Source organism: Acidovorax sp. GW821-FHT09B03, from assembly GCF_059418305.1.
In genome coordinates this window covers 54092-109133 of record NZ_JBWKPP010000018.1, presented here as the reverse complement: position 1 = coordinate 109133, position 55042 = coordinate 54092, and the positions used below count along the sequence as shown (strand labels likewise).

At 69.4% G+C, this 55042-nt stretch carries 52 protein-coding genes, 1 other RNA gene and 1 riboswitch (2 of these 54 cut by a window edge); of the genes, 14 read left to right on the top strand and 39 right to left on the bottom strand.

All coding sequences use genetic code 11. From position 1 onward, the window contains the following. The 3 genes in view from AC07PA_RS25935 to AC07PA_RS25925 are tightly spaced (at most 12 nt apart) and all read right to left on the bottom strand, a layout consistent with a single transcriptional unit that may run on beyond the window. Window positions 1-608: the start of an acetate--CoA ligase family protein gene (locus AC07PA_RS25935; RefSeq protein ID WP_494609951.1), read on the bottom strand. The gene continues 1477 nt to the left of window position 1, outside the view; only the first 608 of its 2085 coding nucleotides appear in the window; it begins with the start codon at window positions 606-608; its stop codon lies beyond the left edge, outside the window. Window positions 609-613: 5 nt separating this feature from the next. Continuing rightward, window positions 614-1414, bottom strand: a complete 801-nt coding sequence (locus tag AC07PA_RS25930; RefSeq protein ID WP_494609950.1) for an enoyl-CoA hydratase/isomerase family protein — start codon at window positions 1412-1414, stop codon at window positions 614-616. A gap of 12 nt (window positions 1415-1426) precedes the next feature. Next, window positions 1427-2425: a tripartite tricarboxylate transporter substrate binding protein gene (locus tag AC07PA_RS25925; protein ID WP_494609949.1), complete on the bottom strand. Its 999-nt coding sequence runs from the start codon at window positions 2423-2425 to the stop codon at window positions 1427-1429. A gap of 160 nt (window positions 2426-2585) precedes the next feature. On the opposite strand from AC07PA_RS25925, the gene AC07PA_RS25920 reads away from it, so the two are divergent. Next, on the top strand, window positions 2586-3383 hold the full coding sequence (locus AC07PA_RS25920) for an IclR family transcriptional regulator (RefSeq protein WP_494609948.1): 798 nt from the start codon (window positions 2586-2588) through the stop codon (window positions 3381-3383). A gap of 74 nt (window positions 3384-3457) precedes the next feature. Here AC07PA_RS25920 and AC07PA_RS25915 read toward each other — a convergent pair whose 3' ends face one another. The 3 genes from AC07PA_RS25915 to AC07PA_RS25905 form a co-directional block, all read right to left on the bottom strand. Then, entirely contained in the window at window positions 3458-4468 is a 1011-nt protein-coding gene (locus AC07PA_RS25915) for an alpha/beta hydrolase family protein (protein WP_494609947.1), read from the bottom strand. A gap of 155 nt (window positions 4469-4623) precedes the next feature. After that, on the bottom strand, window positions 4624-5616 hold the full coding sequence (locus AC07PA_RS25910) for a Bug family tripartite tricarboxylate transporter substrate binding protein (protein WP_007861633.1): 993 nt from the start codon (window positions 5614-5616) through the stop codon (window positions 4624-4626). 71 nt (window positions 5617-5687) lie between these two features. After that, window positions 5688-7136: an amidase gene (locus AC07PA_RS25905; protein WP_035206407.1), complete on the bottom strand. Its 1449-nt coding sequence runs from the start codon at window positions 7134-7136 to the stop codon at window positions 5688-5690. 148 nt (window positions 7137-7284) lie between these two features. Here AC07PA_RS25905 and AC07PA_RS25900 point away from each other — a divergent pair, with 148 nt between their 5' ends. Then, complete coding sequence (locus AC07PA_RS25900; protein WP_007861636.1) at window positions 7285-8202, top strand: LysR family transcriptional regulator; 918 nt, start codon at window positions 7285-7287, stop codon at window positions 8200-8202. 4 nt (window positions 8203-8206) lie between these two features. Here AC07PA_RS25900 and AC07PA_RS25895 read toward each other — a convergent pair whose 3' ends face one another. Then, window positions 8207-8623: a GNAT family N-acetyltransferase gene (locus AC07PA_RS25895; protein WP_494609946.1), complete on the bottom strand. Its 417-nt coding sequence runs from the start codon at window positions 8621-8623 to the stop codon at window positions 8207-8209. Between the two features lie 260 nt (window positions 8624-8883). On the opposite strand from AC07PA_RS25895, the gene nth reads away from it, so the two are divergent. After that, window positions 8884-9522 (top strand): endonuclease III, encoded by a 639-nt coding sequence (gene nth / locus AC07PA_RS25890; RefSeq protein ID WP_007861640.1) that lies wholly within the window; start codon window positions 8884-8886, stop codon window positions 9520-9522. Window positions 9523-10378: 856 nt separating this feature from the next. Here the strand turns inward: nth and cynR are convergent. After that, a complete protein-coding gene (gene cynR / locus AC07PA_RS25885) occupies window positions 10379-11245 on the bottom strand; it encodes a transcriptional regulator CynR (RefSeq protein ID WP_007861972.1) in 867 nt (288 codons plus the stop codon). Between the two features lie 148 nt (window positions 11246-11393). Between cynR and AC07PA_RS25880 the strand changes: the two genes are divergently transcribed. From AC07PA_RS25880 to AC07PA_RS25865, 4 genes are read left to right on the top strand one after another with little or no spacing between them, the layout of a single operon-like run. After that, a complete protein-coding gene (locus tag AC07PA_RS25880; RefSeq protein WP_494609834.1) occupies window positions 11394-12587 on the top strand; it encodes a muconate cycloisomerase family protein in 1194 nt (397 codons plus the stop codon). A 19-nt stretch (window positions 12588-12606) separates the two neighbouring features. Then, window positions 12607-12882 (top strand): muconolactone Delta-isomerase, encoded by a 276-nt coding sequence (catC, locus tag AC07PA_RS25875; protein ID WP_007861970.1) that lies wholly within the window; start codon window positions 12607-12609, stop codon window positions 12880-12882. Window positions 12883-12920: 38 nt separating this feature from the next. Continuing rightward, complete coding sequence (locus AC07PA_RS25870) at window positions 12921-13907, top strand: tripartite tricarboxylate transporter substrate binding protein (protein ID WP_494609835.1); 987 nt, start codon at window positions 12921-12923, stop codon at window positions 13905-13907. 53 nt (window positions 13908-13960) lie between these two features. Then, on the top strand, window positions 13961-14881 hold the full coding sequence (locus AC07PA_RS25865) for a dioxygenase family protein (RefSeq protein ID WP_494609836.1): 921 nt from the start codon (window positions 13961-13963) through the stop codon (window positions 14879-14881). Between the two features lie 15 nt (window positions 14882-14896). Here AC07PA_RS25865 and AC07PA_RS25860 read toward each other — a convergent pair whose 3' ends face one another. The 6 genes from AC07PA_RS25860 to AC07PA_RS25835 all read right to left on the bottom strand — a co-directional run bounded on the left by AC07PA_RS25860 (window position 14897) and on the right by AC07PA_RS25835 (window position 20975). Next, a complete protein-coding gene (locus AC07PA_RS25860; protein ID WP_494609837.1) occupies window positions 14897-15643 on the bottom strand; it encodes an aspartate/glutamate racemase family protein in 747 nt (248 codons plus the stop codon). A gap of 4 nt (window positions 15644-15647) precedes the next feature. Further along, complete coding sequence (locus tag AC07PA_RS25855; RefSeq protein WP_007851437.1) at window positions 15648-16433, bottom strand: GntR family transcriptional regulator; 786 nt, start codon at window positions 16431-16433, stop codon at window positions 15648-15650. 27 nt (window positions 16434-16460) lie between these two features. Next, complete coding sequence (locus tag AC07PA_RS25850) at window positions 16461-17354, bottom strand: ABC transporter permease (RefSeq protein ID WP_494609838.1); 894 nt, start codon at window positions 17352-17354, stop codon at window positions 16461-16463. A gap of 40 nt (window positions 17355-17394) precedes the next feature. Next, a complete protein-coding gene (locus AC07PA_RS25845; RefSeq protein ID WP_145696222.1) occupies window positions 17395-18309 on the bottom strand; it encodes an ABC transporter permease in 915 nt (304 codons plus the stop codon). Between the two features lie 169 nt (window positions 18310-18478). Next, window positions 18479-19774: an ABC transporter substrate-binding protein gene (locus AC07PA_RS25840; protein ID WP_007851427.1), complete on the bottom strand. Its 1296-nt coding sequence runs from the start codon at window positions 19772-19774 to the stop codon at window positions 18479-18481. 100 nt (window positions 19775-19874) lie between these two features. After that, window positions 19875-20975: an ABC transporter ATP-binding protein gene (locus AC07PA_RS25835; protein ID WP_007851426.1), complete on the bottom strand. Its 1101-nt coding sequence runs from the start codon at window positions 20973-20975 to the stop codon at window positions 19875-19877. Between the two features lie 276 nt (window positions 20976-21251). Here AC07PA_RS25835 and AC07PA_RS25830 point away from each other — a divergent pair, with 276 nt between their 5' ends. After that, window positions 21252-22385: a GGDEF domain-containing protein gene (locus AC07PA_RS25830; RefSeq protein WP_494609839.1), complete on the top strand. Its 1134-nt coding sequence runs from the start codon at window positions 21252-21254 to the stop codon at window positions 22383-22385. A 4-nt stretch (window positions 22386-22389) separates the two neighbouring features. On the opposite strand, the gene AC07PA_RS25825 is transcribed toward AC07PA_RS25830, so the two are convergent. From AC07PA_RS25825 to AC07PA_RS25815, 3 genes are read right to left on the bottom strand one after another with little or no spacing between them, the layout of a single operon-like run. Beyond that, the gene (locus tag AC07PA_RS25825; RefSeq protein ID WP_494609840.1) at window positions 22390-23244 is read right to left on the bottom strand and encodes an HpcH/HpaI aldolase/citrate lyase family protein; all 855 of its coding nucleotides are present in this window, start codon (window positions 23242-23244) and stop codon (window positions 22390-22392) included. Then, window positions 23244-24425, bottom strand: a complete 1182-nt coding sequence (locus AC07PA_RS25820; RefSeq protein ID WP_494609841.1) for a CaiB/BaiF CoA transferase family protein — start codon at window positions 24423-24425, stop codon at window positions 23244-23246. The genes AC07PA_RS25825 and AC07PA_RS25820 overlap by 1 nt, the downstream gene beginning before the upstream one ends. A 16-nt stretch (window positions 24426-24441) precedes the next feature. Continuing rightward, window positions 24442-25428 carry a tripartite tricarboxylate transporter substrate binding protein gene (locus AC07PA_RS25815; RefSeq protein ID WP_494609842.1) on the bottom strand — a complete coding sequence of 329 codons (987 nt, stop codon included), beginning with the start codon at window positions 25426-25428 and terminating at the stop codon, window positions 24442-24444. Window positions 25429-25563: 135 nt separating this feature from the next. Between AC07PA_RS25815 and AC07PA_RS25810 the strand changes: the two genes are divergently transcribed. Beyond that, the gene (locus AC07PA_RS25810; RefSeq protein ID WP_494609857.1) at window positions 25564-26487 is read left to right on the top strand and encodes a LysR family transcriptional regulator; all 924 of its coding nucleotides are present in this window, start codon (window positions 25564-25566) and stop codon (window positions 26485-26487) included. Between the two features lie 60 nt (window positions 26488-26547). Here AC07PA_RS25810 and cobT read toward each other — a convergent pair whose 3' ends face one another. The 22 genes from cobT to AC07PA_RS25700 form a co-directional block, all read right to left on the bottom strand. Further along, window positions 26548-27603 carry a nicotinate-nucleotide--dimethylbenzimidazole phosphoribosyltransferase gene (gene cobT / locus AC07PA_RS25805; RefSeq protein WP_494609843.1) on the bottom strand — a complete coding sequence of 352 codons (1056 nt, stop codon included), beginning with the start codon at window positions 27601-27603 and terminating at the stop codon, window positions 26548-26550. A gap of 24 nt (window positions 27604-27627) precedes the next feature. Further along, complete coding sequence (locus AC07PA_RS25800; RefSeq protein ID WP_494609858.1) at window positions 27628-29088, bottom strand: cobyric acid synthase; 1461 nt, start codon at window positions 29086-29088, stop codon at window positions 27628-27630. Between the two features lie 35 nt (window positions 29089-29123). After that, window positions 29124-29522, bottom strand: a complete 399-nt coding sequence (locus AC07PA_RS25795) for a DUF3037 domain-containing protein (RefSeq protein ID WP_145696214.1) — start codon at window positions 29520-29522, stop codon at window positions 29124-29126. Further along, window positions 29509-30294, bottom strand: coding sequence for a HipA family kinase (locus AC07PA_RS25790; protein WP_494609844.1), 786 nt, complete (start codon window positions 30292-30294; stop codon window positions 29509-29511). The genes AC07PA_RS25795 and AC07PA_RS25790 overlap by 14 nt, the downstream gene beginning before the upstream one ends. Continuing rightward, a complete protein-coding gene (locus AC07PA_RS25785) occupies window positions 30294-31373 on the bottom strand; it encodes an aminotransferase class I/II-fold pyridoxal phosphate-dependent enzyme (protein ID WP_494609845.1) in 1080 nt (359 codons plus the stop codon). The genes AC07PA_RS25790 and AC07PA_RS25785 overlap by 1 nt, the downstream gene beginning before the upstream one ends. Further along, window positions 31370-32371, bottom strand: coding sequence for an adenosylcobinamide-phosphate synthase CbiB (gene cbiB, locus AC07PA_RS25780; protein ID WP_494609846.1), 1002 nt, complete (start codon window positions 32369-32371; stop codon window positions 31370-31372). Before cbiB ends, AC07PA_RS25785 begins: the two co-directional genes overlap by 4 nt. Then, window positions 32359-33927: a PepSY domain-containing protein gene (locus tag AC07PA_RS25775; RefSeq protein ID WP_494609847.1), complete on the bottom strand. Its 1569-nt coding sequence runs from the start codon at window positions 33925-33927 to the stop codon at window positions 32359-32361. The genes cbiB and AC07PA_RS25775 overlap by 13 nt, the downstream gene beginning before the upstream one ends. Window positions 33928-33955: 28 nt before the next feature. Next, the gene (locus AC07PA_RS25770; protein WP_494609848.1) at window positions 33956-36082 is read right to left on the bottom strand and encodes a TonB-dependent receptor; all 2127 of its coding nucleotides are present in this window, start codon (window positions 36080-36082) and stop codon (window positions 33956-33958) included. A 70-nt stretch (window positions 36083-36152) separates the two neighbouring features. After that, window positions 36153-36575: a DUF1636 family protein gene (locus tag AC07PA_RS25765; RefSeq protein ID WP_494609849.1), complete on the bottom strand. Its 423-nt coding sequence runs from the start codon at window positions 36573-36575 to the stop codon at window positions 36153-36155. Between the two features lie 16 nt (window positions 36576-36591). Then, window positions 36592-37311, bottom strand: a complete 720-nt coding sequence (locus AC07PA_RS25760) for a vWA domain-containing protein (RefSeq protein ID WP_494609850.1) — start codon at window positions 37309-37311, stop codon at window positions 36592-36594. Next, the gene (locus tag AC07PA_RS25755) at window positions 37290-38348 is read right to left on the bottom strand and encodes a magnesium chelatase ATPase subunit I (RefSeq protein ID WP_494609851.1); all 1059 of its coding nucleotides are present in this window, start codon (window positions 38346-38348) and stop codon (window positions 37290-37292) included. Before AC07PA_RS25755 ends, AC07PA_RS25760 begins: the two co-directional genes overlap by 22 nt. Next, entirely contained in the window at window positions 38345-42148 is a 3804-nt protein-coding gene (gene cobN / locus AC07PA_RS25750) for a cobaltochelatase subunit CobN (protein WP_494609852.1), read from the bottom strand. Before cobN ends, AC07PA_RS25755 begins: the two co-directional genes overlap by 4 nt. Before the next feature lie 10 nt (window positions 42149-42158). Next, window positions 42159-43223 carry a cobalamin biosynthesis protein CobW gene (gene cobW / locus AC07PA_RS25745; protein WP_494609853.1) on the bottom strand — a complete coding sequence of 355 codons (1065 nt, stop codon included), beginning with the start codon at window positions 43221-43223 and terminating at the stop codon, window positions 42159-42161. A gap of 50 nt (window positions 43224-43273) precedes the next feature. Then, a complete protein-coding gene (locus AC07PA_RS25740; protein WP_494609854.1) occupies window positions 43274-44161 on the bottom strand; it encodes an ABC transporter substrate-binding protein in 888 nt (295 codons plus the stop codon). Further along, window positions 44161-44730, bottom strand: coding sequence for a cob(I)yrinic acid a,c-diamide adenosyltransferase (gene cobO / locus AC07PA_RS25735; RefSeq protein WP_494609855.1), 570 nt, complete (start codon window positions 44728-44730; stop codon window positions 44161-44163). The genes AC07PA_RS25740 and cobO overlap by 1 nt, the downstream gene beginning before the upstream one ends. Window positions 44731-45508: 778 nt before the next feature. After that, window positions 45509-46186 (bottom strand): energy-coupling factor ABC transporter permease, encoded by a 678-nt coding sequence (locus tag AC07PA_RS25730; RefSeq protein WP_494610194.1) that lies wholly within the window; start codon window positions 46184-46186, stop codon window positions 45509-45511. Between the two features lie 52 nt (window positions 46187-46238). Beyond that, complete coding sequence (locus tag AC07PA_RS25725) at window positions 46239-47012, bottom strand: ABC transporter ATP-binding protein (protein ID WP_007858583.1); 774 nt, start codon at window positions 47010-47012, stop codon at window positions 46239-46241. After that, window positions 47009-48043, bottom strand: a complete 1035-nt coding sequence (locus AC07PA_RS25720) for a FecCD family ABC transporter permease (RefSeq protein WP_007858581.1) — start codon at window positions 48041-48043, stop codon at window positions 47009-47011. The genes AC07PA_RS25725 and AC07PA_RS25720 overlap by 4 nt, the downstream gene beginning before the upstream one ends. Continuing rightward, the gene (locus AC07PA_RS25715) at window positions 48040-48939 is read right to left on the bottom strand and encodes an ABC transporter substrate-binding protein (RefSeq protein ID WP_494610193.1); all 900 of its coding nucleotides are present in this window, start codon (window positions 48937-48939) and stop codon (window positions 48040-48042) included. The genes AC07PA_RS25720 and AC07PA_RS25715 overlap by 4 nt, the downstream gene beginning before the upstream one ends. Next, a complete protein-coding gene (locus AC07PA_RS25710; RefSeq protein ID WP_494610192.1) occupies window positions 48936-49535 on the bottom strand; it encodes a bifunctional adenosylcobinamide kinase/adenosylcobinamide-phosphate guanylyltransferase in 600 nt (199 codons plus the stop codon). Before AC07PA_RS25710 ends, AC07PA_RS25715 begins: the two co-directional genes overlap by 4 nt. Next, the gene (locus tag AC07PA_RS25705) at window positions 49532-50899 is read right to left on the bottom strand and encodes a cobyrinic acid a,c-diamide synthase CobB (protein WP_494610191.1); all 1368 of its coding nucleotides are present in this window, start codon (window positions 50897-50899) and stop codon (window positions 49532-49534) included. The genes AC07PA_RS25710 and AC07PA_RS25705 overlap by 4 nt, the downstream gene beginning before the upstream one ends. 40 nt (window positions 50900-50939) lie before the next feature. Continuing rightward, on the bottom strand, window positions 50940-52820 hold the full coding sequence (locus tag AC07PA_RS25700) for a TonB-dependent receptor domain-containing protein (RefSeq protein ID WP_494610190.1): 1881 nt from the start codon (window positions 52818-52820) through the stop codon (window positions 50940-50942). Between the two features lie 88 nt (window positions 52821-52908). Continuing rightward, a riboswitch (cobalamin riboswitch) is annotated at window positions 52909-53147 on the bottom strand. A gap of 36 nt (window positions 53148-53183) precedes the next feature. Here AC07PA_RS25700 and AC07PA_RS25695 point away from each other — a divergent pair. From AC07PA_RS25695 to AC07PA_RS25675, 5 genes are all read left to right on the top strand, one after another. Next, entirely contained in the window at window positions 53184-53408 is a 225-nt protein-coding gene (locus AC07PA_RS25695; RefSeq protein ID WP_007858570.1) for a hypothetical protein, read from the top strand. Further along, window positions 53405-53821 (top strand): cell division protein ZapA, encoded by a 417-nt coding sequence (locus AC07PA_RS25690; RefSeq protein WP_007858564.1) that lies wholly within the window; start codon window positions 53405-53407, stop codon window positions 53819-53821. Before AC07PA_RS25695 ends, AC07PA_RS25690 begins: the two co-directional genes overlap by 4 nt. Before the next feature lie 96 nt (window positions 53822-53917). Further along, window positions 53918-54100: non-coding RNA, 6S RNA (gene ssrS, locus AC07PA_RS25685), on the top strand. Between the two features lie 94 nt (window positions 54101-54194). After that, window positions 54195-54773 carry an ankyrin repeat domain-containing protein gene (locus AC07PA_RS25680; RefSeq protein WP_494610189.1) on the top strand — a complete coding sequence of 193 codons (579 nt, stop codon included), beginning with the start codon at window positions 54195-54197 and terminating at the stop codon, window positions 54771-54773. A gap of 123 nt (window positions 54774-54896) precedes the next feature. Further along, window positions 54897-55042, top strand: partial view of a sulfite exporter TauE/SafE family protein gene (locus AC07PA_RS25675; protein ID WP_494610188.1) — the beginning only. 670 nt of this gene lie beyond the right edge of the window; the window shows 146 of its 816 coding nt (coding positions 1-146); the start codon lies at window positions 54897-54899; the stop codon falls past the right edge of the window.

Genomic DNA, 55042 nt, shown 5'->3' with positions numbered 1-55042 from the left:
AGGTGGTCGATGAAGTCGGCCAGCTCCAGGTCCACCTCGTTGCTGGTGGAGATCAATTTGGACAAGCCCACGCCACGCGCCGCAGCGCGCGACAGCAGTGCGCCAAGGATGCCACCGCTTTGCGACACGACGCCAATGCCGCCCACCGGGAAATGCTCCATCTCCAGCGCACCGGTGGCAGACAGCACAATGGAATCGGTCAGGTTGACGAGGCCGATGGTGTTGGGGCCCAGAATGCGCATGTCGCCCGCGGCCTCGATCAGTTGCTGCTGCCGGCGGGCGCCCTCCTCGCCGGTTTCGGTGTAGCCGCTGGCCAGGACGATGGCCGCGGCAGTGCCCCGGGCTGCGAGGTCCCGCACGGCCAGGTGCGCCCGCTCCGCGCCCAGCAAGACGATGCCGACGTCAGGCACCGCAGGCAGCGAAGCGATGTCCGGGTAGCAGACCAGGTCACCGATCCGGTCCACCTTGGGATTGACCGGGTAGATGTCGCCGGCAAAGCCGTGCTTGAGCAGATAGGACACGGGGCGGCCCGCGGTCTTGGCGGCATCGGCGGATGCGCCAATGATGGCCACGCTGCGGGGTTGGAGGAGGCGGGAAATGGCGTTCATGGGAACTACTCCTTGCTGGCCGTTGCCGAAGCCTTCGCCAGAAAGGCCATCACCGCATCGCGGTGCTCGGTGCTCGTGTAGCAGATGCCTTGTGCCTGGCTGCCATGTGCGAACACCTGCTGCGCCGACATCTCGAAAGTCTGGTCCAGGATCGCCTTGCCCAGCGCCAGTGCGGTGGCCGAGCCTTTGCTGAGATCGGCTGCCCACGCCTGCGCATCGGCCACCAGCGTTTGCGCCGAGGTCTTGCGATCGACGATGCCCATGGCCAGTGCCTCGTCCACATCGACCCTGCGGCCGGTGAAGATCAGTTCCTTGGCCTTGGGCAGACCGACGCGGCGGGGCAGGAAGTACATGCCGCCGCCATCGGGAATGATGCCGCGGTGGATGTAGGACCAGGAGAAATTGGCCCATTCATTGGCGATGATGAAGTCGCATGCCAGCGCGGTGTCGGCGCCCAACCCAGACGCCGCGCCGTTGACGGCGGCGATGGTGGGCTTGGGCATGGTGTGCAGCAGGGTCTGCGTGTGGTGCACGCGCTGCTGGCGGTGCCAGCCGTTGAACGCGATCTCCCCGGTGGGTGCGTTCATGCGGCGCTCCATGCCGGAGATGTCACCGCCCGCACAGAAACCCTTGCCATTGCCCGTGAGCACCAGCGCGCGTATCGATTTTTCGGCGCTGACGTGCTCCAGCGCCGCGATGAGCTCGGTGCGCATATCGTCGCTCATCGCATTGCGCTTGTCAGGGCGGTTCAGCGTGAGTGTGGCGATTCCATGGGTGACGTTGAGTTCAATGAGCTCTGTGGTCATTTTCTGCTTTCGCTAGTCGTTGGTGATCTTGTTGTCCTTGACGACCTTGCGCCAGCGGGCCTCTTCGCCCTTGGCGTAGGTGTCGAATTCCTGGGGTGAGCTGCCCTTGACGATGAGACCTTCGGCTTCCATCTTTTTGCGGAAAGCGTCGGTGAAGACCGCTTTCCTGGCCGCTGCGTTGAGCTTTTCGATCACATCGGCAGGTGTCCCTGCAGGGGCGAAGAGGCCATACCAGCTGTCGGCCACGTACCCTGGAACGCCGCTCTCCGCGACGGTCGGTACCTTGGACAGGACATGTGAGCTGGAGCGTGTCGCCGTCGTCACGGCCAAGGCCCGCAGTTGCCCCTTGTCGATCATGGTTCCCACCGCTGCGGCCGTGGCAAACATCACGTCCACTTGGCCGCCCAGCAGATCGGTGAGGGCGGGCCCGGCTCCGCGATAGGGCACATGGATCAGGTTCGTTGCGGTGAGGTTCTTGAACAATTCACCGGCCAGATGGGCCGATGTGCCCGCCCCCTGCGACGCAAAGGAGAGCTTGCCTGGGGACGCCTTGGCGGCAGCGATGACGTCCTTCACGGATTTGTAGGGGCTGCTGGCCCGTACGACCAGGACATTGGGAGATACGCCCACCAGCATCACGGGAGCAAACGCTGTTTCATGGCTGTAGGGCAGCTTGGGCTGAATGCTGGGGTTGACCACATGCGCCACGGTCGCCATCACCAGGGTGTAGCCATCGGGCGCGCTCTTGGCTGCCGTATCGGTTCCGATGATGGTTCCAGCGCCGGGCTTGTTGTCGATGATCACCGGCTGGCCCAGCTCCTGGCCCATGACCACGGTCATGGAGCGGGCCACCAGATCCGTACCGCCACCCGGCGCAAATGGCACGATGATGCGAACCGGTTTGTCGGGGAACGCAGCAAGGGCAGGAACGGCGTGCAGGCCGCACAAGACGGCTGCAGCCGCGATGGCCGATGTGATGCGCAAACGCGCAGATAGCGGGGAGCGGTGCATTTTTTGTCTCCATTTATCAGTGATTTGACCCACGGCAAGGGACCTCAAGGAGCGGCATCGTCAGCCGCCTCACTCACAGGGTTAGAGTAAGAGAACGCCTTCTCCAGTGCATCCCCTTCATTCCACTGGTTGGAAATGAAATACATCCACAATGGCTACCATGAACCCACCAGCCAGCAGTGCCGCAAGACGCAAGAACCATGAGGAACCCACGCTGAACCGGTCGCTGGAGCGCGGGGTGGCGCTCCTGCGGGCGTTTCGGCCTGGCGCTGATCTGCTGGGAAACGGCGAGCTGGCGGAGCGCACGGGGCTCTCGCGTGCCACCGTCAGCAGACTGGCGCAGACCCTGGTGCAGTGCGGTCTGCTGGAACACGACGGCGCGCGCCGCGCCTATCGGCTTGCGGCACCGGTACTGAGCTTTGCGCACGCCATGCGATCGGGCTCACCGGTGCTGCAGGTCGCGGCGCCATTGATGCGCACTGCGGCGGAAAAACTGCGCGTCAATGTGGGGCTGGCCGTGGCGGACCGCGAGGAGATGGTGTACCTGGAGTCCATCCGCTACAACAGGAAGGTATCGCTGCGAAGCGTGGTGGCGGGCCAGCGCGTGCCCATCGAACTTACCTCCCTGGGGCGGGCGTATCTGTGCGCGATCTCCGAAACGCAGCGGCGCGGGCTGATGGCCAGGCTGGGGCAGCAGCGTGCATCCGGCTGGAAGGCACTGCGCGAAGAGATACTCACTGCGGTGCAGTTGTTTGGCGAGAAGGGTTACTGCACTGCCTCCTGGCAACCCGAGGTGGTCGCCATCGCGATCCCCATCGTCACGCCCGGCGGCGCCATCTACGTGCTCAACATGAGTGTCACCACCCAGCAAAGCGCGCTGGAGATGGAGGCCGAACTCAGCGCGCCCCTCAAAACGCTGGCCGAAAAGATCGGAGATGCGCTTCGGCGCCTGGAATGAGGACGCCGGGCGTCAGCGCTCGCCACAGGAGCCTGCGCAGACCGCAGTGCGTTTTGCTGTGGCGGCGATGCCTCTCACCGCCACTGCTGCGCAAAGAAGTCCGCCACCTGCTTCTCCAGCTGCGACTGGTAGGCCACGCGGTCGAACCCCGGCGGGTTGGCGGCGGCATCGCCCGCGTCGGATGGCAGCGGCATGGACGGTTGCGCCATGAAGGCGAAGTGCCCCGCCCCCGACGCCGTGCTGGCCTGGGCCCTGGGCAGGTGGGTGACCACATGGCCGCCGTGGTACTTGCCGACCAGCACCGTGTCGCGCTCGGCCACGATGACGCGCACCGGCACAGTGATGGCCGCCAGGCTCTCGGGGGTGAGCACCACGGCCATGGGGGCCAGGGCGACCACGGCGCGGATGCGGCGGTCGGGTACCGAGACGCGCAGGGCGTCAGCCGAGGGGGCGACGCGGCCCTTGGCGTCCGGGCCACTGGCCGGCCCTTTGGCCAGTGAGCAGAAGACGGGATCGTCCTGCACGCTGCGGCAGTGCTGGGCCGCGCGTTCGGGCTCGGCCTGTGCACCCGCCAGCGCGAGCACGGTGTACCCACCCGCCGAATGCCCCACGGCACCGATTCGCTCCGCCGGGATGAGGCTGCCCCATTCGGGACTGGCCAGCAGCGCGTCGAGCACGCGGCTGACCTGGCGCGGGCGCTCGCTGAAGTAGTGGCCCGAGGTGATCATGGAGCGGTCTTCCCAGTTGTCGCCGGGGTGCCGCAGGGCGGCGACCAGGTAGCCATCCTTCGCCAGGCGCGTGGCCAGGTTGTGGTGGCCCACCTCGGAGCCGCCCGTGCCGTGCGAGATCAGCACCAGGCCCTTGAGCGGTGCATGCGCTGCCGGGGCACCCGGCGCCACCACGGGTTGCCAGGGGCCCATGGGCAGGGCGCGCGCTGGCGCTGCGGTGGGGTAGAACAGCGCGACCTGGATCGGCGCATCGCCGGGAACGGTGAGCGTGCGGTAGCCCGCTTGTTGTGCGCCGGCCTGGCCGGCCAGGCCCAGCAGGGCTGCAGCAGCGAGGGTTTGGAACAGCAGGGTCATCATGGTGTGTGCCTTCAATATCCGCCACGGCAGCGGTTTGACGGCACTGTAGGCAGGCACTTGCATGCTGCCCACCCCGTTGCGACGAAATGCCCCAGGGCGTCGCCAAATGCGGCGGCCCGGGAGCCGACGGCACCCGGCACCTGCCGCCCCGGCGCTCAATCGCCCCGGATATCCGCCCGTGCCGCCACCGCGCGCATGGCCGGCAGTTCGCGCTCGATGCGCGTGCGCAGGCCTTCGCCGTTGGACCAGGAGGGAGTCATGCCGATGTCCACCAGCTTCTTCTTGAACTCGGCCGAGGCCATGGTGTCGGCCAGGGCCTTCTCCAGCCTGCCCTGCACCGGTGCGGGCAGGCCGGCCGGGCCGACAAAGGCGAACCACGAGCCCATGTCGAAGCCGGGGTAGCCGCTCTCGGCCACGGTCGGCACGTTGGGCAGCAGCGCCAGGCGCTGCGCACCCAGGGCGACGATGGGCTTGATCTTGCCGGCCTTGATGAGCGGGGTGGAGGCCACCACCGTGTCGACCGCGAACTGCACTTGCCCGCCCATCAGCGCCGTGAGGTTGGGTGCGCTGCCGTTGAAGGGCACATGCAGCATCCTGGCGCCGGTGGTGGACTTGAGCACCTCGCCGCCGAAGTGCACGGACGAGCCCGTGCCGTACGAGCCGTACGAGAACTTCTCGGGCGCCGCCCTGGTCTGGGCAATCACGTCCTTGAGCGTGCTGCCCGGCGTGTCGTTGTGGGCCACCAGCAGCAGGCCCATGTCGGCCACCAGGCCCAGCTGCGTGAAGCTGCGCAGGGGGTCGTACGGCAGGTTGTTGCGGATGGCCGGGTTCAGCGTGAAGGTGGTGTTGGCGCCCAGCAGCAGGGTGTAGCCGTCGGCAGGCGCCTTGGCCACGATGGACGCCCCCACCACGGTGCCGGCACCGGCCCGGTTCTCCACCACCATGGGCTGGCCCAGGCGCTCGCCCAGGGCGGTGGCCAGCAGCCGGCCGAGGATGTCGGTGGCGCCGCCGGGCGCGAACGGCACGATGAGCTTGATGGGCCGCTCGGGGTAGCCCTGTTGCGGCTGGGCCCACGCCACGGCGGGCATCGCCAGAACGGCCGCAGCGGCCACCAGACACGACAGGAAACGGGAACGCGGCACGGGCATGGGGAACACCTCCAGGGCAAGAACAAGCGCCGCGAATGAACGCAGGCGACGGCGGAAATCGGCGGGTAGGCTCAGCGCAGCAAGGGGCTGCGGACCTTGGAGTAGCCGCTGGCCAGGTCGTACGCATGGCCGAGCTGCAGCACGGACGCATCGGACTGCACGGGCCCGATGATCTGCAGGCCGGCCGGCAGGCCCTCGGGGCCGAAGCCCGCGGGCGTGGCCAGGGCCGGCAGGCCGGCCATGGTGGCGGGCACCACGGTCTCCATCCAGCGGTGGTAGGTGTCCATGCGGCGCCCGGCCACTTCGTGCGGCCAGTCCAGGCTGGCGTCGAAGGGGAACACCTGGGCAGCGGGCAGCACCAGGAAATCGAAGCGCGTGAACAGCCCGCGCAACACCTGGTACCAGGCGGTGCGCACGCGCGCCGCGTCATAGACCTGCATGGCGGTGAGCGCCAGGCCGCGCTGTATCTCCCACACCGCCTCGGGCTTGAGCTGGGCGCGCTTGGGCGCATCGTGGTACAGGGCCGCATTGGCCCCCGCGACGCTGAAGCTGCGCAGGTCCAGCCAGGCCTTCCACAGCTGCGCGAGGTCGAAATCGACCACGGCCTTCTCGACCGTGCAGCCCACCGCGCGGAAATGGCCAAGCGCCTTCTCGCAGGTGGTGTACAGGCCCGGGTCGGTGGGCAGGTAGCCGCCCAGGTCGCCCAGCCAGCCGATGCGCACGCCCTTGAAGTCGCGCTCCAGCGGCTGGCCGAAGGCGGCAATGTCGTCGCTGCGGCGCGTGAGCGGCAGGCGCGCGTCGAACCCGGCCTGCACCGACAGCAGCAGTGCCAGGTCGGGGATGTTGCGCGCCATGGGGCCGGTCACGCTGAACTGCTGGAAGAACACTTCTTCCGACGGCCCATGCGGCACCAGGCCGGGCGAGGTGCGCAGGCCATACACGTTGTTGAACGCGGCCGGCGTGCGCAGCGATCCCATCATGTCCGAGCCATCGGCCACGGGCAGCATGTGCAGGGCCACGGCCACGCCCGCCCCGCCGCTGCTGCCGCCGGCCGAGCGCGACGGGTCGAAGGCATTGCGCGTGGTGCCGTACACCGGGTTGTAGGTGTGCCCGCCCAGGCCGAACTCGGGCGAGTTGCTGCGGCCGATGAAGAGCGCGCCGCTGGCACGCATGCGCTCGAACACCACCGCATCGGTGGTCGTGACCTGGCCCGCAAAGAGGGGGGAGCCGCGCGTGGTGACCATGCCCGCGGCGGGCGCGATGTCCTTGGGCGCCTGGGGCATGCCGTGCAGCGGGCCCAGGCTCTGGCGGCGGGCCAGCTGCGCATCGCGCTCGGCCGCCTGTTGGTGCAGCGCATCCCGGTCGGCCATGGCCACCAGGGCGTTGACCACGGGGTTCAGGCGGTCCACCTGGGCCAGGTAGGCATCGAGCACCTCCACGCACGAGACCTCGCGGGCATGGATGGCGCGCGACAGGCCGGTGGCCGTGTGGGCCACGATGCCGCGGGGAGCGGTGCCCATGGCGGGTGGTGTGGAGAAGTCAGGCATGGGGGTGCAGGCGCAATGTGTCGGAGGTAAGTCAGCATAAGCACGCCGCCGGTTTTCTACAATCGGCGATTTCAGACACTATCGTTGCGTTTTACGCAAACCAGACAGAAGGGCCCGTACCATGCTTTCCAGCCGACTGCAGGACACGGCCCTGCGCTATTTCCTGGAGGTGGTGCGCAGCGGCTCGGTGAGCGAAGCGGCCACGCGCCTGAACGTATCGCCCTCGGCCGTGAGCCGGCAGGTGGCGGCGCTCGAGGGCCTGCTGGGCGTGCCCCTGTTCGACCGGCGCCCGCGCGGCATGGTGCCCAGCGCGGCCGGCGAACTGCTCGCGGCCCATGCGCGGCGCGGTGCGCTCGAGGCCGACCGCGTGGTGGCCGACATAGAGGCACTGCAGGGGCTGCACACCGGGCTGGTGCAGGTGTGCAGTTCGGCAGGCTTTGCCATCGAGTTTTTGCCGCGCGTGATGGCCCAGTTCCGCACGCAGTACCCGGGCATCCAGTTCCGTGTGCGGGTGGCCAGCCCGGCGGCTGTGACCACGGCCGTGCTCAACGGCGACGCGGACATCGGCCTGACCTACAGCCGCACGGCCGAGCGCGACATCACGGTGCAGCACCGCGAGGCCTCGCCCGTCATCGCCATCATGCGGCCCGACCACCCGCTGGCGCGCTTTGGCTCGGTCACGCTGGCACAGATGCACCCCCACCCCATTGCCCTGCCCGAGCGGGACAACACCGTGCGCCAGCTGTTCGACATCGGCTGCAGCCAGCGCGGCCTGGTGTTCGAGCCGGTGCTGGTGTGCAACCACTTCGAGACGCTGACCCACTTCGTGCTGCACGGCGGCGGGCTGTCGATATCGGGCGAGGTGACGGTACGCGACCGCGTGCGCCGCGGCGAGCTGCATGCCGCCCAGATCCGCGAACGGGGCATGAGCGCCCGCGCCGTGGAGCTGCAGACGCTGAGCGGCCGCACCCTGCCCGCGGCGGCGCGCATGTTCCTGGAGTTCCTGAGCGCACAGCTGGTGGCGCGGGAAGCGGGGTGATCAATCAGGTCAAGGGCTTGATCAGCACGTACAAGGTGAGCCCCGGGATGTAGTTGTCGATCTGGGCATGACCCCGGTACCCGGCACGCTCGTACATCGCGGCCGTCTTTTGCGACAGCGATTCGATGAGGCTTTCGCTGCATCCGGCTCCTCTGGCGGCCTCCTCGATGCCGGCCAGCAGTCTGCTGCCAAGGCCTTTGCGCCGATGCCCGGCATCCACCCAGAGGTATTCCACATACAGCCGGTCCAGCTCGATCCGACCCACCGCGCCACCGATCAGGTGACCGTTTTCGCGGACCAGGCAGGCCAGCGGCTGAGGCTCTCCTGCACCGACGGATGCACGGTCATGGGCAATGACCGCCTTGGAAATCTGCGCAACCACCCGCCCTTCAGGCGCAAAAGAAGTCTCTAGCTCGTTCATGTTCCACCGCAGCGATTTTTCTGCTGATCTGTTGCGCCCCTTGGCCTGCGCGCCATCGCGCCTGGGACCCTCTGCAAAAATGGTGCTGTTCAGGGTTCACCGCAGATAGCGCAGGCGTGCTGCGAGCAGGCAAGCCATGCAGTCTAGGCAACACCGCATCAATTCGCCGTAAAAAGACGGGGTGAAGCCATCAAATCGCCGTCAAGAACCCTCTGCAGGACAATGCCGCATCCGACAAGAAGACATCCCCCCACCCCACCATGAAAACCGAGCAGATCGAGCCCTTCTTCGCCGCCCTCAAGGCGGCCAACCCCATGCCCAACACGGAGCTGGAGTACACCACCCCGTTCGAACTGCTGGCCGCCGTGCTGCTTTCTGCCCAAGCCACCGACGTGGGTGTGAACAAGGCCACGCGCAAGCTGTTCCCGGTGGCGGGCACGCCACAGGCCATCCTGGACCTGGGCCTCGAAGGGCTGGAGGGCTACATCAAGACCATCGGCCTGTACCGCACCAAGGCCAAAAACCTGCTGGAGACCTGCCGCATCCTGGTGGAACAGCACGGCAGCGTGGTGCCCCGCACGCGCGAGGAACTGGAGGCCCTGCCCGGCGTGGGCCGCAAGACGGCCAACGTGGTCCTCAACGTGGCCTTCGGCCAGCCCACGATGGCGGTCGATACGCACATCTTTCGTGTCAGCAACCGCACGGGGCTGGCGCCGGGCAAGGATCCGCTGGCGGTGGAGTTGCAGTTGCTGAAGCGGGTGCCGCAGGCGTATGCGGTGGATTCGCACCACTGGCTGATCTTGCTGGGGCGGTATGTGTGCCAGGCGCGCAAGCCGCGGTGTTGGGAGTGTGTGGTGCCGCAGTATTGTGACTACGAGCCGAAGACGCTGGCGCCCTGAGCCCTGAGCCCTGAGCCCTGAGCCCTGAGCCCTGAGCCCTGAGCCCTGAGCCCTTGGCTTTGGGCGTGGCTGTTGGCGTTGGTTGATTCATGCCTTGGCCAAGGGCGGGAGCCGGGGTGTGCGCCCGGCGGCGCACCTACCTTCTTTTGCTTCGCCAAAAGAACGTAGGCCAAGAAAAGGCGACCCCGCTGCCCGTGTCCCCCAGCGCCCTGTCGGGCGCTGGGGGCAGCCTGCGATGCTCGATCCTGGGGTGTGCCGCAGAACTCGCTGCGTTCTTCGAACTCCGCTCAGACAGCTGCGGCAAGCTAGACAACGATGCGCGTGTCCTTCGGCACGCGCTCACCCCAGGCCCTGCGCTTCTCGGCACGGTCAGAAGGGGGTGGGAACGGGCTCCACTCGGGCCATTGCTTCGCTCGGCCCCAACTGCCTCGCTGCGCTTGGCCTGGGCTAAGACATAGTGCCCAGCCGTCGGCAGCGCGCAGCGCGTAACCGACCCAGGCGCAGCTGCGAAGCAGCAGCCGAGTGGTACCCGCTCCCCACCCCTGCTGGCTGCGCCGAGAAGCGCAGGAGCTGGAGTGGGCGTGTGTGCCGAAGGACACACACGCTTCGTCCTCCAGCTTGCCGCAGCTGTCTGAGCGGAGTTCGAAGAACGCAGCGAGTTCTGCGGCACCACCCCAGATCCGAGCATCGCAGGTTGCCCCCGTTCGCCCGACAGGGCGAACGGGGGACGCAGACTGGGGGTCGCCTTCTCTTTGGTGACTTTCTCTTGGCGACGCAAGAGAAAGTTACTGCGCCGCCGGGCGCACATCCCGGCTCCCGCCCTCAAACAAGGCATACAGCAACCACAGCCAAAGACTCAAGGCCGAAGCAAACCAGCAAACTCCAACGCCGCCCGACTCCTAGAAGCCCCCTTGCGCCACAAAATCCCCGCATGCCGCACCATCCCCGGCGAATGCAGATTGATGGCATGCAGGTCCGCCGCCTGCAAGGCAGCACGCTCCGGCGCAATGCTCGCCAGATCCCCCCACCGGCACACATCGAGCAAGCCCTCCACCGACTCCATCTCCACCCGCACCAAAGGCACCACCCCGACAGCCCGCAGGCTCTCATCGATCAGGCGCCGCGTGGTGAACGCCCGCGGCAGCATGGCCAGGGGCACGCCCGCCAGGTCCTTCAAGGCCAGGGTCCGCCGCCGCGCCAAGGGATGCGCCCGGTTCACCACCAGCTGCAGCCGCTCCTCGAACAGCGGCTCGGTCTCGATCTCCTCGCGCTCGGTGGGGTAGAAGGCGATGCCCACGTCGAGCTGCCCCTCCACCAATTGCTCCTCGATGGGCCCGGCGCGCAGGTCGCGCACCACCACGTTCACGCGCGGGTAGGCACTGCTGAAGGCCGCCACGGCCGCCGGCACCAGGGTGTGCAAAAAGGTCGGGATCACGCCCACGGTGAGTGAGCCCGACTGCAGCGCCCCCATGTCGGCCAGGGCCATGCGGCCGGCCTCGATCTCCTGCAGTGCGCGCGCGGCGTAGGTGCGAAAGGCCACCCCCGCCTGCGACAGCTTGAGCCCCCGGCCCAGCCGGTCGAACAGCGCCACGCCCAGCTCCTGCTCCAGCTGGCGCAGGCCGTGCGACAGGGTGGACTGCGTGACGAACAGGTTCTGCGCCGACTGCGTCAGGTGCTCGGTGCGCGCGATGTCCAGGAAATAGCGGAGCTGGCGGATTTCCATGGAGTGACCTTTCTGAGTGGCGAGCGGCAATCGATCCATCGATGGTATCGAACAATGCATTGCAAATGAATCATTGGATTTGCTGGCGGGCAGAAACTAACCTTCGCCTTGACTCCCCACCCCTGACACCGACCGAAGGCCTGCCCCCATGACCAACCACCCCGGTGGTTTCACCATCGAGCGCATCGAAGCGCGCATCCTGGACATCCCCACCATCCGCCCGCATAAGCTCTCGTTCGGCGCCATCAGCCGCCAGAGCCCGGTCATCGTGCAGCTGTGGCTGGCCGATGGCGCCTGCGGCTTCGGCGAGGCGGCCACCATCGGCGGCCCCTCGTGGAACGAGGAATCGCCGGAGAGCATCCACCACGCCATCACCCAGTACCTGGCCCCGGCCCTGCGCGGCCAGGGCGCCGGTGGCTTCGAGGCGGCGCTGGCGCGCATGGACAAGGCCTGCAAGGGCAATGTCTTTGCCAAGAGCGCCGTGGAAATGGCCCTGATCGATGCCGTGAGCCGCACGCTGGGCCTGCCGGCCTGGCAGCTGCTGGGCGGCAAGGTGCACGCCAGCCTGCCCCTGGCCTGGACTCTGGCCAGCGGCAATGTGGAGCGCGACCTCGAGGAGGCCCAGCTGCGCCTGGAGCAGCGGCGCCACCACATCTTCAAGATGAAGATCGGCGCCAACGCCCCGGCCGACGACGTGGCCCACGTGACCCAGATCGCCCGGGGCCTGGCAGGCCGCGCCACGCTGACCGTGGACGTGAACCAGGCCTGGGACGGCAACACCGCGCGCCGCTACCTGCCGCAGCTGGTGGAGGCCGGCGTGACGCTGATCGAGCAGCCCGTGGCCCACTGGAATGTCGGAGCATTGAAAGACCTGACGGCCACGCTGGGCCGTGACGCCCTCATCATGGCCGACGAGACCGTGTGCACCCCGCAGGACGCGATGGCCCTGGCGCGCGACCAGGCCTGCCACGTGTTCTCGCTCAAGGTGGCCAAGCACGGCGGCCTGCTGCGCACGCGCAAGGTGGCGGCGATTGCCGAGGCGGCCGACATCGGCTGGTACGGCGGCACCATGCTGGAGACTTCGCTGGGCAGCGCCGCATCGGCCCACGTGTTCTCCACCCTGGGCCACCAGCACCATGGCTGCGAGCTGTTCGGCCCGCAACTGCTGGTGGACGACATCGTTGAAAACCAGATGCCGATTGCCGACTTCGCACTGCAGCTGCCCGATGGCCCGGGCTTTGGCGTGGAAGTCTCGCTTGCGCAGCTCGACCGCTTCGACCGCGCGCGCGAAGGCAAGACGCCCGTGCACATCGACCTGGGCCGCCAGACCGCCACCATTTGAGAAAAAAGGAGACTCCCACATGCTGTTCCTCGTCCGCATGGATGTGCACATCCCCCACGACCTGCCTGCCGAACAGGCCAACGAGATCAAGGCCCGCGAAAAGGCCTACTCCCAGGAGCTGCAGCGCGATGGCCGCTGGCCCCACATCTGGCGTGTGGTGGGCGAGTACGCCAACTACAGCGTCTTCGACGTGGCCTCCAACGACGAGCTGCACCAGCTGCTGCAGGGCCTGCCGCTGTTCCCGTTCATGAAGATCTCGGTGACGCCGCTGGCAAAGCACCCCTCGGCCATCTGACAGCAGGCCCCCAAAGACAAGAACCGGAGACGACACGAATGAAGCGACAACATCTGCTGGCCCTGCTGGCCGCAACCACCGCGCTGGCCGTGCTGCCCACAGCGCATGCCCAGGCCCCGGGCGCCAATTGGCCGAACAAGCCCATCCGCTGGGTCGTTCCCTTCCCGCCCGGCGGCGCCATGGACGCGATCGCCCGCACCCTGGGCGAGAAGGCCGGCCAGGCGCTGGGCCAGCCCTTCGTGATCGAGAACAAGGCCGGTGCAGGCGGCAACATCGGCGCCGAGTTCGTGTCCAAGCAGCCGGCCGACGGCTACACGCTGATGATCACCTCCATCGGCATGGCCACCAACAAGCCGCTGTACGGCAAGCTGGCCTACGACCCGATCAAGGACTTCGCCCCGGTGAGCCTGCTGGCCGTGGTGCCCAACGTGCTGGTCACCAATGCCACCCAGCCCGACGTGAAGACCGCCGCCGACGTGATCGCCGCCGCACGCAAGGCGCCGGGCAAGCTCACCTACGGATCGGCCGGCAACGGCACCTCGATCCACCTGGCGGGCGAGGTGTTCAACTCGCTAGCGCAGATCGACATGCTGCACATCCCCTACAAGGGCAGCGGCCCGGCCGTGGCCGACCTGCTGGGCGGGCAGATCAACTACATGTTCGACAGCATCACCTCGGCGCGGCCGCACCTCCAGTCGGGCAAGCTGCGCGCGCTGGGCGTGACCACGGCCAGGCGCTCGGCCACCCTGCCCAACGTACCCACGCTGGCCGAGGCCGGCCTGCCGGGCTACGAGGTCTCGCCCTGGTTCGCGGTGTTCATGCCGGCCGGCACGCCCGCGCCCATCGTCAGCAAGCTCAACGCCGCCCTGCGCGATGCGATGAAGCAGCCCGACGTGGTGGCCCGCTTCGAGAGCATCGGCGCCGAGCCCGTGGGCTCCACGCCCGCTGAACTGGCCACCCACCTGGCGCGCGAGTCCGATCGCTGGGCGAAATTGATCGCCGAGCGCCACATCAAGCTCGACTGAGCACCACCCCGGCAATTCTTTCCCACGAACCACCCCACAGAGGAGACAGGAACATGGCAGAACTCACCCAGGCCCAGTTGCTCGAACTGGTCAACACGAAGAAGATCGCCCCCGGCAACCCGCGCGTGCGCCAGCTCACCGAGCGCATCGTCACCGACCTGTTCAAGGCCATCGACGAGCTGGACGTGACCCCCGACGAGTTCTGGGCCGCCACTGCCTGGCTCACGCGCCTGGGCGCCGCCGGCCAGACCGGGCTGATCACGGCGGGCCTGGGCTTTGACCGCCTGCTCGACATCCGCGCCGATGAGGCCGACCAGAAGGCCGGGCGCGAGGGCGGCACGCCGCGCGCCATCGAAGGCCCGCTGTTCGTGGCCGGTGCGCCCACCTCCCAGGTCGAGGTGCGCGTGGACGAGGGCGAACCCAAGGGCGAAATCTTCATCATGGAAGGCCAGGTGCTGGACCTCGACGGCCAACCCGTGCCGCACGCCATGGTCGATGTGTGGCATGCCAACGAGAAGGGTGGCTACTCGCATTTCTTCCCGGGCATGCAGCCCTACGAGCTGCGCCGGCGCATCGAAACCGATGCCAAGGGCTTCTACCGCTTTCGCAGCTTCTTGCCACCGGGCTATGCGATCCCGCCCGTGGGGCCGGTGCACGAGCTGTTTACCTTGCTGGGCCGCCATGGCCAGCGGCCTGCGCACATCCACTTTTTGGTCGCCGCACCGGGCATGCGCACGCTGACCACACAGGTCAATATTCCGGGCGACAGCTACATCGACGACGACTTTGCCTTTGCCACGCGCGACGGGCTGATTGTTTCGCTGGAGCGCAATGTGGCGCCCAAGGGCTACGAATCCCTGGGCATCACGGCACCGTTCACGCGCTCGGTGTTCAACTTCGTGCTGCCCAAGGCTGCCAGCGCGGACGAGGCCCTGCCACTGACGCGCATGGAGCGGGTGGCCACGCCGGGCTGACGGTGTGCTGCGGGGCTACACGCCCCGTGGCAAACCCAGCGCCGCCATCTCCGCCGACACGCCCTCCCACGCCACATCGAACGCCGGCGCACTGCGCTCGGGCGGCACGGCGTTGGCGCGCAGGGCCCAGTGGGCGCCGGCCACCACGCTGTCGATCACGGGCACGCCCACCTGCGACTGCACGGCGGCGGCCATGCCGGCCAGGCCGGCGCCGCCCAGGATGACGGACTGCACGCCCATCTGGCGCACCACGTCGCGGCAGGCCTGGGCCAGCAGGGCGCGGGCGGCCACGGGGTCGGCCGCGAGCTGGGCGCCCGTGGGCGCCACGGTGTGGATGCCGGCCAGCGCATGGGCGTGGCCCAGGGCCTGGGCCAGACGCTGCAGCATGGGGCCCCAGCGCTCGCCGCCCGTGACGATGGCATAGCGGCCGTGGCGCGCGGCCTCGATGAAGGAGGCCTCGGCCAGGCCGGTGACGGGCACGGGGCTGCTTTCGCGCAGCGCCATCAGGCCTGGGTCGCCGAAGCAGCCGATGAGCACAGCGCTGGGCGCCGAGGGCTCTGTGGACACATCCAGGGCCCAGGCGTCGAGCGCGGCATGCGCGGCCACGGCGTAACTCGCCTCGCAGGCGATGTAGGGCGCGCCAAAGCGCGCCGTGGCCGTGCGCACGGCCACGTGCGAGCCCGCAGCGGCCTGCACGTGCTGCTGCAGCAGTGCGCTGACCCTGGGAGAAGTGTTCGGATTGATGACCAGAAGATGGCGCATGGCTTCAGGCCCCCAACAGGGTGGCCAGGTCGGGCACCTCGCTCGCAGGCGGGGTGAACTCCAGCTGCGTTTCGATGCGCGCCAGGTGGTCGAGCATGCGGCGCGCGGCCTCCTTCGCGTCGCGCAGTCGGATGGCGTCGATCAGCGCGCGGTGTTCGCGGCAGCCACAGGCCGTCGCCTCCTCGCGCTCGCGCGCATGGCTGGGGCTGTAGGTCATGAGGATCAGCGAGGTGCGCGACACCAGTTCGCGCAGGATGCGCCCCAGGGTCTGGTGGCCTGCGGCCTGCGCGATGTGCAGATGGAAATCGCCCGACAGGCGGATCGCGCGGCGCATGTCACCGCCGGCACGGGCAGACTCCTCCTCGTCCACGCAGGCGCGCAGCGCGGCGATGTGCGCGTCGGTGGCGTTGGCGATGAACAGCTCCACCAGGCGCGGCTCGATCAGGCGGCGCGCCTCGAACACCTCGAGCGCTTCTTCGGGTGTGGGTTGGGCGATGGAAGCACCGCGGTTGGGCGTGAGCGTGACCACCTGCTCGTTGGCCAGGCGCACCAGCACCGGGCGCACGCGCGTACGCGATACGCCGAAGGCCGCCGCCAGCTTGTCCTCTACCAGCTTGGTGCCCGGCGGCAGGCGGTGGTCGAGGATGGCCGAGACCATGCGCTCGTACATGTCGTTGTCGCTGAGCAGGCCGGCGGCGGCACCCTCTGCTGGCGGTTCGGCAGCTGTCGTGCGCGCACGGCGCCGGGGCGTGGGGGCGGCGGTCATGGGGTCGTCGGCACGGATGCGCATGCAGGCAGCAGTCTCATGGCAGGGCGCTCAACCGGCCCGCCCACCCTTGCGCTGGCCCAGGGCCCACACCAGGGCCAGGGTGATGCCCATGACCCCGAACGAGACCACCGTGGTCAGCGTGCCCAGCGCGTAGATCGACGGCGTGGTCACGGTGCTGGTCAGGCCCTGCAGCTCCAGCGGCAATGTGTTCACGTCGCCGATGGCCTGCGAGGTGCGGGCGATCTCGTCCCAGCTCAGGGTGAAGCCGAACATGCCGATGCCCACGACCGAGGGCGCGATCAGCGGCAGCACCACATGGGCAAAGCCCTGCCAGGGCGTGGCGCCCAGGTCGCGCGCGGCTTCTTCGTAGGAAGGGTTGAAGCGGTTGAACACCGCGAACATGATGAGCAGGCCGAAGGGCAGCGTCCAGGTCAGGTGCGCGCCCAGGGCCGAGGTGAACAGGCCCAGCGAGGTGCCGTAGCCCTCCAGCGTGCTCTCCATGCCCAGCCATTCGAGGGCCGCCTTGAGGCCCGTGTCGACCAGACGGAACTCCAGGCCAATGCCCAGCGAGACGATGATGGACGGCATGATGAGGCTGGCCACGACGATGAAGAACAGCGTGTTGCCGCCCGCCAGCCGTTTGCGGAAGGCCAGGCCGGCCAGCACCGACAGCACCACCGTGCACAACATCACCGCCAGGCCCAGGCCGAGCGAGCGCCACAGCGCCGCGCCGATGTCCACCACGCCCAGCCCTTCGGCCAGCTTGTAGAACCAGTGCAGCGACACCCCCCGCATGGGGAAGGTCAGCCCGCCCTCGGGGCCCTGGAAGCTCAGGATGAAGATGACGAACATGGGCCCGTACATGAACAGCACGAACAGGCTGAACACGATGGCCAGCAGCCAGAAGCTGGCCGGGCGGGATTCGCGGATGCGGGCTTTCATGCGGGTGTCCTGTGCAGGTTGTCGGCAGCGTGGGGGGTCATCACAGCTCCTTGCGGATGTCGACGAGCCTGGTCAGGCCCCAGATGATCATCAGCACCACCGCGAGCAGGATCACGGCATTGGCCGCCGCCAGCGGGAACTGCAGGTACGAGGTCTGCACCTGGATGATCTTGCCGATGGAGGCGATCTGCTGCCCTCCCATCACGCCGATGGTCACGAAGTCGCCCATGACGATGGTGATCACGAAGATGGAGCCGATGATGATGCCGGTGCGCGACAGCGGGATGATCACGTTCCACAGCGTCTGCCAGCCGCTGGCGCCGCTGTCGCTGGCGGCCTCGATGAGGCTGCGGTCGATGCGCATCATGCTGTTGAAGATGGGCACGATCATGAACATGGTGTACAGGTGCACGAAGGCCAGCACCACCGAGAAGTCCGAGAACAGCAGCCACTCCACCGGCTGCTCGACCATCCCCATGCCCACCAGGCTCTGGTTCACCAGGCCGTTGCGCCCCAAGAGCGGCACCCACGAGATCATGCGGATCACGTTGGAGGTCCAGAACGGGATGGTGCACAGCACGAACAGCAGCGTCTGCATGCCCGAGGAGCGCACGTGGAAGGCCAGGAAATAGGCCACGGTGAAGCCGATCACCAGCGTGATCAGCCACACGAGAAAACTGAACTTGAGCGTCGAGTAGTACGTCTTGAGCGTGACGCACAGGCCCTCCGACGCATCGCCACAGCCCGCGAAGATCGACACGTAGTTCTTGAACGTGAAGCCCGGCAACAGCTCGTATTCGTTGAAGTCCCAGAAGCTGACCATCACGATCAGCGCCAGCGGCACCAGGAAGAACAGCGCGAACACCAGCGTGAACGGCGCGGCCTGCCACCAGGCGGCAATGCCGCGCCCGGGAACGGCTGCAGCAGGCAAGGTCGGTGTGTTGGTAGTGCTCATGGTGTTTGCAAATCAGATATCCGTCGGACGACAGCCGTCGAAACTGCCGCGGCCGAAGGCCAGTGCTCCCGCGCAAGGGCCGCCCCGCCGCGCTGGGAGCGTCCCCCTCCCGAACTGCGCAGCGGTTCGAGAGAGGGGTGAAGGCGCGCAGCTCCTCAGGGGGTGCTTCCTATGCCGCGACGAACTCGTTCCACTTCTGGACCATGTAGTTGTTCTCGTCCATCAGTGCGTTCCAGCAGGCGATGCCGCCCATGCGCGACTCGTAGCTGCCGCCGTCGCGCACCGCGCCGGACTTGGCCAGCACGTCGCCATTGGGGCTCTTGATGTCCTGCGTGGCGGGCTTGCCTTCCATCCAGTAGGCCCACTCGTAGGCTTCCATCTTGGACTTGGCGGTCTCCAGCACGGCGCTGTAGTAGCCCTGGCGGTTCAGGTAGGCACCGGCCCAGCCGTCCAGGAACCAGTTGATGAACTCGTAGGCGCCGTCGAGCTTCTTGCCCGACAGGGTGGCCGGCAGGCCGAAGCCGGCGGCCCAGGCGCGGTAGCCTTCCTTGAGGGGCTGGAAGTTGCAGGCGATGCCCTTGGTGCGCACGGCGGTCACGGCCGGGCTCCACATCGACTGGATCACCACCTCGCCCGATGCCATCAGGTTCACCGACTCGTTGAAGTCCTTCCACAGCGCGCGGAACTGGCCCTGCTTCTTGGCCTCGATCAGGGTCTTGATCGTGAGATCGATCTCCTTCTTGGTCATGTTGCCCTTGTCGGGGTACTTGTAGATGCCCATGGCCTCGACCACCATGGCGGCGTCCATGATGCCGATGGAGGGGATGTTCAGGATCGCGGTCTTGCCCTTGAACTCGGGGTTGAGCAGCTCGGCCCAGGAGTTGATGGGGCGCTTGATCAGGTCGGGGCGAATGCCCAGCGTGTCGGCGTTGTAAACGGTGGGAATCAGCGACATGAACTGCGTGGGCGCGGTCGCGAACTTCTTGGACTTCTCGCCCTCCAGGTAGATCACCTTCTTGGGCGCCGTGCCCTGGTCGCCCACGGCCTTGCCGGCCACCATGCCGTTGGTGAACAGCGTGGTGATCTTGTCGGCGTTCTTGATGCGCTTGGTGTCGATGCCCTTCAGGTTGCCCGTGGGCACGATCTTCTTGAGCGAGAAGTACTCGGTGTCGATCAGATCGAAACTGTTGGGCGCGGTCACGGCGCGCTTGGTCACGTCGTCGGTGGTCACGGCCACGTACTGGATCTCGATGCCGGTGTCGGCCTTGAACTTCTCGGCAATGGCTTTGTCCTGGTTCACGGCCGTGCCCAGGTAGCGCAGCACGATCTTTTCCTGCGAGTGCACGGCCGGGAACACGCCGGCGGCCAGGATGCCCGCCGTGCCCTTGAGCAGCGAGCGGCGCTGCACGCCGGTGGCTTCGGAGGCAACGGCAGCAGGGGAATCAGCACGAGAGTCGTCGGACATGGGAAAGCTCCTTGGTTTGCGAAGTGGAGGGGTTGGAAACGAACAAACGGACGAAAAGACAGACAGACAGACAGACAGCGGACAACGAAAAAAGCGATGCTCAGGCCGGCACGGCCTGCGCAGTGGCCGTGGCCATGGGCGCAGACACGGGCGCCGCAGGCGGGTACAGGGGGTGGGCCTGCTCAGGCGTCCAGTGCAGTTGCACGCCCTGCCCCACCTGGTAGGGCTGGGCGGCAAAGGCGGCTTCGGAGACCATCACCGAATAGGCGGCCGTGGCATTGGCAGACAGGGCCACGCCCTGTTTTTGCAGGCCCAGCAGCACATAGGTGCCCTGGTACTCCACGTCGGTCACCACGGCCTGCATGTGCTGGGCACCCCAGGGCAGCGGCGCGCCCTGCGGCAGCACCTGCAGGTGGTCGGTGCGCACGCCGACCTTGCCTTCGGTCGTGTCGATCACGTTGTGGCCGCCCATGAAGCGCGCCACGAATTCGCTGGCGGGGCGGTTGTAGACCTCGTGCGGCGAGCCCACCTGCTCGATCACGCCGTGGTTCATCACCACCATGGTGTCGGCCAGGGCCATGGCCTCCTCCTGCGAGTGGGTCACGTGGATGAAGGTCAGGCCCAACTCCTTCTGCCAGCGGCGCAGCTCGGCACGCATCTGGATGCGCAGGAACGGATCGAGCGCCGAAAGGGGTTCGTCCAGCAGCAGCACGCGCGGCTGGGTGATCAGGGCACGCGCCAGCGCCACGCGCTGCTGTTGCCCGCCCGACAGCTCGGCCGGCTTGCGCTCGGCCAGATGGCCCATGGCCACGCGCTCGAGCAGGTCGCGCGCCTTGGCCTGGCGCTCGGCCTTGGCCACGCCCTTCATCTTGAGGCTGAAGGCCACGTTGTCCAGCGCCGAAAGGTGCGGGAACAGCGCAAAGCTCTGGAACATCATGGCCGTGCCGCGCGCGGCGGCGGGCAGGTCGGTGATGTTGCGGTTCTCAAGCAATATGTCGCCGCTGGTCACCGACTCGTGCCCGGCGATCATGCGCAGCGTGGTGCTCTTGCCGCAGCCCGAAGGGCCCAGCAGGCAGCAGTAGCTGCCGCTGGCGATGCGCAGGTCGATGGCGTCCACGGCGGGCTTGCCGCTGGCGTAGCGCTTGGTGAGCGCCACGATCTCGATGGCGGCCGGGGGCTGGGCAGGCGTGGTGTCGTGCATGCCACAGATCTACGCAAACCGCGTGCCAGCTTTTGCACACAATGCTCGCATCAGTTTGTATACAAAATGCACCGATAGCGTGCACAGCCGCTTACACGGCGGGATTGCACGGCACCAAAAGCGCCCATTTCACCCGTCGCGCGGCCGCCACATACGCCCTTCGGCACCAACTGTGCCCACTGGACAAGTGCCATGCCAGCCAGTCGCTGGCTATACTGGCCAGTCACGGAAACATTTCTTTACGAGGCGCCCACCGTCCCACCGCAGCACTGCAGGATGACGAATCTCGACCCTCGCTCCATGATCGCCCTGGCGGGATTCATGTCCGCCCTGATGGCCATCGTGCTCGCCTGCATGCGGCGTTACTACCCGGCCCACATCCGGGGCCTCGGCTCCTGGGCGGCGGCGCCGGTGCTGTGGCTGGCGTCCACCGCGCTCTTCAGCTCGCGTGGACTGGTGCCCGACTGGCTGAGCCTGGTGGGGGCCAACATGCTGCTGGTGCTGGGCACCATGACCTACTACATGGGTACCCGCGCCTTCCTGGGGCATGCGCCCACCTGGCGCATCTGGGGTGGGGTGCTGACCGTGTGCCTGGGGGTCTTCACCTGGCTGTCCTACGGCTGGCCCAACTACAGCGTGCGGCTGACCTTCTTCACGCTGGTGATGTCCTGCATCTATGGCGCCCAGCTGCGCTTTCTGTTGCGCCATGGCGGCAGCAACTTCCCGGTGCGGCTGGTGGAAGTGGTGCTGCTGCTGCACCTTACGGTGCTGCTGGTACGGCTTGGCTCCATCTTCGCGGGGTTCGCGGGCGACAACCTCATGGAGCCGTCGGTCTACCAGAACCTGTACATCGGTGCCTATGCACTCACGGTCCTCATGCTGTCCATCGGCGCGCTGCTGATGGCCACCGACCGGTTGCGCACCGAGCTCGAGCACCTGGCCACGCACGACTCGCTGACCCGGGCGCTGAACCGGCGTGCCTTGCTGCAGCGCTGCGAGGAAGAGCTCGAACGCGCGCGCCGCTATGGAGGCGGCCCCTCGCTGATGATGCTGGACCTGGACCACTTCAAGGCCGTGAACGACAGCTGCGGCCACCAGCATGGCGACGCGGTGCTGGTGCACTTCGTGGAGCGCACCCTGGCCGTGCTGCGCACGCCCGACCGCATGGGCCGCTATGGCGGCGAAGAGTTCATGGTGGTGCTACCCGGCACCGATGCCGTCGCAGCGCTCAACGTGGCCCGGCGCATCCACGCCACGCTGGCCGTAGGCCACCCGCTCGATTGCCGGGTGAGCATCGGCCTGACGCAATGGGGCGGCCCCGGCGACACACTGGACGCCATGCTCGCGCGCGCCGACCAGGCGCTGTACCAGGCCAAGGAACAGGGTCGCAACCAGACCGTGGTCGGATAGCGCCTCAGGCCCGGGCCACCAGCCGCGCGGCCAGCGCCAGCACGGGCGCGTCGACCATGCGCCCATCGAGCCGGAACACCGCCCCGCCCTGCGCGGGCGCTGCCTCCAGTACCCGCCGTGCCCAGGCCAGCTCCGCCGGCTGGGGCGCAAAGGCGGCCTGCACCGGCGCCACCTGGGCGGGGTGGATGCACAGCTTGCCGCCAAAGCCCATGCGCCGGCTGCGTGCCGTGTCGTCGGCCAGGCGTGCCAGGTCGTCCGTGGCCGTGGTCACGCCATCCACCGGCGCGGCCAGCCCCGCGCGGCGCGAGGCACGCACCAGCGCCAGGCGCACCGGCAGCAGTTCGGTCTCATCCGCAGCACACTCCATGCCCAGGTCCACCTGGAAGTCGAGGTGCCCGAAGGCCAGGCGCACCACCTGCGGTGCCTGCGCCAGCGCATCCAGGGCATCGAGCCCGGCATTCGACTCGACCAGCGGCACCAGCAGGCCCTGCGGGCCAAGCGCGCGGGCAACTGCGGCCAGCACCGGTGCCGATTCGGCCTTGGCCAGCATGGCGCCGGCCAGGCCCTGGGCCACGCAGGCGGCCACGGCCGCGAGGTCGTCGGCATGCCAGGGGGTGCCTGCAGCATTGGTGCGCACCAGCAGGCGCGCACGTTGCGCTGGCTCCACGGCCTTCACGGCGGCCAGCAAAGCCGTGCGCGCAGCGGCCTTTTCATCGGGCGCCACCGCGTCCTCCAGGTCCACGATCACCGCGCCCGCGCCGCTGGCCAGGGCCTTGGCGAAGCGCTCGGGGCGGTTGGCCGGAACAAACAGGAAGGTGGTCGCGCGGGCGATGGCACCGTGGGCAGACGACACGGCCATCAGATGGCCTCGCTGGCGCGCAGCATCGCCAGTTGCTCGTCGCCGCGCCCCAGCGCGCGCAGGATGGCCTCGGTGTGCTCGCCCACGGCGGGTATCGGGTCCATGCGGTAGGCAAAGCTGCTGTGCGCACCGGGCGGCAGCAGCGCAGAAAGCGGCCCTTGCGGCGACTCCACCTGCTGCACGCGGCCACGTGCCTGCAACTGCGGATGGGCCCAGACCTCGGCCATGGTGTTCATGCGTGCGTTGGCGATGCGTGCCGCCTCCAGCCGCTCGATGACCTGCGCGGCCGTGAGCGTGCCGAACACGGCGAGGATCAGGACCCGGAGCTCGGCCCGGTGTTCGTTGCGCCGGGCATTGCTGTCAAAGCGCGGGTCGCTGGCAAGCTCTGGCTGCAGCAGCACGTGCTCGCAGAACAGCTTCCACTCGCGCTCGTTCTGCAGGCCCAGCATCACCGTGCCGCCGTCGCCAGCGAGGAAGGGGCCATAGGGGTAGATGGTGGCGTGCGCGGCCGCGTTGCGCGGCGGCGGCGTTGCGCCGCCGTAGGCGTAGTACATGGGAAAGCCCATCCACTCGGCCAGCGATTCGAGCATGGAGACGTCGATGCGCGAGCCCTGCCCCGTCTTCTCGCGCTGCATCAGCGCAGCCAGCACGCTGGTGTAGGCATACATGCCGGCCGCGATGTCGGCAATCGAGTTGCCCGACTTGCAGGGCTCCTCGGGCGTACCGGTCACCGACAGGTAGCCCGCCTCGCTCTGGATCAGCAGGTCGTAGGCCTTCTTGTCGCGGTAGGGGCCATCACTGCCGTAGCCCGAGATGTCGCAGACGACGAGGCGCGGGTTGTGCTTGCTCAGCGCCTCCCACGACAGGCCCATGCGCGCGGTGGCACCGGGGGCGAGGTTCTGCACCAGCACGTCGGCCGTTTCCAGCAGCTCCCACAGCACGGCCAGCGCCTCGGGCTGCTTGAGGTCGAGCGTGAGGCTTTCCTTGGAGCGGTTGACCCAGACGAAGTGCGAGGCCAGGCCCTCTGCCCTGGTGTCGTAGTCGCGCGCAAAGTCGCCGCCGCCGGGGCGCTCGACCTTGATCACGCGCGCCCCCAGGTCGGCCAGCTGGCGGGTGCAGAACGGGGCGGCGATCGCATGCTCGAGCGACACCACGGTGATGTGGTCCAGGGGTCGGGTCATCGGCTGGCTCCTGTGCTCAGTCGACTGTCGCGCCGGAAGTCTTGACCACCTTCGCCCACTTGGCCAGGTCCTCCTGCAGCAGCGCGGCGAACTGGTCGGGCGTGGTCTTGGGCGCGATCTCCACGCCCTGCAGCTCCAGCTTGTCGCGCAGGTCCTTGGCGGCCAGCGCACCGGCCATGCCGTCCTGCAATTTGGACTGGATGTCGGCCGGCAAGCCTGCGGGCGCGAACAGCCCGATCCACAGCGTGCCGTTGTAGCCGGCCACGGTCTCGGCGATGGTGGGCACATCGGGCAGCACGGGCGAGCGTGTGGCGCCACTCACGGCCAGGGCGCGCAGCTTGCCGGCCTTGATGTGCGCCAGGGCCGAGGGCATGCTCGCGAACACCATCGGCAACTGGCCGCCCAGCACGTCGTTGATGGCCGGGGCCACGCCCTTGTAGGGCACGTGCTGCAGCTCTATGCCGGCCATGCTGTTGAGCATTTCACCGAGCAGGTGGTTGAGCGTGCCATTGCCGGCCGATGCGTACTGGTAGTGGCCGGGCCTGGCCTTGGCCAGGGCCACCAGTTCCGCCATGTTGCGTGCCGGGAATGAGGGGTTGACCAACAGCACGTTGGGCACGGCACCGATCAAGCCCACGGGCTTGAAGTCCTTGACCGGGTCGAAGCCTGGGTTCTTGAAGAGAGCGGGATTGATGGCCTGGCTGCTGCTGATGGTCATGAGCAAGGTGTAGCCGTCCTTGGGCGCCTTGGCCACGAACTGCGTGCCGATGTTGCCGCCCGCGCCAGGCCGGTTCTCCACCACGGTGGCGCCTCCCAGCACCTCGCCGAGCTTCTGGCCCACCAGGCGGCCCACGATGTCGTTGGTGCCGCCGGCGGCCTGGGGCACGACCATCACGATGGGGCGGCTGGGGTAGCTGGCCTGGGCCGCTGCCCACAGGGGTGCTGCCAGCAGGGCAGCGAGGGCGGTGCGGCGCGCAATGGCGCGGGGCGAGGCGAAGTTCATGCGGTTTGTCTCCTTGGCGTGTTCTCGGATGAGGACGAATGTTCGCTGCACTGCCGCCCCGGCACAATCACGCATTTCAGAACCGCGCCTTCGCCAGAACCGAAAGCTCAGGAGCCACGCAGTACCATGGCGCCCATGCAATTCGACCTGACCGACCTGCGCCTGTTCGTGCTCACGGCCGAGCAAGGCGCGCTCTCCCGCGCCGCGGCCGCGCGCCACCTGTCGCTGGCGGCCGCCAGTGCGCGCATCAAGGCGCTGGAGGCGCAGGCGGGCATGCCGCTCCTGTACCGCGAGGCGCGCGGCATGCGCACCACGCCTGCGGGAGAGGCCTTCCTGCACCATGCACGCGGCGTGCTGCGCCAGACCGAGCAGCTGCGCGCCGACCTGCAGGAGTACAGCGGCGGCCTGCGCGGCCATGTGCGCGTGTTCGCCAACACCACGGCGGTGACGGACTTCATGCCCGAGATCCTGCCCGCCTTCCTCGCAGCGAATCCGCGCGTGAACGTGGAGCTTCAGGAAAAACCGAACGCAGATATCCCGCGCGGCGTGCTCGACGGGCGCGCCGACATCGGCATCGTCGCGGGCCAGGTGGACACGCTGGGCCTCACGGCCATCCACTTCAGCACCGACCGCCTGGCCCTGGTGGTGCCGCGCGGCCACCGTTTCGCGCGGCGCCGGCGCATGGCCTTTTCCGAAACGCTGGACGAGCCCATGGTGGGCATGCACCCGGCCAGCACGCTGCAGACCTTTCTGGCGCAGGTGACCGAGCAGCTCGGCCAGCCGCAGAAGCTGCGCGTGCAGCTGTCGAGCTTCGACGCCATGTGCCGCATGATCGGTGCCGGCGTAGGCATCGGCATCGTGCCCGAGAGCGCGGCGCACCGCTACCTGGCGCCCATGGGGCTGGTGCTGATCGACCTGGAAGACGCCTGGAGCGTGCGCGAACGCTACATCCTGGTGCGCGAAGAGGCGCGCATGCCGGCGTATGCGCAGTCGCTGATCGACCTGCTGTGCGCACACCACCAGGCCCTGGCCGAAAAGCCTGCGCGCCGCAGGCGCTAAACGTAACGCAGGCGCTAAACGTAACGCAGGCGCTAAGCGGAACGCAGGCGCTGAGAGGTCTCAGCTCTTGTTATCCACGCCAGCCGACTCGAAACTCGCCATCTCGGCCAGCACCGCGCAGGCCGACTGCAGCAGCGGCCAAGCCAGCGCCGCGCCCGAGCCTTCACCCAGGCGCAGGCCCAGGTCCAGCAGGGGCTCGGCCTGCATCTGCGCCAGCATCAGGCTGTGGCCGCGCTCGCCCGAGCGGTGGGCAAACACGCAGCACTGCAGCACGGCCGGCTGCAGGCGGCTGGCCACGAGCACGGCGGCGCTGGTGATGAAACCGTCGACGACAATAACCCGGCGCTCGGCCGCGGCCTGCAGCACGGCCCCCACCAGGGTGGCCACCTCGTAGCCGCCCAGCGCGGCCAGCGCGTCGAAGGGGCTGGTGGCCTCGGCGTTCACATCCAGCGCCTGCTGCAGCACGGCGCGCTTGCGCTCGATGCCGGACGCGTCCAGGCCCGTGCCTGCGCCCGTCACCTCGGCCAGCGGCAGGCCGGCCAGGCGCGCGAGCAGCAGCGAGGCCACCGAGGTGTTGGCAATGCCCATCTCGCCCAGCAGCAGCGCATTGCCCGGCAGGCCGCGCACCACCTCCATGCCGTTGGCAATGGCCTGTTGGCACTGCCCGGCCGTCATGGCAGGGCCCGCCGACGCATCGGCCGTGCCGGGCGCCACCTTGCGCAGCAGCAACTGGGGCGCGCCCGAGGCGGCTGCGCGCGGCGCAATGGGCTTGGCGACGCCGCAGTCCACCACCGTGAGGGCCAGGCCGTGCTGGCGTGCGAGCACGCTCACGGCCGCACCGCCGGCCAGGAAGTTCTCCACCATCTGCCAGGTCACGTCGCTCGGAAAGGCCGACACGCCGCGCGCCGCGATGCCATGGTCGCCCGCGCAGACCAGCATCTGCGGCTGCACCAGCTGCGGCGCCTCGGTGCCCAGCACCTGGCCCAGGCGCAGGGCAAGCGCTTCGAGCCGGCCCAGCGAGCCCAGGGGCTTGGTCTTGAAGTCGAGGATGTGCTGCAGGCGCGCCGTGAGCGTGGCGTCGGTGATGTCGGCGATGGTGGGGATAGCGAAGGACATGGGTTCGTCAGGTAAGGAATGGGATCAGGCCACCAGGGCGTTCAATACGCCGGGTTCGAAATGTGCGTCCACCGTGCGGGCCAGGCCCTCCATCACGGCATCGAGCGTGGGCACGGGGGCAGCCCCTTCGCGGCCGAACAGGGCCTGCAGTGCGGCAGGGTCTTCGAGCAGGCCGTGCAGGTACAGCCCGAGCACATTGCCCGCGCCGTTCTGCCAGGCCAGGCCCGGCACCACTTCGCGTGCCACATCGCCGCCGGCCGCCATGGCCGGGTGCTGGGCAGTCTGGCCATGGTGGATCTCATAGCCGCTGGCCTGCACGCCCGAGAGCGCCGCCCAGGCGCCCTGCAGCGCGCCGAAGCGCGCGGTGCTGCGGCGCACGGTCTTGGCGGGCTCGAAGGTGGTCACCAGGGGTAACAGGCCCAGGCCCGGCGCATTGCCATCGATGCCGGCGGTGTCGATCAGGGCCTCGCCCAGCATCTGCAGGCCGCCGCAGACGCCGAGCACGCGGCCGCCCTGCCCCGCATGCGCGCTGATGGCCTCATCGAGCCCCTGCGTGCGCAGCCAGGCCAGGTCGGCTGCGGTGGCCTTGGAGCCGGGCAGGATGACCCAGTCCGTGGACTTCAGGCCCGCCAGTTCGGCCGGGCTGCGCACCCAGACCAGGCGCACGCCGGGCACGTTCTTGAGCGGCTGGAATTCGTCGAGGTTGCTGATGCGCGGGTAGGCGACGACGGCCACCGTGGTGTGCACGGCCCCGGCAGCGGTGTTGCGGTCGTCGAACACGCCGTCTTCCTCGGGCAGGCCGTGGTGCCACTGCATGGGGATGGTGGCCACCGTGGGCACGCCGGTCAGCTGCTGCAGCATCTGCGGTGCGGGCGCGAGCAGCGCGGCATCGCCGCGGAAGCGGTTGAGTACGAAGCCGTGGATCAGCGCCCGCTCGTCCTCTGGCAGCAGGGCCCAGGTGCCGTACAGGTGGGCAAAGGCACCGCCGCGGTCGATGTCGGTCACCAGCAGGCAGTGCGCGCCACTGTGGCGCGCCACGCGCATGTTCACCACGTCGCTGGCGTGCAGGTTGATCTCGGCGGGCGAGCCCGCGCCCTCGATCACCACCACGTCGTTCTCGGCGCGCAGGGCATCGAGCGCGGCCGCGATCTGCGGCCACACGCGTTCGCTGCGGCCGCGCCAGGGCAGCGCGGTGAGTTCGGCACTCACCTGGCCGAGCAGCACCACCTGGCTCTTGGTGTCGGCCTCGGGCTTGAGCAGCAGCGGGTTCATGCGCACGTCGGGCACGGTGCGTGCGGCAATCGCCTGGAAGTACTGTGCGCTGCCGATCTCGCCATGGCCATGGTCGCTGGCCACCACGCGCGCGTTGTTGCTCATGTTCTGCGCCTTGAAGGGCGCCACCTTGTAGCCCTGGTTGCTGTACCAGCGGCACAGCGCCGTGGCCAGCCAGCTCTTGCCGGCGCCGCTGGTGGTGCCCAGCACCATCACGCAGCGAGCTGGTTTCGCAGAGGCGTGCGCAGTCAAGGCAGGGGCCGCACCATGCGGTCCATGATGTGCTCGAGCGCCGCCGCCGCATCGGTGCAGCGCCCGGTGTGCGCCGGCGAGGTCTGGATGATGGCGCTGCGCCTGGCCGTGAGCCAGTGGAAGCGCTGGCGAAACGGCAACTGCGCAATCGGCCCACAGCCCGCATCCCCCGCGCAGATGGCGACGATGGCCGCCAGGTGGCGGCGCACGCTGTCGATATCCACATGCGGGTCCATGGCCAGCAGGCGCTCCTCGTCGAGCGCAATGGCGGCCTGCAGGAAGCCGCTCTTCTGGCACGAGAGGATTACGCCGGCGTTGATGAATTCCTCGCGCTCCACCCGCGGCACCACGCGCACGATGGCGTAGTCGTACACCGCCATCTCAGCCGCGCGCATCGATGGCCCCCTTCACCCATGCTTCGCGCCCGGCCAGGCGCGCGCAGAAATGCTCCACATAGGCCTGGCGGTGGCTGGCCGGCTGCGACAGCGGGCCCTCGGTGTGCTCGGCGCCGGCGATGGCCAGGAACTCGTCGGGCACCTCGGCCAGGATGCCCGTGAGCACCTCGCGCGTGAGCAATGCGGCCAGCTCCGCATCCACCGCAGCGATCGCCGTGGCCCGGTGCAGCAGCACATGGTCGGCAATCGGCGCGAAGGGCTTGGCAGGCTGCGCCACCGCGCCGTTCCAGGCGTGGTGGAAGGTCAGCGAGGCACCGTGGTCGATGAGCCAGGGCTTCCTGTGCCACATGAGCAGGTTGGTGTTGCGCGCCGTGCGGTCCACATTCGCCACCAGGGCGTCGAACCAGACCAGGCGCGAGGCGAAGTCGTCGCTGACCTCGTCCACCGCAGGGTCGAAGTTGAGCGCGCCCGAAAGGTAGTCGAGCCCCACGTTGAGGCCGCCGCTGGCGCGCACCACGTCCTGGATCTCGGGGTCGGGCTCGGTCTGGGCCAGGCCCGGATCGAGCTCGGCGAGCACGATCTCGGGCACGGGCAGGCCGAGCGCCCGGGCGATGCCGCCCGAGATCATTTCGGCCAGCAGCGCGCGCACGCCCTGCCCCGCGCCGCGGAACTTGAGCACGTACAGGCCCAGGTCGTCGCCTTCGACCACGGCGGGCATGGAGCCGCCTTCACGCAGCGGCGTGACATAGCGGGTAACGGTGATGGTTCGCATCAGGGGTTGTCGCTTTCCTCGGGTTGTGCCCCGGATCTTAGAGCGGCCTGCCAGGCGGTGCGTAGTGCGTCCTGCGCGGAGGGGGCCAGCACGCCCAGGCGCACGGCGCCGGGCAGGCCGAACGAGGTGGCGTCGCGCAGCTTGATGCCGGCCGCGCGCAGGGCCACCAGCGCGGCCGGCAGATCGGCGCACACGGGCTGTGCACAGAAGTAGTTGGCCAGGCTGCCCGCATGCACGGCCCAGCCCAGGTCCAGGCACAGGGTCATCTGGCGCTGTTTCCAGCCGCGCAGGGTATCGAGGCTGTGCACCAGCCAGCGCTGCACGCCGGGCTGCACCCAGGCCTGCAGCAGGGCCACGCCGTGCGCGCCCACGGCCCAGGATGGGGCCAGCGCCAGCAGCGCCTGCACCTGCGCTTCGGCGCCCCCGGGCGCCACGGCATAGGCGGCACGCACGCCCGTCAGGCCCAGGGCCTTGTTGGGGGTCCACAGCTGCCAGCAAGGCAGTTGGGCAGGCAGCACGGGCGTGCCCGCCCAGCGGGCTGCGCCGCCGTCCTCGCCCAGGCGCAGCGGGGCGTAGGCACAGTCCAGCACGCGCAGCGAGGCATCACCGCCCTGGGCCAGGGCCGCCCAGGCGTCCCGCGCCGGATCGGTGCGGCCCAGCGGGCTCGACGGCTCGCAGGCCCATTGCAGGCCCGGCACGGCGGCCTCCCCGTCCTTGCGGTGCACCAGGTCCATGCCACGTGCCAGCGCGGCCTGGGCATAGTCGCCATAGCTGTGCAGCGGCAAGCTGGCCTGCAAGGCCCCCTGCTGCACGGCCAGCGCCGTGATGCGGTGGATGAACTCACTGGAACTGGCCGCCAGCACGATGCGCCAGGGCGCCACGCCATGGAAGGCGGCAAGCGCTTCGCGCAGCGCCGTGTAGTGCGGATCGGGGTAGCGCGTGGCATCGGCCTGCTGCACGGCGTGCAGCGCCTCGGGACAGGGGCCGCAGGCGTTGCTGTTGGTCGAAAAATCGTGCACGGGCGCGCCCAGCGCGTCGGGGCCGCCATGGTGGTGCAGCGCGGTGGCAGGCACGATCATGTGCCCATCCATGCCGACACGATGGTGATCAGCAGGTGCGCGCCCACGCCGACGGGCACGAGCGACAGCGCCACCAGCGACCCGAGCTTGGCTGCGCGCCGGGTGTCGAGCGGGCCGGGGTCGCGCGCATCGGCATTGAGCACATACACGCCGGGCTTGGCCAGGCGCACACCCAGTGCCAGCGCCATGGCCGCCATGGGCCAGCCGCTGTTGGGCGAGGGTGTGCGGCGCGCCAGGCGGGCCACGGTGGCGGGGGAGAGCCCGCCCGCCATCAACGCCAGCAGCAGCGCGGTGATGCGCGCGGGCAGCCACGAGAGCACGTCGTCCGCGCGCGCCGCCCATTTGCCGGCCCACTGCCAGTAGCGCCCGCCGCGCATGCCGGGGTAGCCCCACATGGCATCGGCCGTGTTGGCCAGGCGGTACAGCGCGGCGCCCGGCAGGCCCAGCAGCACGAACCAGAACAGCGGCGCCACCACCGAATCGTTGAGGTTCTCGGCCAGCGACTCGATGGCCGACTCGCGCACCTGCTCGGCCGTGAGCCCGCTCACGTCGCGGCTCACCAGGCGCGCCAGCTGCTCACGGCCCTCGGGCAGGGAGCGGGCCAGCGCCGCCTCCACCGCCAGCACCTCGTCGTGCAGCATGCGCCAGGACAGCAGGGGCTTGAGCAGCAAGCCCAGCAGGGCCGCCGCAATCACGTCGTGGAAACGCAGCGCCAGCCACTGCAGGCCCCAGGCCGCGGACATGACCTCCACCGCCAGCACGCACCAGGCCAGCGCCATGCACCAGAAGGCCCTGAAATCGCGCGGCACGGGCGACAACGGCGCCCAGCGCTCGCCGCACCATTGCAGGGCCTTGCCCATCCACACCACGGGGTGCACGGCCACCGGTGGCTCCCCACGCCACCAGTCGATGGCCAGGGCCACGAAAGGCACCCAGATCAGCACGCGCAGGGCGTCCCACTGCGTGCCGGGCAGCAGCAGATCGATCAGACCGACCATGTGCCTTGCGACGAATCGCCCACGGTGGCTTGTGCAGCGCTGCGGGCCTGCCGCCGCCGTGCGGGCACGAACACGCGCCAGGCGATCACACAGGAGGTGATGCACAGCGCAATGCCCAGCAGCGACAGCCCCACCACCAGCACGGTGCGCAGCAGCGGGCGCGCCAGCAGCGGTGCGAAGTCCAGGCTGTGCAGGCCGTTGTAGAGCACCCGCTGCCAGGGCGTGGTGGCGTCGGCGCGCATCACGATGCGGGCCGAGGCGGCATCGGCGTACACGGTCACGTCGTCCTCCGCCCAGTGGGCACGCCAGACGGGCAAGGGTCGGTTGAAGGATGTCGATGCGTCATGGTGGCGCGCATAGTACAGCGCGTCGTACCGGGTGAGCTGCTCGATGGCCGGCGGCGGGCTGCCGGGTCGCAAGGCCTGCAGTGCCGCGAGCACGGTCGCATCGGGCACGGCCTGCGCCACGCTGGCTTCGGGACCATCGGCCCGCACCAGGCGCTGCACCGCACCCTCGCCCTGGCCGCGCACGCGGTACCAGGCCTGGCCGGCGATGCGCAGCGTATCGAGCTCCAGCGGCACCACGCCCTGGGCCGCTGCCAGAGCCACGGCCTCGGCCGGGCCACGCGCCATGCGCGGCGCCTCGCCGGCCCACTGCATGCGCGCCTGCGGGTCTGCGGCGCGGCCCGTGAACACGCCGAACGGGTTCATCGACATCAGGCCCGAGAACATCCAGGTGAGCGTGAACACGGCAGCCACCAGGCCCAGGATGTGGTGCCAGCGCATCCAGAACTTCCGGTACGGAATCCACCGGTGGCGATTGAGAAAAAGCTGCCAGATGCCCAGCGCAATGCCCGTGGCAGCCAGCAGCACGCCGGGGATGGAGAGCCATACCACCACATGGTGCCAGGCCTTGGGGAACTGGCGCAGCACCGTCGGGTAGATCCAGTGCGGCACGGCGCCCAGCCAGTTCCAGAAGCGCTCGGCGCGGCGCGTGTCGCGCACCACCTCGGTGGCGCCGGGCGATACGTAGAGCTCCAGCCCGTCGTCGCCATCGAGCAGCACCTTGACCAGGGGCCGGTGCACATCCAGGCCCTGGGGCACCGTCCACTGGTCGCGCTCCAGGCGCTCCGTGCCTGTGGCGCGCCGGCCGCTGAAGGCTTCGGCCACGCTGGCGGCCTGGGCGTCGTCGAGCGGTGCCACCAGCGCACCCGTGCGCGCATCCAGCGTGTGCCAGCGCAGGCGCGGCGCCGCATCGGCATCGCCGCCGGCCACGGTGGCCTGCAGGCGCCACACGGGCGCATCGCCGAACATGCCCAGGCGCGCTTCGACCCCGCCCGAGGGGCGCAGGCCCGCACGCTGGGCCGCATCGGGCGCGGCCAGGCAGCAACCGGCCGGCAACTGCAGCGGCGGCAGCGCCGCCAGCCGCTCGGCCTGCGTGAGGCTGGGGAACGGCACGTAGTACAGCACCACCCCGCTCACGAACCACATGAGGAAGAACAGCGCCAGCACCACGCCCAGCCACTTGTGCACGAAGATGACGAGCTTCTTCACCATGCGCGGCTCCTTGCCCTGCCCACCGGCGTCAGAACGTGGCGCGGGCCGTGAGCTGCACGGTGCGCGGCGCGCCCAGCAGCCAGCGTGCGTTGGCCGTACCCGCCAGCGCATAGTCGCGGTTGGCCAGGTTCTTCACCGCCAGGCCGAGCTTCAGGTTGCGCGAGTAGTCATAGGCCAGCGAGGCGTCGAGCACCGCATACGACGGCAGCCTGGTGGTGTTGGCGGTATTTCCCTGGCGCTCGCCCACGTAGCGCGCGCCGAAGCCGGCCTGCCACTGCGGCAGGAAGCGGTACGCGGTCCAGATGCTGGCAGTGCGCTCGGGCACGCCGGTGGGCGTCATGCCGTCGCGCGAGACCAGCGCGCCCGAGACCAGCTCCTTGAAATCGTCGTAGCGCGCACGCAGGAAGGCGGCATTGGCGTCGATGGTCCAGCCGCGCACGGGCTCGGCCGCAAAGGCCAGCTCGATGCCGGTGGAGGACTGTTGGCCGATCTGCTGGGTGATGTTGGGGTTGCTGGCATCGCGTGAGAGCAGGTTGCGCTTTTCGATCTTGTACAGCGCCACCGTCCATTCTCCGCGCACGGAGGGCACGGCGCCCTTGGCGCCGACTTCGACCTGGCGGCCCTTGGTGAGGTCGAACGTATTGCCGCCACCGGGCAGCGACAGCGCGCCCGAGAGAGGGTCGGTCCCCGTGCCGAACTGGCCGTAGAGCGACAGCGCCTCGCTGGGCGCCCACACGGCGCCCAGGCGGCCAGTGACAGGCGAGTACTTCTTGACCAGGTTCACGCCGCCGCGCAGGTCGGTGGTATCGAGTTCCATGTGGTCGCTGCGCAGGCCGGCCACCAGCTTCCACTCCTTCGTGAGGTCGAGCGCGTTCTCGGCGAACAGGGCCGTGGTCTTGAGTTCGGAGGCGCGGCCGGGGATGGTGGGCACCGGGCTGATGAAGCCACCAGGCGCGAAGTTGAACGGGTCCACCGTGCTTGCGCCGCCGTAGGGCGAGTTGTTGGTGTGCAGCAGCTTGGTACGGTACCAATCCAGGCCCACGATGAAGCGGTTCTTCATGCTGCCCAGGTTTCCGTCGAAGGCGGCGTCGAAGCGGTTGCCGGTCTGCTCCTGGTCGTGCAGGATCTCCAGGTAGTCGCTGCGGTTCACGGCCGTGCCGGCGGCGTTGAAGGCATAGGCCTCGGCATTGCGCCAATGGCGGTCGGTGCTCAGGTGGTAGGTTTCGTTGCGCAGGCGCACGCCGGCGGCGGCCTGCCAGTCGACCTTGGCGCGCCAGACACGGTCGTCGTACTTGACCACCGAGTCGGCCACGTTGAAGTTGGTGCGGCGCAGGCGCTCGTCGAGCACGCCATTGCGCAGCGGCGTACCGAAGTAGCGCGCATCGTCGTTCACGCCGCCGTCGAGCGACAGGGTGATATTCAGGTCGCGGCCCGGCCGCACGGCCAGGGCCAGGGCGTAGTTGTGGCGCTGCGTGTCCATGAACTGGCGGTAGCCGTCGCTCTTTTCCGCATCCAGGTAGACCGAGTAGGCCAGCACGTCGTTGATCGGGCCGCGCAGGCCCACGCCGCCCTGTACCGTACCGAACGAACCCACGGAGAAGAATGCCTCGCGCTGCGTGGTCTCGAAGCTCGGGCGCTTGGTCACATAGTTCACGGCCGCGCCGATGGCGCCGTCACCGTAGAGCACCGAGGCCGGGCCGCGCAGCACCTCGACCGACTCCATGGGCCAGGTCGAGAACGGGTAGGTGATGGTGCCCGAAGCGACGATGAGGCGCGTGCCGTCCACCATCTGCGCCACCGAGTTGTGGCCGGCGAAGCCGCGCGCCACCAGGCTGGTGCCGCCGTTGCCGGGGGCTGGTGCCTCGGTGATGCCGGGCATGCGCACGGCCACGTCCTGCGCTCGGGTCAGGCTGCGCTCGGCGATATCGGCCGCGCCCAGGCTGCTCACGCTGGCCGGCGTTTCGCGCGCCGTCAGGCCCAGGCGCGAGCCCGTGGCGCTGGGGGCATCGAGCGACAGCGTGCTGCCGGGTGCGGACTGCGTGTCCGTGACCTGCACAGCGGGCAACTGGGTGGCGGCGGCGGACTGGGCATGGGCAGCCGTCTGAGCGATGCAGGCCAGCACGGCCAGGGACAGGGGGGTGAGGTGTCGGTGCATGGGAAAGGGACTCCAAAAACAGGCAAATTCAGGGAAGTAACGGAACCAGGGGCATGGCAGCGTTGCTGAATCAACCGGTGGGGGTCGGCACAAAGGGCGGTAACCGAGCCACGATGCCGCTCCTGAGGCGCGCAGGACGCTCGTTGCGGTTGAGCATGCCGTCGCTGGCACGGGCATGCATGGCGCCGCACTCCAGCACATGGCGCGCGGTCTCGTCATCGGGCTTAAGGTCGCCGAAGACAAAAGTGTGCTTGCCGGGCGCCTGGAAGGCAACGGAGCAGGCCCGCCCGCAACTGCTCAGGCAGGCCACGCCGCGCACGCGCACATGGGCCCAGGCGCCCGCGTCGTCTTCGAGCTGGGCCATCTGCACGGCCTCGAACAGCAGTTCGCCGCTGGCAGGCAGGTCACGGGACGCACCGGCCGGGCGGCAGGTGGTGCAGACGATCACGTCGGTGGTGGTCGGGAAGGGCATCGGGGATGCTGCGTCGGACATCGGGGAAAAGCTCGTTCTAGGAAGAAAGGGGTTCGGGCATGCGGTGCTCGGCATGCCAGCGCGCGGCCCAGGCGGCGCAGCGGCCCACCGGCCGCAGCGGATCGTCGAAATCCACGACCACGACATGCGTGGCCGCAGCGGGTGCAGCAGGCTGCTCCAGCGTGCGGCCATCGGTCAGCAGCCACAGGCACGACGGTGCTCCCGCGCCGCGCTGGCGCCGCGTGGTGCGCAGCAGGCGCTCGGCCTCGGCCAGGCCGGCCGCCAGGGGCGTGCCGCCTCCTGCGCCCAGCGGGCGCACGCGGGCCGTGCCGGCCGTGCGCGCGGGGCCCGGGGGCAGCAGCAGCTCCACCCCCTGGCCGCCAAAGCACAAAAGCGCCACCTCGTCGCCCGCGCGCGCGGCCTGCTCGATCAGGCGCGCCGCATAGCCCTTGGCCCAGGCCAGGCGCCCGCCCTGGCGCATGGAGCCCGAGGTATCGAGCGCGATCAGGTGCAGGCAGGGCTGCACGGCACTGGCAGGCTGGCGGCGCAGATGCGCGGCCTGCAGGCGCGCCGGGCCCTTGGCCACCAGCGTGGGCAGCCAGGCGATGCCCGCACCCTCGGGGTCGGCGGGCCGGGCCACGGCCTGCGGCGTGCGCAGCCAGGCATTGCGGGGGGCTTGCCACCTCCAGCCTGCGCTTGCCTTGTTGGTCTTCAGCGAGCGCGGGCCGGGGTGGCTCAGGCTTTTTTTGGTGGCCATGCCCCCGTGCTGCGCACGCGCGCCATGGCCTGGGGCTCGGGCGGCAGGGCGCCCCAGTCGCCCTCGGGCGCGTTCTGCGACGAGGCAGGGCCCTGCCCGCCTGCAGGCGATGGTTTCGTCGATGACGAAGGCGGTGGCTGCGTGGCGCCAGCCGGTGGCGCCGAGCCGGCGTTGCTCTCCGTGCGGCGGTGCGCCAGCGCCAGCTCGGCCACGGCATCCACATGCGCCAGGCCCACGCTATCGTCCTGCTGCAGCGCGGCCAGCGCGCGCGCGGCGCGCAGCATCACCAGGTCGGCGCGGATGCCGTCCACCCCGGCGGCCAGGGCCAGGTTGGCGGCATGCTGCACCACGGCGTCGGTCCATTCCAGGGCCGCCAGCGCGGCGCGGGCGCGGGCCACCGCCGCGGCCAGTTCGGCCTGCGCGGCGGCATGCCGCGCCACCACGGCCGCGGGATCGGCATCGAAGGCCAGGCGGGCACGCACGATGGCCTGGCGCTGCGCGGCATCGGCCGGGTTGTGCAGGGCCACCGACAGGCCGAAGCGGTCCAGCAACTGCGGACGCAGCTCGCCCTCCTCCGGGTTCATGGTGCCCACCAGCACGAAGCGCGCCGCATGCTGGTGCGACACGCCATCGCGCTCCACGGTGTTCACGCCGCTGGCGGCCACGTCGAGCAGCGAATCCACCAGCGCATCGGGCAGCAGGTTGACCTCGTCCACATAGAGCACGCCGCCATGCGCACGCGCCACCAGGCCGGGCGCCAGGCGCACCTGGCCGTCGCGCAGCACGTCTTGGATGTTCAGCGTGCCCACCAGTTGCTCCAGGCTGGCGGCCAAGGGCAGCGTGACGAAGGGCGCATCGGGCAGCAGCGCGGCCAGCGCGCGCGCCGAGGTCGACTTGGCCGTGCCGCGCGGGCCGCTGATGAGCACCCCGCCCATGCCGGGGTCGATGGCGGCCAGCAGCAGGGCGCGCTGCAGGGCCTCGTGCCCGACCAGGGCGGTGAAGGGGAACACAGTGGCGGGAGGTGCGAAAGTTGTCATGTCAAAGGTCCTTCGCCCTGGGTTTCAAGGCGGTGCTCCAGTGCGAGCAGGTGCTGTTCGATGCGCTCGCGGTGCTCGCCGGGCTCGGCCCACAGGCCGCGCTGCATGGCTTCGAGCAGGCGCTCGCCCACACTGCGCAGGGCCAGCGGGTTGTGCTGCTGCAGAAACTCGCGCGTGGCGTCGTCGTGCAGGTAGGCGTCGGCCACCAGCGCGTACTGGTGGTCACCCACCACGCCGGTGGTCGCGTCGAAGGCGAACAAATAGTCCACCGTGGCCGCGATCTCGAACGCGCCCTTGTAGCCGTGGCGCTTGACGCCGGCTATCCACTTGGGGTTGACTGCGCGCGAACGCACCACCCGCGCCAGCTCTTCGCCGAGGGTGCGGATGCGCGGCGCACCCGGCACACTGAAATCGCCGTGGTACAGCGCGGCGGGGGCACCAGCCAGGTGCTGCACGGCGGCGGCCATGCCGCCCTGGAACTGGTAGTAGTCGTCCGAGTCGAGGATGTCGTGCTCGCGGTTGTCCTGGTTGTGCAGCACGGCGTCCACGGCCGCCAGGCGCTGCTCGAAGGCCGCGCGCGCAGCCTCGCCATGCTGGCCCTGTCCGTAGGCAAAGGCACCCGCGCGCAGGTAGGCCTGGGCCAGGTCGTCGGCGGTGCTCCAGCGGCCGCTGGCCATCACCTCCTGCAGGCCGGCGCCATAGCCGCCGGGGCGCGGGCCGAACACGCGCCAGGTGGCGCGGCGCTCGGCATCGTCAGCGGCCATGCCCTGCGCCTGGGCTTGCGCGGCCTCGCGCCGCACGCGCACGCGGATGGGGTTCACGTCGTCGGGCTCGTCGTCCTCGGGGATGGCGGCCACTGCGCGCACGGCCGTGTCGAACAGGTCGATCACGCCCGGGAAGGCATCGCGGAAGAAGCCCGACACGCGCAGCGTCACGTCGATGCGCGGGCGGTTGCGTATCGCCATGGGCAGCACCTCGATGTCCACCACGCGGTGGCTGCCGGGCGCCCATTGGGGGCGCACGCCCAGCAGGGCAAAGGCCTGGCCGATGTCCTCGCCGCCCGTGCGCATGGTGCTGGTGCCCCAGACCGACAGGCCCACCGCCGTGGGAAAGCTGCCATGGTCCTGCAGGTGGCGCTCCACCACGCGGTCGGCCGCCAGCGCGCCCATGCCGTAGGCCGTGGGCGTGGGCACGGCGCGCGTGTCCACCGAATAGAAGTTGCGGCCCGTGGGCAGCACGTCGGGCCGGCCGCGCGATGGCGCGCCACTGGGCCCGGGCGGCACGAAGCGGCCCGCCAGGCCGCGCAGCAGCTGGCCCATCTCGTTCGCACCGCAGGCATCGAGCCGGGGCGCCAGCACGGCACGCATGCGCGCCAGCACCGCCGCGGCACCGGGCCACAGCGCGGCGTCGAGGGGCACATCCTCGGCGCCCAGGTAGCGCTCGACGCACTGCACAGCGAGCTTTTCCAGCCGCTCGCGCGTGTGGCCCACGTGGCGCCAGGGCTCGTCGCCCAGGGCCTGCAGCGCGTCGGGCCGCGGGCCGGTCCATGGCGCGGCCCACTCGGGGTTCAAAGGGTCGAAATCGGCGAGGCCCAGGTCCTGCGCCAGCGCCACCAGCAGGCTGCCCTGCCCTGTCGCAGAGCCGCCCGGAAAGCGCGCCAGCGCCACCAGGGTGTCAGTGCGCTGGCGGCCCCGCGGCGAACGGCCCAGGGTGTGCAGGCCGTCGCGGATCTGGGACTCCTTGATCTCGCACAGGTAGGCATCGAGCCGGCCGAGCAGGGCTTCGCGCTGCGCGTCGTCGGCCGGGGGCGCAAAGCCCAGCTCCTGGTGCAGGCGGTGCTGCAGCACCTGGTCGAGGATGCTCTGGCGCAGCAATTTGGCGCGGCGCGGGTCGAGCGACAGCGCCTCGTAGTACTCGTCCATGGCGCGCTCGAGCTGCTGCAGCGGGCCGTAGGTCTCGGCGCGCGTGAGCGCGGGCATCAGGTGGTCGATGATGACCGCCTGCGTGCGCCGCTTGGCCTGGCTGCCCTCGCCCGGGTCGTTGACGATGAAGGGGTACAGGTGCGGCAGCGGGCCCAGGATGGCGTCGGGCCAGCAGGCGGCGCCCAGCGCCACGCTCTTGCCCGGCAGCCATTCGAGATTGCCGTGCTTGCCCACGTGGACCACGGCGTCCACCGCGAACACGCGGCGCAGCCAGAAGTAGAAGGCCAGGTAGCCATGCGTGGGCACCAGGTCGGCATCGTGGTAGCTGGCCACCAGGTCCAGGTCGCGGCCACGCGCGGGCTGTATGCCCACGAAGACATTGCCCAGGCGCACGCCCGGCACCATGAAGCGGCCGCTGCGCACGATGGGGTCGGCACCGGGCGGGCCCCACAGCGCGTTCACCGCGTCCTGGCTGGCCTGCGGCAACGCGCCGAAGTCGGCCAGGTAGTCGGCCATCGCCAGGCTCTGGCCCGCGGGGCGGTCGGCATTGGCGTCGAGGTTGTTGGTCACGCCCTCCACCAGCTGCGCGATCAGCGCGTCGCCGCCCTCGGGCAGCTCGCCCGTGGTGTAGCCCGCATCGCGCAGCGCCTGCAAGATGAGCACGGTGGAGGCCGGCGTGTCCAGGCCCACGCCGTTGGCCAGGCGCGCATCGTCGTTGGGGTAATTGGCCAGGATGAGCGCCACGCGCTTGCCCACGTGCGGCTTGCTGCGCAGCACACACCAGCGGCGCGCCAGCTCGGCCACGAAGGCGATGCGCTCGGGCTCGGGCTGGTAGCGCACCACGTCGACCTCGGTGCGCTCGCAGCGCCAGGCCAGGCCCTTGAAGCTGATGGCGCGCGCGCCGATGCGCCCGTCCACCTCGGGCAGCACCACCTGCATGGCCAGGTCGCGCGGCGCCAGGCCATGCGGGTCGGCCTGCCACTGCTCTTGCGAGCAGCCGGCGGTGATGAGCTGCAGCACCGGCGCATCGCCGGCCAGGGTGATCGCCTGCGCATCCCCGTCGTCGCTGCCATCGATGGAGGCCACGGCAAAGCTCGTGGCGTTGAGCACCACGGCCACGCCCTGCTCCTCGGCCATGGCCTGCAGCACGGCCAGGCTCTCGGGGTTCTTGAGCGAATCGACGGCCACGGCCAGGGTGTTGAGGCCCACCCCCGCCAGCGCCGCCTGCATGGCATCGAACACCGCCGTGTTGCCCGACTGCAGGTGGGCGCGGTAGAACACCAGCAGCGCCACCGGTGCACCGGGAACCCAGGGCGCGGCATCGGCCGGCGTGTAGGCCATCACCGGCGGCAACGGCCGCGGTGCGGGTGGGCGTGGCCCGATGCCAAAGGCCGCATGGCCGATCAGCGCGAAGAAGGCCAGCGCGTTGTCGCGCCCGCCCTCGCGCAGGCAGCGCCACAGCTGGTGGCAGTCCTCGGGGCTGGCGGTGCTGCGCATCAGCAGTTGCGGGTCTTCGACGTTGTCGCCCGAGAACAGCGCCAGCCACTGGCCGCGCTTGCCGGCCAGCGACTGCGCCTGCTCGACCACGTAGGCCCAGTCGCTGGGGCTGCCCAGGTGGTCGATGACGACCACGCGCGCATGGCGCAGCACGTCGTCCACATACATGTCGGTGGACGCGGGCTGGCGCAGCCACATCAGGTTGGCCAGGCGCACACTGGGGAAGCCTTCGCCCAGGCTGGCTGCGGCATCGGACAGCAGCGACAGCGTGGTGTCGGCCGCGCTCAGGATGACGATGTCGCCGGGCGTCTGCTCCACGCGCACCAGGCCCTGACCCCCGTCCTCGACGTAGCCACCCGGGCGTGTGGAAAGCAGATGCATGCCGACGGCCTCAGGCGGTGGTGGCGGATTCGGCCAGGGCCGATTGCAGCTCGGCCTGCAGGGCCGCGGCATCCAGGTGGTCGCCGATCACCACCAGGCGCGTGGCGCGCAGGTCGCCCTCACGCCACGCGCGGTCGAAATGGCTGTCGAAGCGCTGGCCCACGCCCTGCACCACCAGACGCATGGCCGCGCCCGGCAGGGCCACGAAGCCCTTGATGCGGTAGATCTCGTGGCGCTGCACCAGGGCGACCAGGGCCTCCAGCAGGCGGCCGCGGTCGGTCACGTCGAGCGTGACGTGGACCGACTCGAACTCGTCGTGGTCGTGGTCCTCTTCCTCGTCGTGGTGGGTCTTGCGCGCGTCGATCACGTCCTCCACCGCATGGCCCAGGCCCAGCAGCACGCTGGGGTCGATGCGGCCGTGCTGGGCGTGCACGAACTTCACGCCCGGCAGGGTCTCGCCGCGCACGATGGCTTCCACGCGGGCCAGGGCTTCGGCATCCAGGCCGTCGGTCTTGTGCAGCACCACCAGGTCGGCGGTGGCCAGCTGGTCCTCGAACAGCTCGTGCAGGGGCGATTCGTGGTCCAGGTTCTCGTCGGCGCGGCGCTGGGCGTCCACCGCAACGGGGTCGTCGGCGAACTGGCCGGCGGCCACGGCAGGCGCATCGACCACGGTGATCACCGAATCGACCGTGAACACGTTGCGCAGCGCGGGCCACTGGAAGGCCTGCACCAGCGGCTTGGGCAGCGCCAGGCCCGAGGTCTCGATGACCAGGTGGTCGATCTGGTCGCGGCGTGCGGCCAGTTGCTCCATCACCGGCGCGAACTCTTCCTGCACGGTGCAGCACAGGCAGCCGTTGGCCAGCTCGAACAGCTGGCCGTTCTCCACGCCGTTCTCGTCGCAGCCGATGCCGCAGCTGCGCAGCAACTCGCCGTCGATACCGAGCTCGCCGAACTCATTGACGATGACCGCAATGCGTTTGCCCTGCGCGTTGGTCAGCAGGTGGCGCAGCAGCGTGGTCTTGCCGCTGCCCAGGAAGCCGGTGACGATGGTGGCGGGAATCTTGTTCACTTGCATGGAAGGAATCTCCAGTCAGAAAAATCGGGAATCAGAAAAATGGCTGCGGCTCAGCGCAGCACCTGGGGCAAACCGATGAGGCAATCGACCAGCATGTGCGCCGCCTCGCCCAGGCGCGGGCCGGGGCGCGAGAGCAGGTCCATGCGGTCGGCATCGAGCTGGCAAACCTGGTGCTGGCGCAGCGCCTGCATGCCGGCCCAGCCGGGGCGGTCGGCCACGTTGAACAGGGTGGTCTGCGGGCCGATGACCAGGTCCGGCGCGCGGCGCACCACCATCTCGGAATTGACGCGCGGGAACAGCCCCATGTCGCCCGGCACGATGTTCACCAGGCCCAGGCGCGCGATGGTCTCGCCGATGAAGCTGGCCGCGCTGGCCGCCGTGGGGCCCACGCCCACCTCGACATACACGCTTCGCCCGCGCAGGTGGGCCGGCACGCGCCGCGCCGCGGCGTCCAGCTCGCGCTCGATGCGCGCCACCAGCTCGGCCGCGCGGGCCGATTCGCCGAGCGACTGGCCCACGCTGAGCAGCATGCGCCTGAGGTCGGCATGCGTGCGCGCATCGAACACCTGTACCGGCACGCCCAGGGCCGAGAGGCGCTCCCCTGCCCGGCTGCGCGGCCCCAGCAGCACCATGTCGGGCCGAAGGGCCACGATGCGCTCGATCTGTGCATCCTGCAGGCCGCCCACCTTGGGCAGCCTGGCCACGGTGCCGGGCCAGCTCGAATAGCGGTCGGTGCCCACCAGCTCGGCGCAGTGGCCCAGGGCGCAGACGGCCTCGGTCAGCGACGGTGACAGCGTGACGATGCGGTGCTGTTGTTGCGCCTGCGCGATCGGGGCTGCCAAACCGCCCAGCAGGCCGAGCATGGCCAGCGCCGGCACCGTGGGGTGCAGGCGGCAGCGGGCTGCCAGCGGCAGGGACAGGGCGCTGCTGGCGGCCATCAGTCCTCGATCCCGCGCTGGGCGGGCACGCCGGCCTTGAAGTGGTGCTTCACGAGCGTCATCTCGGTCACCGTGTCGGCCAGTTCGATCAGCTCGGCCGGCGCGTTGCGGCCGGTGAGCACCACGTGCACGTGCGGCGGGCGCTCGCGCAGGCAGGTGAGGATGGTCTCGAGCGGAATCCAGCCGTAGCGCATGGGGTACATGATCTCGTCGAGCACCACGAGGAAGTGCTCGCCCGCGCGGATGGTGGCCTCGGCCTTGGCCCAGCCGTCCAGGGCCAGTTGGGCGGAGTGGTCCAGGTCGCGGCTCTTCCAGCTGAAGCCGTCGCCCAGGCCTTCGATGGGGATGCCCAGTTGTTCGAACAGGCGGTGTTCGCCGAACCTCGCGGTGGGGACCTTCATGAACTGGTAGATCTTGACGGTTTTGCCTCTTCCATGCGCTCGGATGGCGAGGCCGAAGGCGGCGGTGCTCTTGCCCTTGCCGGTGCCGGTGTGGACGAGCACAAGCCCCCGGCGTTCGCCTTGGGGTTTGGGGGTGTCGCGGAGGATGGGGGGGGATTCGATTTGCATTTCTCTGCTCTGCCGGTGGTCTTGGTTGCTGCTTGCTGGTGTTACGGGCGGGAGCCGGGTCTCGGCCCGGCGGCCGAGGTACTTGTTCTTTGCTTCGCCAAAGAAAAGTACCCAAAAGAAAGGCGACCCCGCTGCCCGTGTCCCCACTCGCCTGGCGGCAAGTGGGGCAGCCTGCGATGCTCTGTCCTGGGGTGTGCCGCAGAACTCGCTGCGTTCTTCGAACTCCGCTCAAACAGCTGCGGCAAGCTAGACAACGATGCGCGTGTCCTTCGGCACGCGCTCACCCCAGGCCCTGCGCTTCTCGGCACGGTCAAAAGGGGGTGGGAACGGGCCCCATACGGGCCATCGCTTCGCTCGGCCCAATTTGCCTCGCTGCGCTTCGGCCTGTCGGCAGCGCGAAGCGCGTCACCGACACCCGGCGTAGCTGCGCAGCAGCAGCCGTGTGGACCCCGCTCCCCACCCCTGCTGGCTGCGCCGAGAAGCGCAGGGGCTGGGGTGGGCGTGTGTGCCGAAGGACACACACGCTTCGTGATCTGACTTGCCGCAGCTGTTTGAGCGGAGTTCGAAGAACGCAGCGAGTTCTGCGGCACCACCCCAGATCCGAGCATCGCAGGTTGCCCCCGTTCGCCCGACAGGGCGCACGGGGGACGCTGACTGGGGGTCGCCTTTTCTTTGCCTACTTTCTTTTGGCGACGCAAAAGAAAGTAGGTGCGCCGCCGGGCGCACATCCCGGCCTCCGCCCCAAGCAAAGAAACAGAAGCGACCACAACCAACAAACTCAAACAGCCTGATGCAAACGACGCTCAACGAACGAAGAGCCTTCAAGACGACGCAGAGCCTTGGCAGCCGCCAACACACCCAGATCCACCAGCGGCTCCAACAACACCACCGTCATGTACGCAGCGCCAAACGTGGCAATGCTCTCCAGATTCGCAGAGCCCACACCCGCACCGTAGATAGCCCAGAAAGCCACCCACATCACGATCCCGCCCTGGTAGGCCACCGACAGCTTGAACGTCTGCGCATACGTCATGTCCACATACGCCATGCTCTCCGGCACGATGCGCTTGGCAATTGCCGCCGTGGCGAACAGCGGCACCAGCAAGGTCGTGACATTCATCCCGTACTGCGGCAGATCCTGCTGCGCAAAGAACACGCTCTGGATCAACAGGCCTGCCGCCAGGCCGATGCACGCTGGCGCGGCGCCGAACAGCAGCAACAAGGTCGTGCCCAGGATCAGATGCACCTCGGACACACCCACCGGGTGGTGCGGCAGCAGCTCGAAGAACGCAAACACCAGCGCCGTGGTGAAGATCGAGCGCAGCAGCAGGGCCACGGGGCCCTCCTTCTTCACCATGTCCAGCGCAAGCTTGCTGGCATACAGCAGCGCCGTGGCGCCCGTGGCGTAGCTCAGGAAGATCTTGGTGGTGTCCACCAGTCCGGGTTCGATGTGCATGGCACGGCTCCTTGGTTGAAAAAACAAAAAAAGAAAACAGAAAGAAAAATAATCAGCGCGGCAAGGCCACCCACTGCCCGAGCAGCTCGTGCACCGCGATGCGGTGGTCGAAAACCGCCTCCAGCGCGCGGTGGGTGACCGCCTCGTTGCAGCCGCCCTGGTGCGTGACACGGCCCTTGGCCATCACCACCAGATCGTCGGCATGCAGGGCCAGCGATACCTCGTGCAGCACGCTGACCACCGTGGCACCGCCGGCCACCAGGGCGCGCACGGTGTGCAGCCAGTCGGTCTGGTGCGGGGGATCGAGGTTGGCCAGGGGTTCGTCCATCAGCAGCACCGTTGCCTGTACGGCCAGGGCGCGGGCCAGCAGCACGCGCTGGCGCTCGCCGCCCGACAGCTGCGACAAGGGGCGGTCGCGCCAGTCCCAGGCCTGCGTGGTGCGCAGGGCCTGCTCTACGGCGGCATGGTCGGCGGCCGAGGGCGGGGCCAGCCAGGGCTGGTGCGGCAGGCGGCCGAGCATGGCCACGTCGTAGCTCGTCAGGTCGTCGGCCGAGCCCTCGTTCTGCCCCAGCCAGGACAGCTGGCGCGCGCGCTCGCGCGCCGGCACCTGGGTGAGCATGCGGCCGAGCAGGGCCACCTGGCCATCGACCTGGTGGCGCGGCAGCAGGCCGGCCAGCACCTTGAGCAAGGTGGACTTGCCCGCGCCATTGGGCCCGACGATGCTGGTCCAGCGGCCGGCGGGCAGGTGCAGGTCGATGCCGTGCAGCACCTCGGCACCGCCGACACGCGCGGTGATGTGGTGGGCGCTCAGCGCAATCCCCTTCACAGGCCACCCCCATGCGCGGTGCGCCGGTGCATCAGCCACAGCAGGTAGGTTCCGCCCAGCGCCGCGGTGAGCACGCCCACGGGCAGCTCTTGCGGTGCCAGCATCCAGCGCGCCAGGATGTCGGCCGCCAGCAGCAGCACCGCGCCCATCAGGCTGGACAAGAGGATGTGCCGCTCGTGCGTCACGCGCACCATGGAGCGCACCAGGTGCGGCGCTGCCAGGCCGACAAAGGCGATCAGCCCGGTCTGCGCCACGGCGGTGCCGGTGGCCAGCGCCATGGCCGCCACCAGGCCGGCGCGCATGGGTCCGAGCGGCAGGCCCAGGCTGGCAGCGGTGGATTCGCCCAGCGTCAGGCCGTCGAGCGCGCGCGCCAGCACCCAGGCCAGCAGTGCGCACAGGGCCCAGGCGGCGCCCATCAGGGTGCAGGCGATCCAGCCGACGAAGGCCGTGCTGCCCAGGATGAAGGCCTGCATGGCCTGCAGGATGTCGGGCGAGGCCAGCTCCACCAGGTCGCGCAGGGCACCCAGCACCACGCCCACGATGACACCGGCCAGCAGCAGGCGCAGCGTGTGCTGCACGCCCTTGGCCAGCAGCAGCGTGAGCACCACGGCCCCGGCGGCGCCGAGGAAGGCCATGCCGGTGATGCCGATGCGCGCGATCCACTGCGCGGCCACGGGCGACACGCCGAACATCGCCATGGCCACCGCGCCGCCCAGCGCTGCGCCCGAGGCGCTGCCCAGCAGGTAGGGGTCGGCCAGCGGGTTGCGGAACAGGCCCTGCGCCACGGCGCCCGCCAGGCCCAGCAGCGCGCCGGCCAGCCACGCGCCCAGCGTGCGCGGCAGGCGGATGTCCCACACGATCTGGCGCGCCACGGGGTCGTCGCCCATGTGCACCAGGCTCTCCAGCCCGGTGCTGCCCACGGCGGTGCCCAGCACCAGCAGCAGCACGCTGGCCAGGCCCAGCCACAGCGCGCACCAGGCGGCGCGGCGCCGGCCGGCGGCAGTGGGGATCGGTGCCGGACCTGCAGTCATCGGGCTTTCTCGGTCAGGCAGCGCGCCATGAGGCGCGCTGCCTCGGCCATGCGCGGGCCGGGGCGCACCACCACTTCGGCATCGCCGGGGCCGAACACGCAGACACGGTTCTCACGCACGGCGCGGATCGTGGACCAGCCGGGATACGGCACCATGCTCTGCATGCTGCTGTTGCCGATCATCAGCACGTCGGGGTTGGCGCGCACCACGTACTCGGGGTTCAGGCGCGGGAAAGGGCCGAGCGAGGCCGGCACCACGTTGCGCACACCCAGGCGCGCCAGCGATTCGCCGATGAACGAGGCCTCGCTGGCCGCATACGGCCCGCGGCTCACCTCGAAGTACACGCGCACATTGCGCGCCTTGGGCGGCAGCGACTGGGCCGCCGCCTGCACGGCCGCGTCGATCACGCGCCACAGGCGGTCGGCGCCCTCGGCCTGGGGCACGCCCAGCACCTGGCCCACCACGCCGAGCACACGGCGCACGTCGGCATGGGTCTTGGGCTCCAGCACCACGACCTTGAGGCCCAGGGCCTCGAGCCGCTCGCTGGCGCGCGAGCTCATGGCCAGCAGCACCACGTCGGGTTTCGCGGCCACGATGGCCTCGATGCTCGGGTCGATGCCACCGCCCAGCTTGGGCAGGCTGGCGACCGACTCGGGCCAGTTGGAATAGCGGTCCACGCCCACCAGGCGGTGGCACTGGTCGAGCTCGCAGACGCTCTCGGTCAGCGAGGGCAGCAGCGAGACGATGCGCTGCGGCGGCTGGGGCAGCGTGACCAGGCGGCCCCGGTCGTCCTTGACCTGCACCGGCTGTGCCTGCGCCAGCCCGGCCATGAGCAGGCCCAGCACCACGATGATGGCGATCACCCAAAGGATGCGGCGCACGGGGGTGGGGGTCATGGAGGCGAATCTTTCAGGGTCAGGGGCAGCCCGGCCGCCATCAGGGTCACGCGCGGGCACACCTGCGCCACCTGCTGGTTGAGGGCGCCCAGTGCATCGACGAAGGCGCGCACCTCGCGCCCCAGGGGGATGACCCCCAGGCCGATTTCGTTGCCCACCAGAACAATGGGGCCGCGGGCCTGCTGCAATGCGGCGAGGAAAGCCTGGCACTGCGCGGCCCAGCCGCGTGCCAGGGCTTCGCGCTCGGGCGCACCCATGTCCTCGGCACCGACCGGCAGGGTCCAGTTGGTGAGCCACAGGGTCAGGCAGTCGACCACCACCAGGGTGCAGGCGCTGCTGTGGCCGCGCAGTGCGGCAGCCAGGTCGCGCGGCTCCTCCAGCGTGGCCAGGCCGGGCACGCGCTCGGCGCGGTCGCGCTGGTGGCGGGCGATGCGCTGGCGCATCTCGTCGTCCCAGGGCTGGCCGGTGGCGACGAGCACGGCAGCGTGCGCGGGCGATTGCGCCAGCCAGTCGCGCGCGAGCAGCTCTGCGCGGCGCGACTTGCCGCTCTTTTGCCCGCCCAGGATGAGTTCGGTGGTGATGGCCTTGCTGTTCATGGCGCCACCCCCTCCCCGCCCAGCAGGTGCGCGGCGGCCAGGGGTGCGGACGCGAACCAGGCGTGGAAATAGCTCGCGTGGATGCTGCCGTGGCGGTACAGGGCCTCGCCGGCATCGGGTGCGGGCTGCGCCTCTGGACGCGCGGTGCGCCCCACCACGGGCGCCGTGCTCTGCGCGGTGGAGTAGTGGAAGGTATGGCCGCGCAGCGTGTGGCCCGCCACAGTGAGGTGCTGCGGACCCAGCGCCGCCAGGCGCTTGTGCATGGCCACACGGCCGGGCAGCAGGCCCCACAGCGACTGCTCGGTGCCATCGGCCAGGGTGATGGACTCGAACAGGGCCATCATGCCGCCGCATTCTGCCCACAGCGGCTTGCCGGCCGCCACATGGGCGCGCAGGCTGGCCTGCATGGCGGTGTTGGCCGCGATGGTGGCGGCATGCAGTTCGGGGTAGCCGCCCGGCAGCCACACGGCGTCGCAGGCGGGCAGCGCTGCATCGTGCAGGGGCGAGAAGAACACCACCTGGGCGCCCATCTGGATGAGGCACTGCAGGTTGGCGCTGTAGAGGAAGCAGAAGGCCTCGTCGCGGCCCACGGCGACGGTGCGGCCGGCAAGCAGCGGCGCTACAAGGGCGGCCGATGCGGGCGCCGGGAAGTCCACCGCCCAGCGCTGCAGGTCGTCCAGGCCCATCTGCCCGAGCGGCGTGGCGGCCAGCGCATCGGCCGCGGCGTCCAGGCGCTGCATGGCATCGTGCAGTTCGTGCGCCACCACCAGGCCCAGGTGGCGTTCGGGCAACAGCGGCGCCGATGCCTTGCTGGCGACATCGCCGGGCGCCACACGCACCAGCGCGCCCAGCCAGTCGTCCGCGTCCCGCAGGCCATCGCGCAGCATCTGCGCATGGCGCTCGGCCCCCACGCGGTTGGCCAGCACACCGGCCCAGGGCAGGCCCGCACGGTAGTGGCGCAGGCCGAATGCCAGCGCACCGAAGGTACCGGCCATGGCCGAGGCATCGACCACGGCAAGCACGGGTACGCCAAAGCGCTGGGCCAGGTCGGCCGCGCTCGGCGTGCCGTCGAACAGGCCCATCACGCCTTCGATCAGAAGCAGGTCGCTCTCACGCGCAGCCTCGTGCAGGCGTTGCGCGCAGTCGGCCTCGCCGTTCATCCACAGGTCGAGCTGGTGCACAGGTGCGCCGCTGGCAAGCTGGTGCCAGTGCGGGTCAAGGAAGTCCGGCCCGCACTTGAACACCCGCACCCGCCGGCCCTGGCGCGCGTGCAGGCGCGCCAGGGCCGCGGTGACGGTGGTCTTGCCCTGGCCCGATGCCGGGGCGGCGATCAATATCGCCGGACAGCGTGCCGGGGTGACCATTCTTCTTGCTACTCCCCTACCCTCTCTCGTTGATCTCGGCTCAATGCGGTGCCCACTTCACGCCGACATAGGCCACACGGCCTGGCGTGGCGTAGGTGCGGGCCAGCTCGTACTGCTTGTCGGCCGCGTTATCAAGGCGCGCCACCAGCGTGAAGTCGCGCGCGATGCGCGTGCTGGCGTACAGGTTGACCAGGGCATAGCCGCCCAGGTTGAGCGTGTTGGTGGCGTTGTCGAAGCGGCGGCCCGAAGCCTGCACTTCGGCGCCCACCGTCCAGCCCGCGAGCTGCGTGTCGGCACCCAGCGTGCCGTGGTGCTTGGAGCGGCGCGCCAGCAGCTTGCCGGTGGCCAGGTCGCGCGGGTTCTGCAGGTCCAGCGAGCCGCGCAGTTGCACACCGCCCAGGCGGTACGAGCCCGCGAAGGTCACGCCCTTGTACTCGGCGCGTGCGACGTTGGCGTAGCAACCGAAGGTGGATGGGCAAGGGCCCGCCGCCCCGAAGACGATCAGGTCCTCCACGCGGTTGCGGTAGGCCGTGGCCGAGAAGCTGCTCGAACCCTGCGCCCAGCGCAGGCCCAGTTCGGCATTGCGGCTGCTCTCGGGGTTCAGGCGGGCCGTACCGTACTCGCTGAAGCGGTGGTACAGCGTGGGGGCGCGAAAGGCCGTACCCACCGATGCCGTGGCGCGCCACTGTGGCGCGAAGGTGTAGCCATAGGCCAGGCTGCCCGTGCCCTTGCCGCCGAACTCGCTGTCCGAGTCGTGGCGCACATTGGCCTGCAGCGTGTGGGCGCCGGCGGTGTAGCCGTAGCCCAGGGCCAGTGCATCCTGCGAGCGCTTGCGGTCAATGGGCGGGTTCTCCAGCCGGTCCTCGCGGCGCTCCAGCGCGGCCGTCACCAGGTGCGGGCCCTGGCGCCATTCGTTCTGGAACAGGTAGCCGCGCAGGTTGGTCTCGCTCAGGTAGATCGAGGGGCGGGTTTCGTAGCGGTCGCGCGAATCGGTGATCTGCACACGCGTCTTGTACGCGGTGCTCCACTGCGCCTGCCAGTTCAAGCCCAGCGCGTGCAGCTGGTGCTTGTTGCGATCATCGGCCGTGGGGCTGGTGTCGTAGCCGCTGTTCATGTCGTTGGCGAGCAACGTGGCCTCCAGCCGGTGCGTGGCATTGAGCTGCAGGCCCACGCGGGCATTGGCCGAGGTGCTTTCGTAGCCATCGCGGTCGGGGTTGGCCGTGGCGGTGGTGCGTGCGTTGAAGCCCTTGCTGTCCTCGCGCGCAATGCCGAAGGCGTAGTCGATGGTGCCACTGGCACCGCTCACGCCGGCCTCGGCCTTGGTGGTGTTGTGGCTGCCAATGCCGATGCCCACATAGGGCGCCACGCCCTGCTCGCCGCGCTTGGTGAAGATCTGCACCACACCGCCCATGGCGTCGGAGCCGTAGACCGCGCCGGCCGGGCCGCGCAGCACTTCGATGCGGTCGATCTGCGCCAGCGGGATCGATTCCCACGCGGCGCCGCCGGTGGACTGCGAATCCATGCGCACGCCGTCGATGTAGACCGCCGTGAAGCGCGACTCCGCACCGCGCAGGAACACGCTGGTGGTGGTGCCGGGACCGCCGTTGCGCGAGATCTCGATGCCGGGCACGCGCGCCAGCACGTCGGCGAGGCCCGTGGCACCGCTGGTCTCGATGGTCTCGCGGTCGACCACGGTCACGTCGGCCACCAGGTCGGACAGGGGCTGCGGCGTGCGCGTGGCGGTCACCACGGTCTCGGCCAGCGAGGGTGCGCGCAGGTTCTGCGCCAGCAGCACGGGGGCGGCAGCGCTGCCACTCTGCTGGGCCTGGACGGCGCAGACGCCGAGCACGGCCAGGGACACCAGCGCAGGGCGCAGGCACAGGGACGCAGCAATGCGCGCACGGGGGGTACGGAGCTTCATGGGGCGAATCATCGGCAAGCAAAAACCCGTGCCGGCCTCCCGCCAGCGAAATGGGTGATACGGCTGCAGTCACCCCCTTGCAAGGGCGCACGCAGCCACCGTGTTGGCCGGTATCCGGGCTGGCGGAACGCTCTTCAACGCCTTCCCAGGTGCTTGTTCAAGGCATCCAGTGGCATGTGGTTGAAAAGGGAATCGAAACCGATTCGTCCGCTGACCGTTGCGGGGGCAGCGCAGGCTCGGCGCGCCATGTTTGGCGCCACCTCCCTGCTTCCCGTTGAACTGCAGCATGTGAACCACACCGCGAGCACCAACCCGGTGATTTTACGACCGTTTACAACCCGCCGTCCTACAATCGGTGGCTGTATGGCAACAACACCATCGACTACCGACCAGATCGCCGAGCGCGTGGAGCGGCTCCTGGTGCGCCACGCCGAACTGCAGCGCACCAACGCGCTGCTGTCCGAGCAGGTGGCCGCACTCACCCAGGAACGCGACTCGCTGAAATCCCGCCTGAGCGCCGCGCGCTCGCGCGTGGACGCCCTGCTCGAGCGCCTGCCCCAGGCCCCTCCCGCGAAAGACGCCGCATGAAGCAAATCGAGGTGCAGATCCTGCAGCAAAGCTACCTGCTCAGCTGCCCCGAGGGGCATGAGAGCCGGCTGCTCGATGCCGTGGAGCGCGTGGACACCGCCATGACCCGCATCCGCGATGCCGGCAAGGTGCGTGCCCGCGAGCGCATTGCGGTGCTGGCCGCGCTGAACCTCGCCTTCGAGATCGCCGACCGCGAGGCCGCCGACATGGCTGCCGCCGCCGACCACCCCCACCCCGTGCCCATGGCCACCCCCGTGGCGGTGGGCGACGACATCCCGCCCCCGCCACCGCGGCGCAGCGCCAGCGGTGTGCAGGAGTCGCTGCTGCCCCCCGATGCGGACGAGACCCTGCGCCTGCAAAGCCTGGTGCAGCGGCTGGACCAGGCCCTCGGCGAAGACGGGCGCCTGCTGTAGACGGCGTGGAGGCCCGTGCGCTATCAATGGCGTACACCTCAGAGATTTCTTTACATCACCGACACCTGCCAGGGGCATTTGGAGCCCCTACAATGAAGGTGTCTGCGGTGCCGCCGGGTCTTATATTTCCTTGAACCAATGCTCAACGAGCACGGGCTTGGTACATCGCCAGGGGAGCGTGATCATCTCGCGTCAGATGAACCCAACACCTGGCTGCCCTCGCCCACCTGAACCCCCGGTTCAGGATGAGGGTCCGGTAGCAAATACCGCAGACACCTATTCCTGAAATGGCCGCCGGAGCAATCCGGTGGCCATTTTTTTCGGGTCTGCCAGGGCGTTCGGTATGCTGCAGCCGTCGCCCACGAACACCTCCATGCGAGCCCACTTCACCCTCTGCCTTGCCCTGTGCTGCGGCCTGGCCATGCTGCCGGTGCTGGCCCAGCCGGCACCCGCCGGGCCGCGCCAGCACGCCACCCTGTACGACGCCGCCGTGTTCAACGACCGCGCAGCCGTCGAAGGCTTTCTGGCGCGCGCGCCGGCCAGCGTGAACCAGGCAGACCGCCGGGGCTTCACAGCATTGCATGGCGTGGCCGGCGAAGAGCACATGGCCATGGCCCGCCTGCTGATCGCACGCGGCGCCAACGTGAATGCCGCCAATGACCAGGGGACCACGCCCCTGCACCTGGCGGCGTACCCCCAGATGGCAAAGCTGCTCGTCGAGGCCGGCGCAGCCATCGAGGCCCGCGACCATGGCGGCAACACCCCGCTGCACGCAGCGACCGAGCACCCCGAGATGCAGGACGAGATGGCGCAGTTGCTCCGCATGAAGGCCGATGCCAATGCCCGCAACCAGGCGGGCAAGACCCCGCTGGACATGGCCATGGCACGCGACGAGCCCGGGAAAGTGGCCCTGCTCAAGCGCTACGGCGCGCGCCGCGGCAGCCCGCCATAGCCATCCGCTCCGGCCACGCACCACCAGCGGTGCCGCACCAGCGCCGCAAGACACCGCGCACTACAATCGTTGCGCCACCTTGCGGTGCGCCCTGCCCCCATTCCAACACCCACTCCCTCTTCCATGCTCGACCCCCTCCTGATCGTTGAACTCGGTGTTCTTGGCCTGTGCACGGGCTTTCTCGCGGGGCTTCTGGGCATTGGCGGCGGCATGCTGATGGTGCCCTTCCTGACCTACATCCTGGGTGCGCGCAACATCGCACCCGACCT

What these genes read in the sequence shown, in the direction of transcription:
- AC07PA_RS25705 (WP_494610191.1), bottom strand. Translation starts at nt 50,899, where the DNA reads ATGGTCACCCCGGCACGCTGTCCGGCGATATTGATCGCCGCCCCGGCA.
- AC07PA_RS25765 (WP_494609849.1), bottom strand. Translation starts at nt 36,575, where the DNA reads ATGTCCGACGCAGCATCCCCGATGCCCTTCCCGACCACCACCGACGTG.
- AC07PA_RS25790 (WP_494609844.1), bottom strand. Translation starts at nt 30,294, where the DNA reads ATGCGAACCATCACCGTTACCCGCTATGTCACGCCGCTGCGTGAAGGC.
- AC07PA_RS25900 (WP_007861636.1), top strand. Translation starts at nt 7,285, where the DNA reads ATGCTTTCCAGCCGACTGCAGGACACGGCCCTGCGCTATTTCCTGGAG.
- AC07PA_RS25755 (WP_494609851.1), bottom strand. Translation starts at nt 38,348, where the DNA reads ATGACAACTTTCGCACCTCCCGCCACTGTGTTCCCCTTCACCGCCCTG.
- AC07PA_RS25795 (WP_145696214.1), bottom strand. Translation starts at nt 29,522, where the DNA reads ATGCGCGCGGCTGAGATGGCGGTGTACGACTACGCCATCGTGCGCGTG.
- AC07PA_RS25700 (WP_494610190.1), bottom strand. Translation starts at nt 52,820, where the DNA reads ATGAAGCTCCGTACCCCCCGTGCGCGCATTGCTGCGTCCCTGTGCCTG.
- catC (WP_007861970.1), top strand. Translation starts at nt 12,607, where the DNA reads ATGCTGTTCCTCGTCCGCATGGATGTGCACATCCCCCACGACCTGCCT.
- AC07PA_RS25740 (WP_494609854.1), bottom strand. Translation starts at nt 44,161, where the DNA reads ATGGCCGCCAGCAGCGCCCTGTCCCTGCCGCTGGCAGCCCGCTGCCGC.
- AC07PA_RS25760 (WP_494609850.1), bottom strand. Translation starts at nt 37,311, where the DNA reads ATGGCCACCAAAAAAAGCCTGAGCCACCCCGGCCCGCGCTCGCTGAAG.
- AC07PA_RS25880 (WP_494609834.1), top strand. Translation starts at nt 11,394, where the DNA reads ATGACCAACCACCCCGGTGGTTTCACCATCGAGCGCATCGAAGCGCGC.
- AC07PA_RS25835 (WP_007851426.1), bottom strand. Translation starts at nt 20,975, where the DNA reads ATGCACGACACCACGCCTGCCCAGCCCCCGGCCGCCATCGAGATCGTG.
- cobN (WP_494609852.1), bottom strand. Translation starts at nt 42,148, where the DNA reads ATGCATCTGCTTTCCACACGCCCGGGTGGCTACGTCGAGGACGGGGGT.
- AC07PA_RS25910 (WP_007861633.1), bottom strand. Translation starts at nt 5,616, where the DNA reads ATGCCCGTGCCGCGTTCCCGTTTCCTGTCGTGTCTGGTGGCCGCTGCG.
- AC07PA_RS25850 (WP_494609838.1), bottom strand. Translation starts at nt 17,354, where the DNA reads ATGAAAGCCCGCATCCGCGAATCCCGCCCGGCCAGCTTCTGGCTGCTG.
- AC07PA_RS25690 (WP_007858564.1), top strand. Translation starts at nt 53,405, where the DNA reads ATGAAGCAAATCGAGGTGCAGATCCTGCAGCAAAGCTACCTGCTCAGC.
- AC07PA_RS25925 (WP_494609949.1), bottom strand. Translation starts at nt 2,425, where the DNA reads ATGCACCGCTCCCCGCTATCTGCGCGTTTGCGCATCACATCGGCCATC.
- cynR (WP_007861972.1), bottom strand. Translation starts at nt 11,245, where the DNA reads ATGGAAATCCGCCAGCTCCGCTATTTCCTGGACATCGCGCGCACCGAG.
- AC07PA_RS25775 (WP_494609847.1), bottom strand. Translation starts at nt 33,927, where the DNA reads ATGGTGAAGAAGCTCGTCATCTTCGTGCACAAGTGGCTGGGCGTGGTG.
- AC07PA_RS25820 (WP_494609841.1), bottom strand. Translation starts at nt 24,425, where the DNA reads ATGACCCGACCCCTGGACCACATCACCGTGGTGTCGCTCGAGCATGCG.
- AC07PA_RS25695 (WP_007858570.1), top strand. Translation starts at nt 53,184, where the DNA reads ATGGCAACAACACCATCGACTACCGACCAGATCGCCGAGCGCGTGGAG.
- AC07PA_RS25870 (WP_494609835.1), top strand. Translation starts at nt 12,921, where the DNA reads ATGAAGCGACAACATCTGCTGGCCCTGCTGGCCGCAACCACCGCGCTG.
- AC07PA_RS25845 (WP_145696222.1), bottom strand. Translation starts at nt 18,309, where the DNA reads ATGAGCACTACCAACACACCGACCTTGCCTGCTGCAGCCGTTCCCGGG.
- AC07PA_RS25915 (WP_494609947.1), bottom strand. Translation starts at nt 4,468, where the DNA reads ATGATGACCCTGCTGTTCCAAACCCTCGCTGCTGCAGCCCTGCTGGGC.
- cbiB (WP_494609846.1), bottom strand. Translation starts at nt 32,371, where the DNA reads ATGGTCGGTCTGATCGATCTGCTGCTGCCCGGCACGCAGTGGGACGCC.
- AC07PA_RS25680 (WP_494610189.1), top strand. Translation starts at nt 54,195, where the DNA reads ATGCGAGCCCACTTCACCCTCTGCCTTGCCCTGTGCTGCGGCCTGGCC.
- AC07PA_RS25785 (WP_494609845.1), bottom strand. Translation starts at nt 31,373, where the DNA reads ATGATCGTGCCTGCCACCGCGCTGCACCACCATGGCGGCCCCGACGCG.
- cobW (WP_494609853.1), bottom strand. Translation starts at nt 43,223, where the DNA reads ATGCAAGTGAACAAGATTCCCGCCACCATCGTCACCGGCTTCCTGGGC.
- cobO (WP_494609855.1), bottom strand. Translation starts at nt 44,730, where the DNA reads ATGCAAATCGAATCCCCCCCCATCCTCCGCGACACCCCCAAACCCCAA.
- AC07PA_RS25830 (WP_494609839.1), top strand. Translation starts at nt 21,252, where the DNA reads ATGACGAATCTCGACCCTCGCTCCATGATCGCCCTGGCGGGATTCATG.
- AC07PA_RS25810 (WP_494609857.1), top strand. Translation starts at nt 25,564, where the DNA reads ATGCAATTCGACCTGACCGACCTGCGCCTGTTCGTGCTCACGGCCGAG.
- AC07PA_RS25815 (WP_494609842.1), bottom strand. Translation starts at nt 25,428, where the DNA reads ATGAACTTCGCCTCGCCCCGCGCCATTGCGCGCCGCACCGCCCTCGCT.
- nth (WP_007861640.1), top strand. Translation starts at nt 8,884, where the DNA reads ATGAAAACCGAGCAGATCGAGCCCTTCTTCGCCGCCCTCAAGGCGGCC.
- AC07PA_RS25715 (WP_494610193.1), bottom strand. Translation starts at nt 48,939, where the DNA reads ATGACCCCCACCCCCGTGCGCCGCATCCTTTGGGTGATCGCCATCATC.
- AC07PA_RS25770 (WP_494609848.1), bottom strand. Translation starts at nt 36,082, where the DNA reads ATGCACCGACACCTCACCCCCCTGTCCCTGGCCGTGCTGGCCTGCATC.
- AC07PA_RS25905 (WP_035206407.1), bottom strand. Translation starts at nt 7,136, where the DNA reads ATGGGCACCGCTCCCCGCGGCATCGTGGCCCACACGGCCACCGGCCTG.
- AC07PA_RS25860 (WP_494609837.1), bottom strand. Translation starts at nt 15,643, where the DNA reads ATGCGCCATCTTCTGGTCATCAATCCGAACACTTCTCCCAGGGTCAGC.
- AC07PA_RS25855 (WP_007851437.1), bottom strand. Translation starts at nt 16,433, where the DNA reads ATGCGCATCCGTGCCGACGACCCCATGACCGCCGCCCCCACGCCCCGG.
- AC07PA_RS25920 (WP_494609948.1), top strand. Translation starts at nt 2,586, where the DNA reads ATGAACCCACCAGCCAGCAGTGCCGCAAGACGCAAGAACCATGAGGAA.
- cobT (WP_494609843.1), bottom strand. Translation starts at nt 27,603, where the DNA reads ATGTCCTTCGCTATCCCCACCATCGCCGACATCACCGACGCCACGCTC.
- AC07PA_RS25720 (WP_007858581.1), bottom strand. Translation starts at nt 48,043, where the DNA reads ATGACTGCAGGTCCGGCACCGATCCCCACTGCCGCCGGCCGGCGCCGC.
- AC07PA_RS25800 (WP_494609858.1), bottom strand. Translation starts at nt 29,088, where the DNA reads ATGGTGCTGGGCACCACCAGCGGCGCCGGCAAGAGCTGGCTGGCCACG.
- AC07PA_RS25840 (WP_007851427.1), bottom strand. Translation starts at nt 19,774, where the DNA reads ATGTCCGACGACTCTCGTGCTGATTCCCCTGCTGCCGTTGCCTCCGAA.
- AC07PA_RS25865 (WP_494609836.1), top strand. Translation starts at nt 13,961, where the DNA reads ATGGCAGAACTCACCCAGGCCCAGTTGCTCGAACTGGTCAACACGAAG.
- AC07PA_RS25730 (WP_494610194.1), bottom strand. Translation starts at nt 46,186, where the DNA reads ATGCACATCGAACCCGGACTGGTGGACACCACCAAGATCTTCCTGAGC.
- AC07PA_RS25710 (WP_494610192.1), bottom strand. Translation starts at nt 49,535, where the DNA reads ATGAACAGCAAGGCCATCACCACCGAACTCATCCTGGGCGGGCAAAAG.
- AC07PA_RS25930 (WP_494609950.1), bottom strand. Translation starts at nt 1,414, where the DNA reads ATGACCACAGAGCTCATTGAACTCAACGTCACCCATGGAATCGCCACA.
- AC07PA_RS25825 (WP_494609840.1), bottom strand. Translation starts at nt 23,244, where the DNA reads ATGGCCGTGTCGTCTGCCCACGGTGCCATCGCCCGCGCGACCACCTTC.
- AC07PA_RS25895 (WP_494609946.1), bottom strand. Translation starts at nt 8,623, where the DNA reads ATGAACGAGCTAGAGACTTCTTTTGCGCCTGAAGGGCGGGTGGTTGCG.